This is a genomic window from Streptomyces flaveolus (assembly GCF_000716535.1).
Classification (GTDB): Bacteria; Actinomycetota; Actinomycetes; order Streptomycetales; family Streptomycetaceae; genus Streptomyces; species Streptomyces flaveolus_A.
This window is the reverse complement of record NZ_JNWV01000014.1, coordinates 114,700-172,370: the sequence shown is the minus strand read 5'-3', so window position 1 is coordinate 172,370 and position 57,671 is coordinate 114,700. Positions and strand designations below refer to the sequence as shown.

General features: G+C 73.0%; 45 protein-coding genes (2 of these 45 only partly in view). 24 read left to right on the top strand and 21 right to left on the bottom strand.

Features of this window, described 5'->3' with window-relative positions; all coding sequences use genetic code 11:
- The 3 genes from OO52_RS16815 to glpK all read left to right on the top strand — a co-directional run.
- Positions 1-1,102, top strand: partial view of a GGDEF domain-containing protein gene (locus tag OO52_RS16815; RefSeq protein ID WP_030644897.1) — the 3' portion only. Its footprint begins 551 nt before the window's first position; the window shows 1,102 of its 1,653 coding nt (coding positions 552-1,653); its start codon lies off the left edge, out of view; it ends in the stop codon at positions 1,100-1,102.
- 348 nt (positions 1,103-1,450) lie between these two features.
- Positions 1,451-2,200, top strand: coding sequence for an MIP/aquaporin family protein (locus OO52_RS16810; RefSeq protein ID WP_030644895.1), 750 nt, complete (start codon positions 1,451-1,453; stop codon positions 2,198-2,200).
- A gap of 81 nt (positions 2,201-2,281) precedes the next feature.
- Positions 2,282-3,802 (top strand): glycerol kinase GlpK, encoded by a 1,521-nt coding sequence (gene glpK / locus OO52_RS16805; protein ID WP_030644893.1) that lies wholly within the window; start codon positions 2,282-2,284, stop codon positions 3,800-3,802.
- A 122-nt stretch (positions 3,803-3,924) separates the two neighbouring features.
- Here the strand turns inward: glpK and OO52_RS16800 are convergent, their stop codons facing one another.
- Genes OO52_RS16800 through OO52_RS16780 form a run of 5 tightly spaced genes read right to left on the bottom strand, consistent with a single transcriptional unit; the run spans position 3,925 to position 11,886 of the window.
- Entirely contained in the window at positions 3,925-4,530 is a 606-nt protein-coding gene (locus OO52_RS16800; RefSeq protein ID WP_030644891.1) for a GTP-binding protein, read from the bottom strand.
- Positions 4,511-8,149, bottom strand: a complete 3,639-nt coding sequence (locus OO52_RS16795; RefSeq protein ID WP_030644889.1) for a hydantoinase B/oxoprolinase family protein — start codon at positions 8,147-8,149, stop codon at positions 4,511-4,513. Before OO52_RS16795 ends, OO52_RS16800 begins: the two co-directional genes overlap by 20 nt.
- A 24-nt stretch (positions 8,150-8,173) precedes the next feature.
- Positions 8,174-8,569 (bottom strand): DUF742 domain-containing protein, encoded by a 396-nt coding sequence (locus tag OO52_RS16790; protein ID WP_030644887.1) that lies wholly within the window; start codon positions 8,567-8,569, stop codon positions 8,174-8,176.
- Between the two features lie 9 nt (positions 8,570-8,578).
- The gene (locus OO52_RS16785; RefSeq protein WP_030644885.1) at positions 8,579-9,013 is read right to left on the bottom strand and encodes a roadblock/LC7 domain-containing protein; all 435 of its coding nucleotides are present in this window, start codon (positions 9,011-9,013) and stop codon (positions 8,579-8,581) included.
- Positions 9,010-11,886, bottom strand: coding sequence for a sensor histidine kinase (locus OO52_RS16780; protein ID WP_030644883.1), 2,877 nt, complete (start codon positions 11,884-11,886; stop codon positions 9,010-9,012). The genes OO52_RS16785 and OO52_RS16780 overlap by 4 nt, the downstream gene beginning before the upstream one ends.
- 420 nt (positions 11,887-12,306) lie before the next feature.
- Between OO52_RS16780 and OO52_RS16775 the strand changes: the two genes are divergently transcribed.
- A complete protein-coding gene (locus OO52_RS16775; protein WP_030644881.1) occupies positions 12,307-12,840 on the top strand; it encodes a hypothetical protein in 534 nt (177 codons plus the stop codon).
- A gap of 319 nt (positions 12,841-13,159) precedes the next feature.
- Here the strand turns inward: OO52_RS16775 and OO52_RS16770 are convergent, their stop codons facing one another.
- Both OO52_RS16770 and OO52_RS16765 read right to left on the bottom strand, forming a co-directional pair.
- On the bottom strand, positions 13,160-14,365 hold the full coding sequence (locus OO52_RS16770) for an NAD(P)/FAD-dependent oxidoreductase (protein ID WP_199819934.1): 1,206 nt from the start codon (positions 14,363-14,365) through the stop codon (positions 13,160-13,162).
- A gap of 127 nt (positions 14,366-14,492) precedes the next feature.
- Positions 14,493-14,816, bottom strand: coding sequence for a bifunctional 3-phenylpropionate/cinnamic acid dioxygenase ferredoxin subunit (locus OO52_RS16765; protein WP_030644878.1), 324 nt, complete (start codon positions 14,814-14,816; stop codon positions 14,493-14,495).
- Between the two features lie 301 nt (positions 14,817-15,117).
- Here OO52_RS16765 and OO52_RS16760 point away from each other — a divergent pair, with 301 nt between their 5' ends.
- From OO52_RS16760 to OO52_RS16720, 9 genes are all read left to right on the top strand, one after another.
- Positions 15,118-15,957 (top strand): IclR family transcriptional regulator, encoded by an 840-nt coding sequence (locus tag OO52_RS16760; RefSeq protein WP_030644877.1) that lies wholly within the window; start codon positions 15,118-15,120, stop codon positions 15,955-15,957.
- A 394-nt stretch (positions 15,958-16,351) separates the two neighbouring features.
- Positions 16,352-17,437: an S-(hydroxymethyl)mycothiol dehydrogenase gene (locus tag OO52_RS16755; RefSeq protein WP_030644876.1), complete on the top strand. Its 1,086-nt coding sequence runs from the start codon at positions 16,352-16,354 to the stop codon at positions 17,435-17,437.
- Complete coding sequence (locus OO52_RS16750) at positions 17,434-18,060, top strand: MBL fold metallo-hydrolase (protein WP_030644875.1); 627 nt, start codon at positions 17,434-17,436, stop codon at positions 18,058-18,060. Before OO52_RS16755 ends, OO52_RS16750 begins: the two co-directional genes overlap by 4 nt.
- Before the next feature lie 179 nt (positions 18,061-18,239).
- Positions 18,240-20,702: a GcvT family protein gene (locus OO52_RS16745; protein WP_030644874.1), complete on the top strand. Its 2,463-nt coding sequence runs from the start codon at positions 18,240-18,242 to the stop codon at positions 20,700-20,702.
- 9 nt (positions 20,703-20,711) lie between these two features.
- Positions 20,712-21,899, top strand: coding sequence for an N-methyl-L-tryptophan oxidase (gene solA, locus OO52_RS16740; RefSeq protein ID WP_030644873.1), 1,188 nt, complete (start codon positions 20,712-20,714; stop codon positions 21,897-21,899).
- Between the two features lie 11 nt (positions 21,900-21,910).
- Positions 21,911-23,056, top strand: coding sequence for an aromatic ring-hydroxylating oxygenase subunit alpha (locus tag OO52_RS16735; protein ID WP_030644872.1), 1,146 nt, complete (start codon positions 21,911-21,913; stop codon positions 23,054-23,056).
- A complete protein-coding gene (locus OO52_RS16730; RefSeq protein ID WP_030644870.1) occupies positions 23,049-24,515 on the top strand; it encodes an aldehyde dehydrogenase family protein in 1,467 nt (488 codons plus the stop codon). Before OO52_RS16735 ends, OO52_RS16730 begins: the two co-directional genes overlap by 8 nt.
- 77 nt (positions 24,516-24,592) lie before the next feature.
- Complete coding sequence (locus OO52_RS16725; RefSeq protein WP_030644868.1) at positions 24,593-26,164, top strand: APC family permease; 1,572 nt, start codon at positions 24,593-24,595, stop codon at positions 26,162-26,164.
- A 32-nt stretch (positions 26,165-26,196) separates the two neighbouring features.
- Positions 26,197-27,747: a GMC family oxidoreductase gene (locus OO52_RS16720; RefSeq protein WP_030644866.1), complete on the top strand. Its 1,551-nt coding sequence runs from the start codon at positions 26,197-26,199 to the stop codon at positions 27,745-27,747.
- Positions 27,748-27,759: 12 nt separating this feature from the next.
- On the opposite strand, the gene OO52_RS16715 is transcribed toward OO52_RS16720, so the two are convergent.
- The 4 genes from OO52_RS16715 to OO52_RS16700 all read right to left on the bottom strand — a co-directional run bounded on the left by OO52_RS16715 (position 27,760) and on the right by OO52_RS16700 (position 35,743).
- Positions 27,760-32,403, bottom strand: a complete 4,644-nt coding sequence (locus OO52_RS16715) for a hypothetical protein (protein WP_030644864.1) — start codon at positions 32,401-32,403, stop codon at positions 27,760-27,762.
- Between the two features lie 73 nt (positions 32,404-32,476).
- Positions 32,477-33,355 carry a hypothetical protein gene (locus tag OO52_RS16710; protein ID WP_030644862.1) on the bottom strand — a complete coding sequence of 293 codons (879 nt, stop codon included), beginning with the start codon at positions 33,353-33,355 and terminating at the stop codon, positions 32,477-32,479.
- Positions 33,356-33,386: 31 nt separating this feature from the next.
- Positions 33,387-34,916, bottom strand: coding sequence for a hypothetical protein (locus OO52_RS16705; protein WP_030644860.1), 1,530 nt, complete (start codon positions 34,914-34,916; stop codon positions 33,387-33,389).
- 125 nt (positions 34,917-35,041) lie between these two features.
- Entirely contained in the window at positions 35,042-35,743 is a 702-nt protein-coding gene (locus OO52_RS16700) for a GntR family transcriptional regulator (RefSeq protein WP_030644857.1), read from the bottom strand.
- A gap of 127 nt (positions 35,744-35,870) precedes the next feature.
- Between OO52_RS16700 and OO52_RS16695 the strand changes: the two genes are divergently transcribed.
- From OO52_RS16695 to OO52_RS16675, 5 genes are all read left to right on the top strand, one after another.
- The gene (locus tag OO52_RS16695; RefSeq protein WP_030644855.1) at positions 35,871-37,196 is read left to right on the top strand and encodes an MFS transporter; all 1,326 of its coding nucleotides are present in this window, start codon (positions 35,871-35,873) and stop codon (positions 37,194-37,196) included.
- A gap of 5 nt (positions 37,197-37,201) precedes the next feature.
- On the top strand, positions 37,202-38,032 hold the full coding sequence (locus OO52_RS16690; protein WP_030644853.1) for a putative hydro-lyase: 831 nt from the start codon (positions 37,202-37,204) through the stop codon (positions 38,030-38,032).
- A gap of 62 nt (positions 38,033-38,094) precedes the next feature.
- The gene (locus OO52_RS16685) at positions 38,095-38,853 is read left to right on the top strand and encodes a LamB/YcsF family protein (protein WP_030644851.1); all 759 of its coding nucleotides are present in this window, start codon (positions 38,095-38,097) and stop codon (positions 38,851-38,853) included.
- On the top strand, positions 38,850-39,467 hold the full coding sequence (gene pxpB / locus OO52_RS16680) for a 5-oxoprolinase subunit PxpB (protein ID WP_030644849.1): 618 nt from the start codon (positions 38,850-38,852) through the stop codon (positions 39,465-39,467). The genes OO52_RS16685 and pxpB overlap by 4 nt, the downstream gene beginning before the upstream one ends.
- A 124-nt stretch (positions 39,468-39,591) precedes the next feature.
- Positions 39,592-40,461, top strand: a complete 870-nt coding sequence (locus tag OO52_RS16675) for a biotin-dependent carboxyltransferase family protein (RefSeq protein WP_030644847.1) — start codon at positions 39,592-39,594, stop codon at positions 40,459-40,461.
- Between the two features lie 32 nt (positions 40,462-40,493).
- Here OO52_RS16675 and OO52_RS16670 read toward each other — a convergent pair whose 3' ends face one another.
- From OO52_RS16670 to OO52_RS16650, 5 genes are all read right to left on the bottom strand, one after another.
- A complete protein-coding gene (locus OO52_RS16670) occupies positions 40,494-41,486 on the bottom strand; it encodes an SGNH/GDSL hydrolase family protein (protein WP_234339587.1) in 993 nt (330 codons plus the stop codon).
- A gap of 224 nt (positions 41,487-41,710) precedes the next feature.
- A complete protein-coding gene (locus OO52_RS16665; RefSeq protein WP_030644843.1) occupies positions 41,711-42,886 on the bottom strand; it encodes a glycosyltransferase in 1,176 nt (391 codons plus the stop codon).
- Positions 42,883-44,010, bottom strand: coding sequence for a glycosyltransferase family 4 protein (locus tag OO52_RS16660; RefSeq protein WP_030644841.1), 1,128 nt, complete (start codon positions 44,008-44,010; stop codon positions 42,883-42,885). Before OO52_RS16660 ends, OO52_RS16665 begins: the two co-directional genes overlap by 4 nt.
- A 277-nt stretch (positions 44,011-44,287) precedes the next feature.
- Positions 44,288-45,706 carry a hypothetical protein gene (locus OO52_RS16655; protein WP_030644839.1) on the bottom strand — a complete coding sequence of 473 codons (1,419 nt, stop codon included), beginning with the start codon at positions 45,704-45,706 and terminating at the stop codon, positions 44,288-44,290.
- Positions 45,707-46,005: 299 nt separating this feature from the next.
- Complete coding sequence (locus OO52_RS16650; protein WP_030644836.1) at positions 46,006-46,398, bottom strand: ankyrin repeat domain-containing protein; 393 nt, start codon at positions 46,396-46,398, stop codon at positions 46,006-46,008.
- A 295-nt stretch (positions 46,399-46,693) separates the two neighbouring features.
- Here OO52_RS16650 and OO52_RS16645 point away from each other — a divergent pair, with 295 nt between their 5' ends.
- Positions 46,694-46,888, top strand: coding sequence for a hypothetical protein (locus OO52_RS16645; protein ID WP_014671463.1), 195 nt, complete (start codon positions 46,694-46,696; stop codon positions 46,886-46,888).
- A 40-nt stretch (positions 46,889-46,928) separates the two neighbouring features.
- Complete coding sequence (locus OO52_RS16640) at positions 46,929-48,542, top strand: membrane protein (RefSeq protein WP_030644835.1); 1,614 nt, start codon at positions 46,929-46,931, stop codon at positions 48,540-48,542.
- A gap of 134 nt (positions 48,543-48,676) precedes the next feature.
- Here OO52_RS16640 and OO52_RS16635 read toward each other — a convergent pair whose 3' ends face one another.
- Positions 48,677-50,185: a PLP-dependent aminotransferase family protein gene (locus OO52_RS16635; protein ID WP_030644833.1), complete on the bottom strand. Its 1,509-nt coding sequence runs from the start codon at positions 50,183-50,185 to the stop codon at positions 48,677-48,679.
- A 103-nt stretch (positions 50,186-50,288) separates the two neighbouring features.
- Between OO52_RS16635 and OO52_RS16630 the strand changes: the two genes are divergently transcribed.
- The 4 genes from OO52_RS16630 (at position 50,289) to OO52_RS16615 (ending at position 53,789) form a co-directional block, all read left to right on the top strand.
- A complete protein-coding gene (locus OO52_RS16630; protein WP_048910356.1) occupies positions 50,289-50,960 on the top strand; it encodes a YczE/YyaS/YitT family protein in 672 nt (223 codons plus the stop codon).
- Positions 50,957-51,733, top strand: coding sequence for a glycerophosphodiester phosphodiesterase (locus OO52_RS16625; RefSeq protein ID WP_030644830.1), 777 nt, complete (start codon positions 50,957-50,959; stop codon positions 51,731-51,733). Before OO52_RS16630 ends, OO52_RS16625 begins: the two co-directional genes overlap by 4 nt.
- 56 nt (positions 51,734-51,789) lie before the next feature.
- Entirely contained in the window at positions 51,790-53,136 is a 1,347-nt protein-coding gene (locus tag OO52_RS16620) for an MFS transporter (protein ID WP_030644828.1), read from the top strand.
- Between the two features lie 278 nt (positions 53,137-53,414).
- Positions 53,415-53,789 carry an RNA polymerase-binding protein RbpA gene (locus tag OO52_RS16615; protein ID WP_003977404.1) on the top strand — a complete coding sequence of 125 codons (375 nt, stop codon included), beginning with the start codon at positions 53,415-53,417 and terminating at the stop codon, positions 53,787-53,789.
- An 82-nt stretch (positions 53,790-53,871) separates the two neighbouring features.
- On the opposite strand, the gene fxsA is transcribed toward OO52_RS16615, so the two are convergent.
- From fxsA to OO52_RS16595, 4 genes are all read right to left on the bottom strand, one after another.
- On the bottom strand, positions 53,872-54,423 hold the full coding sequence (fxsA, locus tag OO52_RS16610; protein WP_030644826.1) for an FxsA family membrane protein: 552 nt from the start codon (positions 54,421-54,423) through the stop codon (positions 53,872-53,874).
- 95 nt (positions 54,424-54,518) lie between these two features.
- Positions 54,519-55,313, bottom strand: coding sequence for a polyprenol monophosphomannose synthase (locus OO52_RS16605; protein WP_030644825.1), 795 nt, complete (start codon positions 55,311-55,313; stop codon positions 54,519-54,521).
- 559 nt (positions 55,314-55,872) lie between these two features.
- Positions 55,873-57,480: an amidohydrolase gene (locus tag OO52_RS16600; protein ID WP_030644824.1), complete on the bottom strand. Its 1,608-nt coding sequence runs from the start codon at positions 57,478-57,480 to the stop codon at positions 55,873-55,875.
- Between the two features lie 82 nt (positions 57,481-57,562).
- A protein-coding gene (locus tag OO52_RS16595; protein ID WP_014671472.1) for an Lrp/AsnC family transcriptional regulator crosses the window boundary here: on the bottom strand, positions 57,563-57,671 show its final stretch. The gene runs 332 nt beyond the window's last position; only the last 109 of its 441 coding nucleotides appear in the window; its start codon lies beyond the right edge, outside the window; the stop codon is at positions 57,563-57,565.

Sequence of the window (57,671 nt, the reverse complement as noted above, 5' to 3'; positions counted from 1 at the left end):
AGTGGAGACGGAACTCCAATGCGCGGCGGCGGTGTCGGCGGGTGCGCAACTGGCCCAGGGCGAGCTGTTCGCTCCGCCGGCCCGGATCCCCGCAGCGGACGTGTACGTTCCGTCCCTTGCGCCGGGCGCCGGGACCGTTCCCCGCTCCGGACCGTCCGTGCGGGAGTTCGTACGGCCGGCCGCCGTCCTGCCGCTGACCGCCTCGGCGGGACAGGTGCGGGCGCTGCTGACCGGTTCCCCGGACGTCTCCGGCGTACTGCTGGTGGACCAGTACGGCAGGCCCGTGCGGTCGGTGCACCGTTCGCGGTTCCTGCTGTCCATGTCGGGTCGCTACGGACACGCCCTGTACGCCGACCGGCCGGCCTTCAAACTGGGCGACGCGCCGCGCACGGTCGGTGTCGACGCGACGGCCTGGCAGGTGCTGGACGTGGTCGCGGTAGGCGGCAGGGACCGGACCTCCGACGACGTGGCGGTGGTCGACGGACACGGTCGGTGTGTCGGCGTCGTACGGCTGGCGGATCTGGTGCGGGCACTGGCCGAGAGCCGGGTGGAGGAGGCGGCCGGGCTCAACCCGCTGACCCGGCTGCCCGGTTCGGACGCGATCGTGAGCGAGGTGGACCGGCGGATCTCCGACGGGCGGGCCTTTGCGCTCAGCTGGCTGGACATCGATCACTTCAAGCAGGTCAACGACGGTGCCGGGTTCGCGGCGGGCGACGAGCTGATCCGCGCGGTGGGCCGTGCGCTCCAGCAGGCGGTCGCGGAGCACGCGCGCGTGGGGCACATCGGCGGCGACGACTTCCTGGTACTGGCGGACGAGGAGGCGCTCGATCCGCTGGTCACCGCCGTGCTGGACGTTCCCTGGGCGGCGGGCGGCCGGCCGGTCACGCTCTCCCTGGCGACGGTCGTCTGCGATCCGGGCAGCGTGAGCGACCATCACCAGGCCGCCGCCCAGCTCGCCCCGCTGAAAAAGGCGGCCAAGGCACTGAACGGCGCAAGCTGGGTGCTCGGGCGCGCCGGGCTCCCCGGTCACCAGGTCCGGCGTGGCGGTCAGGGCCCGGCCCCGGCGCAGGCCGGATACGCGGCCGCCGAGCCACGGTGGTGAACGGCCCTGCCGTGCACGTCCGTTGGGGCGCTTCCGCTCCGCCGAGGCCGGCGGAGCGCTTGTGTCACCGTCGCCGTCGGCAACCTTGACGCCCCTGGGGCGCCGGTGAACACTTCCCGGTGTCAGCCGACATCGCCGAACATTCTCGGCGTTATCAGGCACTGCGGCACGGGTCTGTCCTGCTCATGACCCGGTGTTCCAGGGCGATCCGGCTGCGACGGCACGCTCGTCACCGACGCCGGGCGGGGCGCGGGGCCCTCCCTGCCTTCGGCTGAAGTCGCCAAGGGAACCGTCCTGCACGCCAGGGCCGGGGGCCGATCGCCCCCTGCCGGCGCCAAGGGAGCCGCCATGAGCAACGGAGACATATTCGTCGGCGAGGTCATCGGCACCGCGATCCTGATCCTGTTCGGCGCGGGCGTCTGCGCCGCCGTCACCCTCAGATACTCCAAGGCACGGGCCTCGGGCTGGATCGTGATCGCGTTCGGCTGGGGCTTCGGCGTCCTCGCGGGCGCGTACACCGCCGCTCCCCTCTCCGGTGGGCAGCTCAATCCCGCGGTCACCATCGGTATCGCCGTGGACACCGGCAAGTGGGGCAAGGTCTGGGTGTACCTGCTCGGGCAGATCGTCGGCGCCATGCTCGGCGCCGTGCTGGCCTACCTCGTCTATCTCGCCCAGTTCCAGGCCAACGTCCGCACTGAAGGGACCACGGACGGCACCGCCGGTGAACCCGTGCCGACCCTCGGCATCTTCTCCACGATTCCGGAGATCAGGAACCCGGTCGCCAACCTCGTCACCGAGATCATCGCGACCGTCGCGCTCGTCCTGCCGGTCCTCGCGTTCGGGCTCACCAAGGGGCTCGGCGAGTCAGGCACCACCGTGCTCATCGTCTCCCTGCTCGTCGTGGGCATCGGCCTCTCCCTCGGCGGCCCCACCGGCTATGCCATCAACCCCGCCCGCGACCTCGGCCCGCGCATCGTGCACACCTTCCTGCCGATCCCCCACAAGGGCGGCTCCGACTGGGCCTACGCCTGGATCCCGGTCGTCGGACCGCTGATCGGCGGAGCACTGGCCGGCCTCATCTACAAAGCCGCCTTCTGAACCCCCGCTCCCGCCACCGCGATCCACGATCCGCACGCGGCCTTTCGGCCAGCGATCCGACCCAGCGACCCAGGGACAGCCATGACGGACACCGCCGACACGTACGTCGCCGCCATCGACCAGGGCACCACGTCCAGCCGCTGCATCGTCTTCGACCACAGCGGTGCCATCGTCGCCGTCGACCAGCGCGAGCACCGGCAGATCTTTCCCAAACCCGGCTGGGTGGAGCACGACGCCACCGAGATCTGGTCCAAGGTGCAGGCCGTGGTGGCCGGGGCACTCGCCCGGGCGGGACTGCGCGCCGACCAGCTCAGCGCCCTCGGCATCACCAACCAGCGGGAGACTACGGTCCTGTGGGACCGCGCCACGGGCATGCCCGTGCACAACGCGATCGTCTGGCAGGACACCCGAACCGCGGCCCTGTGCGGCGAACTGGGCGGCACGGACGGCCAGGACCGTTTCCGTGAGAAGACCGGGCTGCCGCTGGCCAGCTACTTCTCCGGGCCCAAGGCGGCCTGGCTGCTGGACCACGTGCCCGGTCTGCGGCAGCGGGCCGAGCGCGGCGAGATCGCGTTCGGCACCATCGACTCCTGGCTGATCTGGAACCTCACCGGCGGCACCGACGGCGGCCGGCACGTCACCGACGTCACGAACGCCGGCCGCACCATGCTGATGAACCTGGACACCCTCCAGTGGGACCCCTCCATCCTGTCCGCGATGAACGTGCCCGAGGCCGTACTGCCCGAGATCAGGTCCTCCGCCGAGGTGTACGGCACCGCCGTCGGGCAACTGTCCGGGGTGCCCGTCGCCTCGGCGCTGGGGGACCAGCAGGCCGCCGTGTTCGGGCAGGCCTGCTACGACGTCGGCACGGCGAAGAACACCTACGGCACCGGCAGTTTCCTGCTGCTGAACACCGGCAACCGGCCGGTGCCGTCCAAGAACGGGCTGCTGACGACGATGGGCTACAAGATCGGCGAGGAGGTGCCGGTGTACTGCCTGGAGGGGTCCATAGCGATAACGGGCGCGCTGGTCCAGTGGTTCCGCGACCAACTCGGGATCATCCGGACCGCCGACGAGATCGAGACGCTGGCGGCGAGTGTCGACGACAACGGCGGCGCCTACATCGTGCCGGCCTTCTCCGGCCTGTTCGCGCCCTACTGGCGCTCCGACGCGCGCGGTGTCGTCACCGGCCTCACCCGGTACGTCACCAAGGCCCACCTCGCACGCGCGGTGCTGGAGGCGACGAGCTGGCAGACCCGGGAGGTCGTGGACGCGATGTACCAGGACTCCGGGGTGCGGATCAGCACGCTGAAGGTCGACGGCGGCATGACCCGGAACAACCTGCTCATGCAGCACCAGGCGGACGTCCTCGGCGTACCGGTGATCCGGCCCCGCGTGTCGGAGACGACGTGCCTGGGCGCCGCCTACGCGGCCGGGCTGGCCACGGGCGTGTGGAACGACCTGGACGAGCTGAAGTCACACTGGCGCAAGGACGCCGAGTGGACGCCCGTCATGGAGGCGTCGGTCCGCGACCGCGAGTACCGGAACTGGCGCAGGGCCGTGGAGAAGAGCTTCGGCTGGCTGGAGGAGGACGGGGTCTAGAGCACGAAGCCAACGGGAAAGCAGCCGGAAGCCGCGGGGAAGTCACCGCACGCGCGCGTGGGCACTCCGCACAGGACCACGGCCCGTACCCCGGTCGGCGGGGGTACGGGCCGTGTCCGCGGTCAGCGCACGACGGCCCGGCGGCGGTCGGCCGCGTACTCCCTCGCGTGCTGGACGAGCCCGACGAGCACCTCCTTGACCGACTCCCGGTCACGGGCGTCGCACAGCAGAAGGGGCACGTCGTCGTCCAGGTCGAGGGCCTGACGGACGGATTCCACGGGATGCCGGGCTGCCCCTTCGAAGCAGTTGACGCCCACGAGGAAGGGGATGGAACGCCGTTCGAAGTAGTCGACAGCGGCGAAACAGTCCTCCAGACGGCGCGTGTCGGCGAGGACGACGGCTCCGAGCGCGCCCTCGGACAGCTCGTCCCACATGAACCAGAACCGCTCCTGCCCGGGCGTGCCGAAGAGGTAGAGCACCAGGTCCTCGCGCAGGGTGATCCGGCCGAAGTCCATGGCCACCGTGGTGGTGTGCTTGCCCTCCACACCGCTGGTGTCGTCGACGGGCCGCCCGGCCTCGGTGAGCAGTTCCTCGGTGCGCAGCGGCCTGATCTCGCTGACCGCACCGACGAGGGTCGTCTTGCCCACGCCGAAGCCGCCGGCCACGAGGATCTTGAGCGTGACGGGCTCGACCGGAGCCTTGCCTCGCTCAGAACGCCCGAAGGTCATCGATCTCTTCTCCTGCTTGCTGGGGGTCGGGCGACGGTCGGCCGTAGCCACCGCCACCGGGGGTTTCGATGACCAGTACGTCGCCGGGGCCGACGTCGACCGAGCCGCTTCCGCCGAGGTCGGTGACCGTGCCGTCGGCGTGCTCCACCCGGTTGGCGCCGAGCGCTCCGGGGGCGCCGCCGGCCATGCCGTACGGCGGCACGCGGCGGTGCTGGGAGAGCGTGGAGACGGTCATCGGCTCGAGGAACCGGATCCGGCGCACGGCTCCGTCGCCGCCGCGCCACCGTCCGGCGCCGCCGCTCCCCCGCCGGACGGCGAACTCCTCCAGCCGGACCGGTAGCCGCCATTCCAGGACTTCCGGGTCCGTGAGCCGGGAGTTGGTCATGTGGGTCTGGACCACGTCGGCACCCGGGAAACCGTCGCCCGCGCCGGATCCAGAGGCGACGGTTTCGTAGTACTGGTGCCGCTCGTTGCCGAAGGTGACGTTGTTCATGGTGCCGGAGCCCTCGGCCTGGACGCCGAGCGCGGCGTAGAGGGCGCCGGTGATGGCCTGGGAGGTCTCGACGTTGCCCGCGACCACGGCGGCGGGCGGCTCGGGGGCGAGCATCGAGCCGGACGGCACGATGATGTCCAGCGGGCGCAGACAGCCGTCGTTGAGCGGGATGTCATCGGCGACGAGCGTGCGGAAGACGTACAGGACGGCAGCGTTGACCACGGCGGAGGGCGCGTTGAAGTTGGTGGCGAGCTGCGCGGAGGTGCCGCTGAAGTCGATGGTCGCCCGGCGCTCCGTGCGGTCGACGCGGACGCGGGCCCGGATGACTGCCCCGGAGTCGGTCTCGTAGGCGTACTCGCCGTCGTCCAGGGCGTCGATGACGCGGCGGACGGCCTCCTCGGCGTTGTCCTGGACGTGCCGCATGTAGGCCTGGACGACATCGAGGCCGAACTCGTCGATCATGCGCCGGACCTCGTCGACGCCCTTCTGGTTGGCGGCGATCTGGGCGCGCAGATCGGCGAGGTTGGTGCGCGGGTTGCGGGACGGGTACGGCGCCTCGGTGAGGAGGCGGTGGGTCTCCTCCTCGCGGAAGCGGCCGTTCTCGGCGAGGAGCCAGTTGTCGAAGAGGACGCCTTCCTCCTCGATGGTGCGGCTGTGGGCCGGCATGGAGCCGGGGGCGATGCCGCCGATCTCGGCGTGGTGACCGCGTGAGGCGACGTGGAAGAGGATCCGCGGCTCACTCCGCGTGTCCGTGGCCACGTCGGTGCCGAAGACGGGGGTGATCACGGTGACGTCGGGCAGGTGCGTGCCGCCGTGGTAGGGGTCGTTGACGGCATAGGTGTCACCCGGCCGCATGGCGGAGCCGCGCCGGCGGATGACCTCTTTGACGCTGGTGCCCATGGACCCCAGGTGGACGGGGATGTGGGGGGCGTTGGCCACCAGGTTTCCGTCCGGGTCGAACAGCGCGCAGGAGAAGTCCAGCCGCTCCTTGATGTTGACGGACTGGGCCGTGGACTCCAGCCGCGCGCCCATCTGTTCGGCGATCGACATGAAGAGGTTGTTGAAGACCTCAAGCAGAACCGGATCGGATTCTGTGTCCACGTTGGAACTCTGCGTAATCGCCGTGCGTTCCATGAGCAGGTGCCCGTCGTCGGTCGCGGCGGCCCGCCAGCCGTCGTCGACGACGGTCGTGGCGCCGGCCTCCGTGATGATCGCCGGGCCGGTGACCGTCTCGCCGGGAGGAAGGGCCTCCCGGCGGTGGAGGGGTACGTCGCGCCAGGCACCGCCGGTGTGGAGGCGGACGGTGCCGGGCGCCTGGGCACGGCCCTCGTACGGGGCGAGGGCGGAGAGATCGGGGGGTGCGGTGATGCCGGTGGCTTCGACGGAGAGGGCTTCCACTACGACCGGGCGGTCGAGCGTGAAGGAGTACGTGGCGCGATGACGCTCCTCGAAGGCGTGCCGCATGGCGTCGGGCTCGGCCAGCTCGACGGTGAGGGTGGTGTCGGTGCCGTCGTAGCGGAGCTGGGCGCGGCGGGTGACCCGGATGCGGTCCTCAGGGACGTCCTCGGCGACGAGTTCGGCCCGTGCGGCGGCCTCCAGATCGTCGGCCGTCTTGCGGACACCGGGCATGGAAGCGGCTTCCAGGGGCGCTTCCACGGAGTGCTCGCGCATGGCCGTGGTGTCGGCCAGGCCGATGCCCAGCGCGGAGAGCACGCCGGCCATGGGGGGTACGAGGACGGTGCGGATGCCGAGCGAGTCGGCGACCCGGCACGCGTGCTGGCCGCCCGCCCCGCCGAAGGTGGTCAGGGCGTAGCGGGTGACGTCATGGCCCTTCTGGACGGAGATCCGCTTCACCGCGTTGGCGATGTTGGCCACGGCGATCCGCAGGTAGCCCTCGGCCACCTGTTCCGGGGTGCGGTCGTCGCCGGTGTGTTCGTGGATCTCGCGCGCGAGGGCGGTGAACCGGTCACGGACGAGGGCGGCGTCCAGTGGCTGGTCACCACCGGGACCGAACACGGCTGGGAAGTGGGCGGGCTGGATGCGGCCGAGCATGACGTTGGCGTCGGTGACGGTGAGCGGGCCGCCCGCGCGGTAGCAGGCGGGGCCGGGGTCGGCGCCGGCCGAGTCGGGGCCGACCCGGTAGCGCGAGCCGTCGAAGTGCAGGACGGAGCCGCCACCGGCCGCGACGGTGTGGATGTCCAGCATGGGCGCCCGCAGCCGGACACCCGCGATCTGCGTGGTGAAGACCCGCTCGTACGCGCCGGCGAAGTGCGAGACGTCGGTGGAGGTGCCACCCATGTCGAAGCCGATGACGCGGTCGTGGCCGGCGCGCTGCGACATGCGGACCATGCCGACGATGCCGCCGGCCGGTCCGGAGAGGATGGCGTCCTTTCCGCGGAACTGTCCGGCCTCCGTCAGGCCGCCGTTGGACTGCATGAACATCAGCCGGACGCCGTGCAGTTCCTCGGCGATGTGCCGCACATAGCGGCGCAGCACGGGCGAGAGGTAGGCGTCCACGACGGCGGTGTCCCCGCGCGGGACGAGCTTCATCAGCGGGCTGACCTCGCTGGACAGCGAGATCTGCGGGAAGCCGATGCGGGCGGCGAGTTCGCCGATGGCCCGTTCGTGGCTCGGGTGGAGGTGGCTGTGCAGGCAGACGACGGCGACCGCGCGGATGCCGTCGTCGTACGCGTCCCGGAGCGGACCCTCCAGGGCGTCCAGGTCGGGCGCGCGCAGGACGGTGCCGTCGGCGGCGACGCGTTCGTCCACCTCCACGACCCGTTCGTGGAGCAGCTCGGGCAGCTCGATGCGCCGGGCGAAGATGCGGGGGCGGTTCTGGTAGGCGATGCGCAGGGCGTCGCGGAAGCCGCGGGTGACGACGAGGAGGGTGCGCTCGCCCTTGCGTTCCAGCAGGGCGTTGGTGGCGACCGTGGTGCCCATGCGAACGGCCTCTACGGGCTCCTGGGAGCCGCCCAGGAGTTCGCGTACGCCCGCGACGGCCGCGTCGGCGTACCGTGCCGGGTTGTCGGACAGCAGTTTGTGCGTGAGCAGCCGGCCGTCCGGGCGACGCGCGACGATGTCGGTGAAGGTGCCGCCTCGGTCGACCCAGAACTGCCAGCCAGTCACGTCACTACCTCGCTTCCGCGCCGGTCACAGCGCCCGGAGGCCGTTGATCACGTCGCGCAGAATACTCTCGTCCGGCAGCTCGGCCGGGGGCACCGGGCGGGTCACACGGACGAGTTCGGCGTGCACCAGGTCGCCGATGAGGACGCGGACGACGCCGATGGGCAGGTCCAGTTCCGCGGCGAGTTCGGCGACGGACTGGGGCGCGTCCCGACAGAGTCCGACGATCTCCACGTGTTCGGGGGACAGTGTCGGGTCCGATTCCGGGTCGCCCGTGCCGGGCTCCGTGACGACCACCGCGATCAGGTCGAGGCGGTGCTGGCCCTCGCTCGTGGTGCGGCCACGCGTCATGGCGTACGGACGGACGACCGGCCCGGCATCGTCGTCGAACCAGTGGCTTCTTCCCTGACCGTCTGCGCTCATGTCATCCCACTACCCGCCTGCGGGCAGATCGGTGCGCGGAGCGGTGCCCAGATGGACGCCGACCCGCTTGACCAGGAGCGTCATCTCGTAGGCGACCTGCCCGACGTCGGAGTCGGCGTCCGAGAGGACGGCGAGGCAGCTGCCGTCCCCGGCGGCGGTGACGAAGAGGAAGGCGTCGTCCAGCTCGACCACCGTCTGCCGGACACTGCCCGCCTCGAAGTGGCGGCCGACGCCCTTGGCGAGGCTGTGGAAGCCGGACGCCACGGCGGCCAGATGCTCGCTGTCCTCCCTGGTCAGGTCCTTGGACACCCCCGTGGGCAGGCCGTCGCCGGACAGGATCACGGCCTTGCGGATACTGGCGACCCGGTCGACCAGATCGTCCAGGAGCCAGTTCAGCTCCCCCTTGTCCGTCGCCGTGTGGCCGGTCGCCTTCGGTGCGGTCATCGACCGTCCCCCTTAGTCGTTCCTTGTGCTGTGCCGTTCGGGGCCTCGTCGCCCGCGGCGTTCTCCTCCCGGCCACGCTGCCAGCCGCGCTGGAGCGAGGCCATCCTGCTGCGGACCTCCTCGGCATCGCGGTCGGCGGGTGGCGTCGCGCGCTCGGCGCGCCGGTCGGTGTCCTGCTTGAGCTGGGGTGCCAGGCTCGCCTGGCGTACGCGCCGGGGAAGCGGCCCGGCGCCCGGCTCGGGGGCCGAGTCGTCGGTGGGTGCGGCGGCGCGGGAGCGGGGAGGGGCCGTGTCCGCGGAGTGGGGCGGGGCCGCGTCCGCCGGGCCGCCCGTGCCGGAGCGAGGGGATGCCGTGTCCGCCAGGCCGCCCGTGCCGGGTGTCCCGGTCCGGGTGCGCCTGGGCAGCGCCGGAGCTTCCACGGCCGAATCGGCACTCTCGGCCGGCGTCGCGGTGCTGTCCTCGGCGGTGCGTCCGGCGGGGCGCCGGGAGGACGTGCCGCGGCGGCGGGTGGGCAGCGGAGCCGGTCCCTCCGTGTCGGAGCGGCGCGTGGCGGCGGAGGGCCCCGGCTCAGGTTCGCCGCGGCGGGGCCGCTGGTCGGTGACGGGCTTGCCGTGCGAGCTGACCAGCTTGGGCGTCTGCCGCCGGGGCAGCGGTACGGCCCCGGCGTCACGGATCCCGTCGTGCGACAGGCGGTCGGCCGGCGGGGCGGCTGCCTCCTCGTCGTCGCCCGGGCGGACCCCGCGGGGGCGGAACAGACCGCCGCGCTCACTGTCCTCGTCCGGAAGGGCGCCGGGGAAGTCGTCCAGCGCGTCGAGACCGACGGGCGCCTCCAGCTCGACGGGGCCGTCCAGCAGGGAGGTCGGCAGGCCGGGCAGCTGCAGCGGGGCCGGCGACCGGCCGGCACCGCGGCCCAGCGCCTGCTCGGTGCGCTTCGCCGGGCGGTCCCGGTCGAGCCGGAAGCCGACGCCGTTGGTGTCCGGGACGTCGTCGGTGAGCAGCGCGTCGGGGATGAACACCACGGCGGTGGTGCCGCCGTACGGCGACGGCTGGAGGGAGACCCGGATGTTCTGGCGCTGGGCGAGGCGGCTGACCACGAACAGGCCGAGACGGTCGGTGTCGGAGAGTTCGAACTCGGGTGTCTCGGCGAGACGCAGATTGGCGTCCAGGAGTGCCTCGGCCGTCATACCGAGGCCCCGGTCGTGGATCTCCAGGGTGAAACCGTTGGCGACCCGCTCGCCGAGGACCTGGACGGCGGTGTGCGGGGGCGAGAAGACGGTGGCGTTCTCCAGGAGTTCGGCCACGAGATGGGTGAGGTCGGCGACGGCGGGACCGGTGACGGCGACCCTCGGCAGGCGCCGGACCTCGATGCGCTCGTAGTCCTCGACCTCGGCGACGGCGGCGCGGACGACGTCCATCAGCTGCACGGGCCGGCGCCACTGCCGGGAGGGTGCGGCTCCGGAGAGGATCACGAGGCCCTCGGCGTGCCTGCGCATGCGGGTGGTGAGGTGGTCCAGGCGGAACAGGTCGGCGAGTTCGTCGGTGTCCTCGGTCCGGCGCTCCATGCTGTCGAGGAGGGTGAGCTGCTTGTGCAGCAGTACCTGGCTGCGGCGGGCGAGGTTGACGAAGACCTCGGAGACACCGGCCCGTAGCTCGGCCTGTTTGACGGCGGCCTCGACCGCCGCGCGCTGCAGGGTGTTGAGGGCCTGTCCGACCTCGCCGATCTCGTTCTTGTCGTACTCGAGGCGCGGGACCTCGGTCTCGACGTCGACCTGTTCGCCCGCCGACAGCCGGCGCATCACGCTGGGCAGTCGGACACCGGATGCCTCGTGCGCCTCCAGCCGCAGTTGGCGCAGGTCGCGGATGAGGGAGCGGCCGACCCGGATGGAGAGCACGACGGAGAGCAGGAGCGCGACCAGGCCGAGGGCGCCGGCGACGGCCGCCTGCACGATGACGCCGACGGCCACGGGGCGCATCCGGTCCTGGAAGCGGTCGCCCGCCTGGTCGTCCAGGGTGCCGAGTTCGTCCAGCACGGTTGCCGCGGAGGAGTCCCAGCTCTTCGCGGTCACATCGCCGGGGGTGCCGGAGTCCGAGGCGATGACGGTCCGTTCGGCCTCCCGCAGCGGGGCCGTGGTGGCGTTCTTCCAGAAGCGCTCGTAGCGGTCGCGCTCCGCGGCGGGCAGCAGGGGGAGGCTGATGTCGTACAGGAGGGTGCGCTGGGCGACGAGGTCGGAGATCTGACGGGTCTCGTCGCGGGTGAGGCGCCCGACGACGAGGGAGGAGCCGAGCAGGGCGTCCTCGCGGGACAGCAGCTCGCGGGCGCGGGTGACGTTCACCAGGGCGCGGGCCTGCTTGTCGACCTCGACGTCGTCCAAACCGTCGAGGGACGCGAGGAGCGCGTAGCAGGGGTCCACGAGACGGTTGTAGAGGTCGAGTGCCTGGGCACGGGTGACGGTGCCTCCCTCGACGCTGCGGCGCAGGGGCCCGAGACCGTCCAGGGCGTCCAGGACGGCGGTGAGGTGTTCGCCGTCGTCCGCGTCCATGTCGGCCCGGATGTCCTGGTCCTTGGCGTTCCTGCGGATGGTGGTGATCACCCGGTCGGTGGCGGTGCGGGTGCGGCGCAGCGCCGAAAGGGCCTCGGAGCCCCGGGGGTCGGCGAGGTAGACGAGGGTCTGACGGCGCTCCTGCTGCAGGACGCGAACGGTATCCTCGGTGGGGTAGCCGATGTCCTCGACGATGTCGGTCACGCGGAACAACTGGGCGACTTCGCGCCCCGTGAGCACCGTGGCGAAGCCCCAGACGGCGGTCAGGGACACCAGCGGCACGAGAAGCAGCGCCACGATCTTCCGGCGGATCGACTTCCCGCGAAAGCGCATGGCCTCCCCCAGCTCGACCCCCGCCGGCCGGGGGTGCTCATGTCCGTCAGCAAACGGCGCGAGCCTACTACCGCCTCACAGTTAACTCGAAGACATGTCCGGAGGGCGAACTTCCGCACCGGCGGCGAGACATGGCGAGTTGTCCGGGCATTGGGGGAGATTGCCACCGCGATCCCGACACCCACGCCGTACCTACGGCGGCCGCACGGTCAGGTGGTTGGCCGGAATCTTTCGCCAGTTGGGAATCTTCGGGGGATCTCGTACGTCCTTCTCTATGGGAATCGGGGGCGGAATGGGCCACAGGAGCCGCATCCCACACCCCGGCGGCGTAAAGCAGCGCAAGCCGGGCAGTCCCTGGGGAGTCGGGGTCTTCGGATGCCGGGGGCGATCGGTCTGCTGGCGGTGGGGAGTGACACGGTGATGGGCACAGCGGAGCGGCGCGGGGCGCCCGAGGAAAGCCTGGCGGAGCGCTCGTGGGTGCGACGGGACAAGGCGGCGCCGGATCGGGACATTCCAGGGCCGGAACGCGCCGGGGAGCCCGGCGTTGATGAACAGCGGCAGAACTACCGCCCGTTGTGGATCGAGGAGCCCGCGCGCCGGCACCCGTTGCCCGATCCGGTGCGCACGGCGGCGGTGCGCGCGGTCCTCGTCATCGCGGCCACGCTGATCCAGGCGATGGTGGCGTTCCTGTGCACGCTGGCCGGGTCCTGGCTGGCGTTCCCCATGGTGATCAGCAGTGTGGTGAGCACGGTGGTGGCCACCTGGGCCGTGGTCGACGTGTGGGTCACCCGCCAGGTGTGGAACCAGCGGTACGGCGTGGTCTCCGAGCCGAGCAGCACGGCCCGGTCCCTCCGCCGGGAGCGACGCGCCCACCGACGCCTGGAGCGGGCCGGTCTGCGGGAACAGGAGCGGATACGCCGGACCGGTGGCGCGGGGCGGCTGTCGCACTCCTGACGGACGGCGCCCAAACCGCCCGCGATCAGGCCACCGGGGCTCTGCGGTGCCGGAAGCGTGGTCGCCGCGCGCCGGGCACGCGGTGAGGGTACGCACGGAAGCCGGGCCATGGGACTGCGGGCGCCGGAAACACAGGCCGACGGAATCAAGGGTCACCGGAAGTCCCGGTCGCGAGCAGCCCAGGACGCCGAAAGATTCGGCCACCAGCAGCCCGGGACGCCGGGAGCAAGAGCCGCCGGATATGCCGGGCGGGCGCCGGCCCGCCCGGACCCGGAGCCGAGCCGCGCACGCCCCCGGCGATGCGCAGCGACACCGACCGTCACAACGCAGCCGACTCCACCCGCGGCCCTCCCGTCCACCGGTGTTCCTCTCGCTGGAGTTCCCGCCGGGCCCGCATGAACGCGCGGGGCCGGTTCACTCCGAGTACGGCGACGGTGCGGCCGTCCCGTTCGTAGCGGGCGAGGAAGCCGGACTCCCCGGGGGCACCGTCGTCGGTGATCTCGCCCTCGGTGACGTGGACGGTGTCGCCCTCGCGGTACCGGCCCGCGAACTGGATCCGTGAGTCGTACTGGTCGGACCAGAAATACGGCAGGGTGCGAGCGGTCGCCACGGTGCGGCCGGCGAGCAGGTTGGTCACGGCGACGCGGGGCTGCTCGGTGGCGGAGGTCCAGTGCTCGGCCCGGGTGCCGCCCACCCGGGCGACGTCACCGACCGCGACCACCTGGGGCAGGGCGGTGACGCAGCCGTCGTCGCACAGCACACCGTCGTGCAGTGCGAGTGCCGAGCCCACGAGCCAGTCGGTGTGCGGGCGGGCGCCGATGCCGACGATCACGACGTCGGCGGGCAGGGTGCGGCCGTCGGTGAGGTCCACCCCGGTGACGGTGGCGGCGCCCCGGAGCGCGGCCACGCCCGTGCCGGTGACCAGCTCCACTCCGCCCCGGCGGTGCAGGGCGGCGCAGACCGCGGCCATCCGGGCGCCGAGTTGGGGCACGAGCGGCAGCGGGGCGGCCTCGACCACCGTGACGTCGTGGCCGAGCCGGGCGCACGAGGAGGCGGTCTCGGCGCCGATGAAGCCGCCGCCGATGACGACGACCCGGCGATGCCCCTGAGTGAGTTCGGCACGGAGGGCGCGGGCGTCGTCCAGGGTGCGCAGGGTGTGGACCCCGGCGAGGCGGTCGCCGGGCAGTCGGCGGGCGGCGGCGCCGGTGGCGATGACGACGCCGTCGGTGGAGACCGTGCGGCCGTCGCCGAGGAGGACGGTGCGGCCTCGGGGATCGAGCCCGCGAGCCCGGACGCCGAGCAGCCACTCGGCTTCGAGTCCGGCGGTCTCGTCGGCGTCGGTGAGGGCCAGGTCGCTCTCGTCGGCGCGGCCGGTGAGGAAGTCCTTGGAGAGGGGAGGTCGGTCATAGGGGTGATGCGGTTCCTCGCCGACGATCACCAGTCGGCCGTCGAAACCCAGGGCGCGGAGCTCACGGGCGGCGTAGAGCCCGGAGAGGGAGGCGCCGACGATGGTCACGGTTCTCATACGGCACGGCTCCTGACGTCGGTGGCGGGACGGCGGGGGCAGGGCCGGCCGTGACGTGGAGGAGCACCTGCGCCGGTGGGCGCACGGCCGAGGACGGCGGAGGCGGGGTGCCGGTGCCTGGGGGTGTTCACGCGGCCGTGCCCTCCTCCGCGCCGAGGTGGACGTGCACGACGCCGTCCTCCACGGTGACGCGATGGGTGCGCACCGGGCGCCGGGCCGGCAGACAGGTCGGTTCGCCGGTGCGCAGGTCGAAGGACGCCGCGTGCAGCGGGCATTCGACCAGGCAGCCCTCCAGCCAGCCCTCGGAGAGCGAGGCGTCCTGGTGGGTGCAGGTGTCGTCGATGGCGTACAGCTCGCCGTCCTCGGTGCGGAACACGGCGATCGGAGGCGTGGTCGCGACGCGGACGGACTCACCCTCGGGGAGGTCTTCGAGGCGGCAGACGGGAATCACGGGCCCCCCTCTCGGTCCGGGACACTCGGTCCGGGACCTGCTCGATGCAGGCGTCAGGGATGCTGCCGGGAGCCCGGACCCACGTCGGTCCGGCCCGGTGAAGCGGCAAGGGAGTGACGGACCGTCGACGGTCCGGGTGGTCCGGCACCCTTCCGGGATCCGGACGCTTCGGTAACATGATGTTTCGCATGGCGCACGATCCAGCGCTATGCGCAACAGAATCCGGGCGGGACGACCGTCGCGTCAAGGGCTTCCCGCAGATGCGGCCCGAACCGGGCACACAGGTGGTGAGAGTTGAGCCATGACCCGCACGCAGAAGCAGTCTGACCGCAGCGAGGAGACCACGCAGAACCCAGGGACCCCGGAGAGGCAGGGCGGCCGCGGCGCGGCCAGCGCGGTGCAGTCGGTGGACCGCGCCGTGAGCGTGCTGGAGATCCTGGCGCGGCACGGCGAGGCGGGCGTCACCGAGATCGCCGAGGAGCTGGACGTGCACAAGTCCACGGCATTCCGGCTGCTCGGCGTCCTGGAGAACCGCGGCCTGGTGGCCCAGGCCAAGGACCGCGGCAAGTACTACCTGGGGGCCGGCGTACTGCGTCTGGCGGGGGCGGCGGCAGTGCGTCTCGACATCTCCCAGGAGGGTGTCCCGGTCTGCCGGGAGGTCGCCGACGAGCTGGGCGAGACGGTCAACATCGCCGTGCTCGACGACGACGCGGCGGTCAACATCATGCAGGCGCGCGGCACCGCGTCCGTGACCGCGCAGAACTGGCTGGGCAGACGCACCCCGCTGCACGCCACCTCCAGCGGCAAGGTGCTCCTCGCGCACATGCCGCCGACCCTGCGCGAGGGCCTGCTGGCACGGCCGTTGCCGCGGTTCACGGACCGTACGATCACCGGTGCGGCGATGCTGCGCGCCGAGCTGGAGGCCGTGGTCGGCCAGGGCTACGGCGTCACGATCGAGGAGCTGGAGCTGGGGCTCGCGGCCGTCGCGGCGCCGGTGCGCGCCCACGACGGCAAGGTGATCGCGGCGATCAGCGTGTCGGGGCCGGTCTACCGCCTCAACGCGGACCGGCTGCCGGAGGTGGCCAAGCGGACGGTCGCCGCGGGCGCCGAACTGTCCCGGCGGATGGGGTACGGCTTCTGACCGGCCTTCACCGTCACTGGCTCGCTTTCACGCCACTCCGCCTTCACACCACTGGCCCGCCTCCACGCCACTGGCCCGCATTCACCGCCGCCGGTGCACTCCGACTCCGCGACTCCGGCATCACACCTCCGACTGCGCCCACGCACCCTCACCTCCGCCGGCGCACCCTCGACCCCGCCGATCCCCACGCACTCGGCACGCTCTCAACCCCGGCCACGGCGCGGGACCGGAAGCTTCCCCGGTCCCGCGCCGCCGTGTGTCCGACAGGTTTCGCCCCACAGGTTCCTTTTGCCAAGGGTTAACGCGCACCCCTTGACGGCCCCGTGACGCCGTTCTCAATATGTTCCCCATCGCGCAACCCATCGTGCAATGCGCAACAGCAGAGGAGCTTGTCGTGCCACACGAGGTCCGTGCCGTAGTCGCTGTGAAGAAGGGCGCACCCGTGGAGGTGCGGACGATCGTCGTCCCCGACCCGGGGCCCGGTGAGGTGCTCGTCGATGTGCAGGCCTGCGGGGTGTGCCACACGGATCTCCACTATCGGGAGGGCGCGATCACCGACGACTTCCCGTTCCTGCTGGGCCACGAGGCGGCCGGTACCGTCGAGTCCGTGGGCCCCGGCGTCACCGATCTGCAGCCCGGCGACTACGTCGTACTGGCCTGGCGAGCGCCATGCGGCAGCTGCCGTTCCTGCCGCCGGGGCCGGCCCTGGTACTGCTTCGACTCCCGCAACGCCGCACAGCCCATGACCCTGCTGGACGGCACCCCGCTCAGCAACGCGCTCGGCATCGGTGCCTTCGCCGAGAAGACGCTGGTCGCGGCGGGCCAGGCGGTGAAGATCGACCCGGCCGCTCGGCCCGAGGCGGCCGGTCTCATCGGGTGCGGGGTGATGGCCGGGTACGGCGCGGCGGTCAACACCGGCAATGTCGGCCGGGGCGACTCGGTCGCCGTCATCGGCTGCGGCGGCGTCGGCAACGCGGCCATCGCGGGCGCCTGCCTGAACGGCGCCATGAAGGTGATCGCCGTCGACATCGACGACAAGAAGCTGGACCAGGCCGAGAAGTTCGGCGCCACGCACACCGTCAACTCCCGGGGCACCGACCCGGTCGAGGCGGTCCGGGAGCTGACCGACGGGCACGGCGTGGACATCGCGATCGACGCGGTCGGCCGCCCCGAGACCTTCCTCCAGGCCTTCTACATGCGCGACCACGCGGGTCTGTTGGTCCAGGTCGGCGTCCCGGCCCCCGAGATGAAGGTGGAACTCCCGCTGATCGATGTCTTCTCGCGCGGCGGCGCCGTCAAATCGTCCTGGTACGGCGACTGTCTGCCGAGCCGGGACTTCCCGTTCCTGATCGACCAGTACCTCTACGGCCTGCTCGACCTCAACGCGTTCGTGTCCGAGACGATCGCCCTGGACCAGGTGGAGGAGGCGTTCGGCAAGATGCACCGCGGTGAGGTGCTGCGCTCGGTGGTGGTCCTGTGAGCGTGCGCGGTGCCGTACGTGTCGAGCGGGTCGTCACCTCGGGGACCTTCAGCCTGGACGGTGAGACGTTCGACGTCGACAACAACGTCTGGCTGGTCGGCGACGACGAGGAGGTGCTCGTGGTGGACGCCGCGCACGACGCCGAGGCGATCCACCGCGCCACCGCCGGCCGCCGGGTCACCGCCATCGTCTGCACCCACGCCCACGACGACCACATCGACGCGGCGCCGAGGCTTTCCGTCCTGACCGGCGCGCCCGTGCTGCTGCACCCCGACGACACCGAGCTGTGGTCGCTCACCCACCCCGGTCGCAAGCCGGACGGCGAGCTGTCCGACGGCCGGATCCTCGCGGTGGCCGGCATAGAGCTGCACGTGATCCACACGCCGGGCCACACCTGGGGGAGCTGCTCGCTCCACGCCCCCTTCCTGAACGCCGTCTTCACCGGCGACACCCTGTTCCACGGCGGACCCGGCGCCACCGGCCGCTCCTACTCCGACCGCCCGGCGATCGAGGCGTCGGTCCGCGCGCGGCTGCTGACCCTGCCGGGTGACACCGTCGTCCACACCGGCCACGGCCAGGACACGACGATCGCCGCCGAGCGGCCGAACGTCCCCGCCGCCTGAGTAGTCCCCGACACCCCGCGGCACCCGGTCTCCCCACTCCCTGAGCACCTCCCGACACCCCGCGGCCCAGCCTCCCCCACCGCTCGAGCACCGCGACACCCCGCGGACCAATCTCCCCACCCAAGGGCCTTGAGTCACCAGGACTCGCACCTGCCATCCCCGCCACCACAAGGAGGGGCATGTCCAGCACCCCCGAACCTCGCTCCCAGGGACCCCGTGTCGTCGTCATCGGCGCCGGCATCGTCGGCTGCTCCCTCGCCGACGAGCTGACCGCCCGCGGCTGGACGGACGTCACCGTCCTCGAACAGGGCCCCCTGCCCGCCCCGGGCGGCTCCACCTCGCACGCCCCGGGACTCGTCTTCCAGACCAGCCCGTCCAAGACCCTCACCGAGTTCGCCCGGTACACCGTCGAGAAGTTCCGCGCCCTCGAAGCCGACGGCGTCTCCTGCTTCCACCAGGTCGGCGGCCTGGAACTGGCCACCACCCCCGAGCGGCTGGCCGATCTGCACCGCCGGGCCGGTTACGCCGCCTCCTGGGGCGTCCGGGGCGAGGTCGTGAGCACGGCCCGGTGCAAGGAACTGTGGCCGCTGCTGGACGAGTCGCTGGTCCTCGGCGGCTTCCACACCCCGGACGACGGCCTGGCCCGCGCCCTCCTGGCGGCGCGCGCCCAGATGGACCGCGCCACCGCGCGCGGGGCCCGCTTCCTGGACCGGCACACGGTCACCGGGATCGAGCAGCGGGACGGCCGGGTCACCGCGGTCGTCACCGACCGGGGCGCCTTCCCGGCCGACCACGTCGTCTCGGCGGCCGGTTTCTGGGGTCCGGTGATCGGCCGCATGGCCGGGATCGACGTACCGCTCCAGCCCCTCGCGCACCAGTACGCGAAGACCGGGCCGCTGCCCGGGCTGCGCGGCGCCACGGCCGAGGCCACGCGGCCCATCCTGCGCTTCCAGGACCGCGACCTGTACTTCCGCGAGCACGCCGACCGCATCGGAATCGGTTCGTACGCGCACCGCCCGATGCCGGTGGATCCGTTCGCGGTCCCGGCGTACGACGAGGCGCGCGGCCGGGACATGGAGATGCCGTCCTCGTACCCGTTCACCGCCGAGGACTGGGCGCCGAGCTGGGAGGACTGCAGGCGGCTGCTGCCCGCGCTGCGGAAGTCCGGGATCGAGAGCGGCTTCAACGGGGTGTTCTCCTTCACGCCGGACGGCATGCCGGTGCTCGGGGAGGCGCGGCGGCTGCGGGGCTTCTGGCTGGCCGAGGCGGTCTGGGTGACCCATTCCGCGGGTGTCGCCAAGGCGGTGGCCGAGTGGATGGTGGACGGGCGGCCGTCCGTCGACGTGCACGAGTGCGCCCTCACGCGGTTCGAGGAGGCGCAGCGTTCACCGTCGTACGTCCGTGAGCGCGGTTCACAGCAGTTCGTGGAGGTGTACGACGTCCTCCACCCCCTCCAGCCGATGGAGCGGCCGCGTCCGCTGCGCGTGAGCCCCTTCTACGCACGCCAGCAGCAGCTCGGCGCGTTCTTCCTGGAGGGCACCGGTTGGGAGCGCCCGCACTGGTACGAGGCGAACGCACCGCTCGTGGACGGCCTCGGCGACCTGCCCGAGCGCGACGCCTGGTCGGCCCGTTACTGGTCCCCCATCGCCCCCGCCGAGGCGAAGGCCACCCGCGAGAAGGTCGCCCTGTACGACATGACCCCGCTGCGCCGCCTGGAGGTGACCGGGCCCGGCGCCCTCGCCTTCCTCGACCGCATGACCACCAACAACCTCCGCAAGAAGCCCGGCGCGGTCACGTACACCCTGCTCCTGGACGAGGCCGGAGGCGTCCGCTCCGATCTCACGGTCGCCCGTCTCGCCGCCGACCGTTTCCAGGTCGGCGCCAACTCCCCCGCCGACCTCGACCGGCTCCTCCGCCACGCCCCCGACGACGTCCAGGTCCGCGACATCACCTCCGGGACCTGCTGCGTCGGCGTCTGGGGTCCCCTCGCCCGCGCCCTCGTCCAGCCCCTGACCGACGACGACTTCTCCCATGAAGGCTTCGGCTACTTCCGGGCGAAGCAGACGTACCTCGGACACGTGCCGGTGACGGCGATGCGCCTGAGCTACGTCGGCGAGCTGGGCTGGGAGCTGTACACCACCGCCGACCTGGGGCTCAGGCTGTGGGACACGCTGTGGGAGGCCGGACGGGACCTGGGCGTGGTCGCCGCGGGCCGCTCCGCCTTCAACTCGCTGCGCCTGGAGAAGGGTTACCGGGCCTGGGGCACCGACATGACCGACGAGCACAACCCCTTCGAGGCCGGACTCGGTTTCGCCGTCCGCATGGACAAGGAGGACTTCGTCGGCAAGGCGGCGCTCCAGCGGGCCGGAGAACCCTCCCGCCGGCTCACCCCGCTCCTGCTGGACGACCCCGCCGCCGTGGTCCTCGGCAAGGAACCGGTCTATGCCGACGGCGCCCCGGCCGGTTACGTGACCAGCGCGTCGTACGGCTACACGCTGGGCCGCTGTGTCGCCTACGCCTGGCTGCCGGCCGGTCTCGCCACCGGCACCGGCGTGCACATCGAGTACTTCGGCGAGAAGGTTCCGGCGACCGTCGCCGACGAGCCTCTGTTCGACCCGAAGATGACCCGCATCCGCCGCTAGGAGGCGACCGTGTCACCGTCTTACGACGTCATCGTCATCGGACTCGGCGGCATGGGCAGCGCCGCCGCCCACCACCTGTCCGCGCGCGGCGCCCGCGTCCTCGGCCTGGAGAAGTTCGGCCCGGTCCACAACCGCGGCTCCAGCCACGGCGGTTCGCGCGTCACCCGGCAGTCGTACTTCGAGGACCCGGCGTACGTGCCGCTGCTGCTGCGCGCCTACGAGCTGTACGAGGAGCTGGAGCGGGCCACCGGCCGGGACATCGCGATCCTGTCGGGTGGCGTGATGATCGGCCCGCCCGAGTCCCGGACCGTCTCCGGCGCGCTGCGCTCGGCGACCGAGTGGGGCCTGCCGCACGAGATGCTGGACGCAAAGGAGATCCGCCGCCGCTTCCCGACGCTCGCCCCGCACGACGACGAGGTCGCCCTGTTCGAGGCGAAGGCGGGCCTGGTGCGCCCCGAGAACATGGTCGCCGCGCATCTCCAGCTGGCCACCCGGCAGGGTGCCGACCTGCACTTCGAGGAGCCGGTGCTGCGCTGGGAACCGTACCGGGACGGGGTGCGCGTACACACGGCCGAGAACACCTACACGGCCGGGCAACTGGTGATCTGCCCCGGTGCCTGGGCACCGCAGCTGCTCACCGACCTCGGGGTGCCGTTCACCATCGAGCGGCAGGTCATGTACTGGTTCCAGCCGAAGGGTGGCACCGAACGGTTCCGGCCCGAGAACCACCCGGTCTACATCTGGGAGGACGCGGCCGGCGTCCAGGTGTACGGCTTCCCGGCCATCGACGGCCCGGACCTGGGCGCCAAGGTCGCCTTCTTCCGGAAGGGGCGGGTGACGACTCCGGAGACCATCGACCGGACGGTGCACGAGGACGAGATCCGGGCCATGGCGGACCACATGTCCCGCTGCATCCCGGACCTGCCCGGCACCTTCCTCAAGGCCGCCACCTGCATGTACTCCAACACCCCGGACGAGCACTTCGTGCTGGCCCGGCACCCCGCGCACCCGGAGTCGGTGACCGTGGCCTGCGGCTTTTCCGGGCACGGGTTCAAGTTCGTGCCGGTCGTCGGCGAGATCCTGGCCGACCTGGCGCTGACCGGTGCCACCGCGCATCCCATCGGCCTTTTCGACCCCGCCCGCCCCCTGACTCCCCCTCGTCCGAGCGGGGGAACCCCCGCCGCCGCGTCCGCCTGAGGAGCCCGCCCGTGACGACGACCCCCATCTCCCCTGGCCCGGCCTCCCCGAGCCTCATCGCGACGCTTCCGGGCCACTACTACACCGACCCGGCGGTCTTCCGGCAGGAGCAGGAGAAGATCTTCGAGTCCCTGTGGTTCTGCGCGGTGCGCGGCGCCGACCTGGACAAGCCGGGCGCTTTCCGCACGGTCCAAGTGGGCCGCGAGAACGTCATCATCACCCGGACCCGCACCGGTGAGCTGCGCGCCTTCCTCAATGTGTGCCGGCACCGCGGGGCGCGGCTGTGCACCGAGGAGTCCGGTGAGGTGCGGCGCAGCCTGCAATGCCCGTACCACGCATGGACGTACGACCTTGACGGCAGATTGATCGCGGCACCCAACTTGATCAAGATGCCCGACGTTGATCGAGTCGAGTACGGGTTGATCAAGGTGGCGTTGCGCGAGTGGCTGGGTTACGCCTGGGTGTGCCTCGCCGACGAACCGCCCTCCTTCGAGGACACGGTGATGTACGCGGCCGTGGAGCGGCTCGGCGACGCCGCCGCCATCGAGCACTACGGCACCGAGAAGCTCGCCCTCGGCAAACGCGTCACCTACGACGTGCGGGCCAACTGGAAACTGATCGTCGAGAACTTCATGGAGTGCTACCACTGCGCGACGATCCACCCCGAACTCACGGAGGTCCTCCCGGAGTTCGCCGACGGCTACGCGGCCCAGTACTACGTGGGCCACGGCGCGGAGTTCGGCGAGGAGATCAAGGGCTTCACGGTGGACGGCAGCGCGGGCTTCGCCAAGCTCCCCGAGGTGACGGCCGACCAGGACCGCCGCTACTACGCGATCACGGTCAAGCCGACGGTCTTCGTCAACCTCGTCCCGGACCACGTGATCCTGCACCGCATGTTCCCGCTGGCCGAGGACCGCACGGTGGTGGAGTGCGACTGGCTGTACGCGCCCCAGGTGGTGGCCTCGGGCGCGGACGTGTCGAAGTCCGTGGAGCTGTTCCACCGCGTCAACGTCCAGGACTTCGAGGCCTGCGAACGCACCCAGCCGGCGATGTCCTCGCGCGCGTACCGCACAGGCGGGGTGCTGGTCCCGAACGAGCACCACATCGGGATCTTCCACGCGTGGCTGCTGGAGCGGCTGGAGGACTCCCATGCCTGACGTGTTCATCGACGGTGTGTGGCGGGGCGCCCTGGACGAGCGCAGCCGGGAGATCCGCTGTCCCGCCGACGGCTCCCTGGTGGGCGTCGTGGACGAGGCCGGCGGCAAGGACACCGCGGAGGCCGTCGCGGCGGCCCGGCGCGCCTTCGACACCGGTCCCTGGCCGCACACGCCGGCCGCCGAGCGCGGTGACCTGCTCCTGCGGGTCGCCGGGCTCATCGCCCGGGACAAGGACGCGCTGGCCCGCGCCGAGTCCCTGGACACCGGCAAGCGGGTGGTGGAGAGCGCGTACGACGTGGACGACGTCGTCAACTGTTTCCGCTACTTCGGGCGGCTGGTCGCGAGCGAGACCGGCCGGGTGATCGACACCGGGCGGGCGGACGTCGACAGCCGGGTGGTGTACGAGCCGGTCGGCGTGTGCGCCCTGATCACGCCCTGGAACTACCCGCTGCTGCAGACCGCGTGGAAGGTCGCCCCGGCGCTCGCCGCCGGCAACACGTTCGTGCTGAAGCCGAGCGAGCTGACCCCGCACACCGCGATCCACCTGGTCCGGCTGCTGGCGGAGGCAGGGCTGCCGCCGGGCGTGGCCAATCTGGTGCTGGGCGCCGGTCCGGAGGCGGGCGCCCCGCTGGGCGACCATCCGGACGTCGACCTGGTCTCCTTCACCGGCGGTCTGCAGACCGGCCGCCGGCTGATGGCGGCGGCGGCCGGCACGGTGAAGAAGGTCGCGCTCGAACTCGGCGGCAAGAACCCCAACATCGTCTTCGCGGACGCCGACTTCGAGGCCGCGGTCGACATGGCGCTCACCGCCGTCTTCCTGCACTCCGGGCAGGTGTGTTCCGCCGGGGCCCGGCTGCTGGTCGAGGACGCGCTGCACGACCGGTTCGTGGACGAGGTCGTACGGCGGGCGCGGCTGATCCGGCTCGGCGGGCCGTTCGACGAGCGGGCGCAGACCGGGCCGCTGATCTCCGCGGCCCACCGGGCCAAGGTGGAGGCCTATGTGGCGCGGGGGCTGGCGGAGGGCGCGGTGCTGCGCTGCGGCGGCGCCCGGCCCGCCGGTCCCGGCTACGACGAGGGCTTCTACTACCTGCCGACCGTCCTGGACGAGTGCACGAGCGCCATGTCCGTCGTCCGGGAGGAGTCCTTCGGTCCGGTGCTGACCGTCGAACGGTTCACCGACGAGGAGGAGGCCGTCCGGCTCGCCGACGACACGGTCTACGGCCTCGCGGGTGCCGTCTGGACCGGCGACGAGGCCAGGGCCGCGCGGGTCGCGGGGCGGCTGCGGCTCGGCACGGTCTGGATCAACGACTACCACCCGTACGTGCCGCAGGCCGAGTGGGGTGGTTACAAGCAGTCCGGGTTCGGGCGTGAACTCGGACCGGCGGGGCTCGCCGAGTACCGCGAGACGAAACACATCTGGCGCAACACCGCGCCCGCACCGCAGGGCTGGTTCGACTGACCCACCCGTCACCCAACCGATCCCGGCACCCGCACGGGCCGCTGCCTCCCCCTCCCAGGCCCACGAGGAGTCCGCTCATGACGACCACCGAGCAATCGCCAGGCCCACACCACCACGACGACGCCGAGCTCGCCGAGTTCGGCTACAAGCCCGAACTCAGGCGCACCCTCGGCCACTTCCACACCTTCGCCGCCGGGATCAGCTACATCTCCATCCTGACCGGCACCTTCCAGCTGTTCTACTTCGGCTACGGCAGCGGCGGCCCCGCCTACTGGTGGTCGTGGCCGATGGTGTTCGTCGGCCAGTTCATGGTGGCCCTGTGCTTCGCCGAACTGGCCGCCCGCTATCCGGTGGCCGGCTCGGTCTACAACTGGTCGAAGAAGATCGGCAATCCGCATCTCGGCTGGCTCGCCGGGTGGATGATGTTGATCGCGTCCATCGTGTCCATCTCGGCGGTCGCGCTCGCCTATCAGCTCACGCTGCCGCAGATCTCCTCCGTGTTCCAGTTCGTCGGGGACGGCACCGGCAAGTACGACGTGGCGACCAACGCGGTCGTGCTCGCTGCCGTGTTGATTCTGTTCACGACGCTGGTCAACGCGTTCGGCGTCAAGCTGATGGCCACGATCAACACGGCGGGCGTCTTCATCGAGTTGATCGCGACCGTTGTATTGATCATCCTCTTCGCCGTCCACATCACCCGTGGTCCTCAAGTCGTCATGCAGACGAACCACACGGGATCGGGTTACTCAACGGGTTACCTCGGCGCCTTCCTGGTGGCCTCGCTGGCGTCCGCGTACGTCATGTACGGATTCGACACCGCCTCCTCCCTCGGCGAGGAGTGCCTGGACCCGTCCCGGAACGCCCCGCGCGCGATCATCCGCGCGATCGTCGCCTCGTTCATCCTGGGCGGCCTGGTACTGCTGCTGGCGCTGATGAGCGTCTCCAGCCTCAAGGGCGACAAGCTGTCCACCGACGGCCTGCAGTACGTCGTGCTCGACGTGCTCGGCCCGACGGCGGGCAAGGCGATGCTGTGGTGCGTGCTGATCGCGGTCACGGTGTGCGCGCTGGCCGTGCACACGGCGGCGATCCGGCTGGCGTTCGCGATGGCCCGGGACAACAACCTGCCCGCGTCCTCGCTGATGGCCCGGGTCAGCCCCCGTTTCCAGACCCCGGTCCTGCCGGCCGTGATCATCGGCGTGCTGGCGCTGGCGATCCTCGTGGTCAACATCCGCCAGCCGCAGATCTTCACGGTCGTCACCAGCATCGGCATCATCATGATCTACCTCGCCTACCTGGGCGTCACGGGGCCGATGCTGGTGGCCCGGCTGCGCGGCACATGGCGGCCCGCGGGCGAGGGGAGGTTCTCGCTGGGCCGCTGGGGACTGCTCGTCAACATCGTCGCGGTGGTCTGGGGCGCGGCGATGACGGTCAACCTGATCTGGCCGCGCGCCGCCGTCTACAACGCGTCCGCGCCGTACCACTGGTACCTGCGCTGGGGTGCGGTCCTCTTCGTCGCGGTCATCGCGGGCGGCGGCTTCGCCTACTACTGGTTCGTCCAGCGACACCGCACCGGTGTCCTCGCCGAGCACCGCCTGGACGCCGCGGCGGCCGCCCCGCCCCCGCCGCTCGCCGCCCCCGCGGCCGAGTGATCCCGCCCGATTCCGGCTGACCAGGAGGTCACATGAGCATCGATGAGTTCGACTACGTCGTGGTCGGTGGCGGCACCGCGGGCAATGTCGTGGCCGCCCGGCTCTCCGAGGACCCCTCGGTAACGGTGTGCGTGCTGGAAGCGGGCCCCAGCGACGTCGGCGACGACGACGTCCTCAGACTGGAGCGCTGGATGGGGCTGCTGGAGTCCGGTTACGACTGGGACTACCCGGTCGAGCCGCAGGCCAGCGGCAACAGTTTCATGCGGCACGCGCGCGCGAAGGTGCTGGGCGGCTGTTCGTCGCACAACTCCTGTATCGCCTTCTGGGCGCCCGCGGAGGACCTGGACGACTGGGCGGCCCAGGGCTGTACGGGCTGGAGCGCCGCCGATCTGTTCCCCCTGTACCGGCGGCTGGAGAACAACGACGCGCCCGGCGACCACCACGGCCGCACCGGCCCCGTGAAGCTGCGCACGCTGAAGGGCGGCGACCCGTGCGGCGCCGCCCTCCTGGAGGCGTGCGCCCAGGCCGGTATACCGACGGTCCCGTTCAACACCGGGAAGACGGTGGTGCGCGGGGCCAACTGGTTCCAGATCAACTCCGACGAGAACAACATCCGTCAGTCCTCGTCCGTCGCCTATCTCCACCCCGTCCTCGGCAAACGTCCGAATCTGGACGTCCGGACCGGGGTGCGGGCCAAGAGGCTGGTGCTGGAGGGGCGGAGGTGCGTGGGCGCCGAGTACCTGGACTCCGATCTGGTGCACACGCGCACGGTACGGGCCCGGCGCGAGGTGATCGTCTCCTGCGGCTCGATCGACTCCCCCAAGCTGCTGATGCTGTCCGGCATCGGCCCGGCCGGGCACCTGCGCGAGGTCGGCGTCGAGGTCGTGGCGGACTCCCCGGGCGTCGGCGAGAACCTCCAGGACCACCCCGAGGGCGTGATCATGTGGGAGGCGAAGCAGCCGATGACCACCACGTCCAGCCAGTGGTGGGAGGCGGGCATCTTCTACGACACCGAGCCCGGCCTGGACCGGCCCGACCTGATGTTCCACTACGGGTCCGTGCCGTTCGACATGAACACCGCGCGCTGGGGCTACCCGACCTCGGAGAACGCGTTCTGTCTGACCCCCAACGTGACGAAGGCGAAGTCGCGGGGCACGGTGCGGCTGCGGACGCGGGACTACCGGGACAAGCCGAAGGTGGACCCGCGGTACTTCACGCACGAGCACGATGTGCGCGTGATGACGTACGGGCTGAAGCTGGCCCGTCGTATCGCCGGGCAGCCGGCGCTGAGCGGCTGGGCGGGCGCCGAGCTGGCGCCGGGACCGGACGTCCGCACGGACGACGAGTTGCTGGACTACATCCACAAGACGCACAACACCGTCTACCACCCGTCGTGCACCGTGAAGATGGGCGCCGACGACGACCCCTCGGCCCCGCTCGACGCGCGGCTGCGGGTCAAGGGGGTCGAGGGGCTGCGGGTCGCCGACGGCTCGGTGATGCCGGACCTGATCGCCGTCAACCCGTGCATCACGACGATGATGATCGGCGAGAAGTGCGCCGACCTGATCAAGGAGGATGCTTGATCAATGGATCGGTCAACCCATTGATCCAGCCGGCTTCTTGTACATCCTCGTCGCCGTGATCTCGCTGTGCACCGCCTCCCCGGCCTGGGGCTGCTGGGGCAGCCCGGGCCGGAGGTGTTCCTCCACGCTGATGTACTTCAGTCCCGCCCGGAGGTCGGCGTCATTACGGAGGCGGATGACCAGCGGGAACTCGGCGAGGGCGGTGGTGTCGAACAGGCCGGTGGTGTAGAGCAACTGGACGCCCAGCGCGTCGGACACCGCTCGCTGGAGCTCGAGCAGATAGGTCGCGTTGGCACGGCCGATCGGGTTGTCCAGGAACAGCGTGCCCGCGTGCCGGTGCTTGTCCCGGCCCCGGTCGTTCGAGCGCAGCGCGGCCATCGTGCAGTACAGGGCGATGGCCGCCGTGAGCAGCTGGCCGCCGGAGAAGACGTCGCCCATCTGGCCGACGGGGACGCGCTCGGCGCGCAGCACCGCGTCGGGCTTGAGGATCTCGACGGCCACGCCCCTCGGCTGCAGGGCCGCCGCGACGCCGCGCAACAGCAGGGACATGCCGTCACGGCGCAGGTCGGAGTTCTTCCTGACGGCCGCGCGCGTGGCCTCGTCGATGACCTCGCCGAGCCGTTCGGTGAGCGTGGCGTGGTCCGGCTCCTCGAAGCGGATGCGCAGGAACTCCTGGCCGGACCACTCGCCGAGCCCCTCCGGCAGCCGGGACAGCCGCTGCGCGGACCGCAGGGTGGCGAGCGCCGACTCCACGAGTCCGCGCAGCCGGTCCACGATCGAGTCGCGGTTGCGCTCGAGCTGGGCCAGCTCGTCGGTCAGGACGCGCAGCCGGGGAGCGAAGGCGTCCGCCCACTTCTGGGCGTGCTCGGGCAGCGCGGAGGCGGGCAGTTCGCGGATCTGCTGCCGGGCGGGGGTGCGGACCTGCTCGTAGCGCGTGGAGTTGGCGTGCCGGACGAGAATGTCGCTCGCCTCGCGCACGGCCGCCTCGGCGGCGGACAGGTCGGCCGCGCAGCCCCGCAGCGAACGGCGGGCCTCGGCGGCGGAGTGCCGGGCCTCCTCCAGGGTGCCGGGGTACGGCTCCGGCTCCTCCTGCTCCTCCTCCTGGGCGGGTTCGCGCAGCAGGTCGCGGAGCATGGCGGCGATCTCGTCGAAGCCGCCGGCCGCGTCCTCGGCGGCGCGGTGGGCGTCCAGCAGCTCCGCGTGCGCCTCGCGGGCCTCGGCCAGGGCCTCAGTGCGGGCGGCGAGTTCGGCCGTGGCGGTGCGCAGCAGGGCCTGGGCGTGCTCGGCGTCGCGCGGGACGAGTTCCTCGGGCAGCTCGGTGTGGGCCTCGCCATCCTCGGGCGCGTGCCGCTCGGCCTCGCCGCGCAGCCGGCCGAGCTGCTCGCTCGCGGTCGACATACGGGTCTCCAGGAGCTGCACCAGCTCCTCCGCGCGGGCGGCGGCGGCCTGCCGGGAGGGTCCGTCGGCGCCGTCGGGCGACTGGAGCAGTTGCTCGGCGCGGGTGCGGACCTTGTTGCTGAGCCGGTCCAGTTCGGCGCGGGCGGCGCTCTCGTCGCTCTCCGCGCGGGCCTGCTCGGCGCGCAGGTCGGCGCCGACGCCGACCTTCTCGTACACCTGGGAGGCGGCCCGGTAGGCCTCGCGGAGCGCGGGCAGGGACGCCTTCGGGGCGTCCTCGTCGGCGACCGGTACGTCGTCCGGGGCGCCGGCGATCTCGGAGCGCTCGGCGCGCAGGGCGCGCGCGGTGCGACGGGCGTCGTCGGCGGCGCGCTGGGCGGCGCGGCGGTCCTCGTCGGCGGCGCGGGCGCGGTCCAGGCAGGCCTGTGCGCGGGCCTCGGACTCGGCGGCCTCGTCGGCGAGTTCACGCAGTCGCGCCTGCCAGCCGGCGCGTTCGCGGAGCCGGAAGGCGAGGCCGGCGAGGGCGTCGGCGGCCCGGCGGGCCTTCTGCGCGGCCTCCTGCCGTTCGTCGCGGATCCGGGTGGCCTCGGCGGCGGACTCGTCGGCCTCCGCCCGTACGGTGCGTGCCTCGGCGAGTTCGGCCTCGGACTCCTCGGCGAAGGCGCGGGCGTCCTCGGCGGCCCGGGCCAGCTCGGTGAGGCGCCCGGCGGGGCAGCCGGTGCGCCAGGAGGCGAGCCGCGCGGCCAGTTCGCGGTCCTTGCCGAGGCGGGCGGCGAGGGCGCGGATCTCCTCGTCGCGTGCGGTGGCCCGGGCGCGCAGTGCCTGCCGTTCCTCGTCGGCCGCGTGCTCGTCGTGCATGGCCGGGTTCGGCGGCACGAGGAACACGTCACCGGAGGTGCTGCCCGCGGCGGGCGGCGGGGCGAGCAGCGCCGCGGCGGTGCCGACGGCGACGGCGGAGCGGGGCAGCAGGGCGGCGTCACCGAGGGCTTCGCGGGCACGCGCGTGCGTGTCCGGATCGGTGATGATCACGCCGTCGACCAGTTCGGGGCGGGCGGCGAGCACGCGCGCGTGGTCGGCGGGGTCGACGGCCTGTGCCAGGTAGCGCCAGCCGGGCAGCGCCGGGATGCCGTGTTCGCCGAGGAACTCGACGGTGGCCAGCACGTCCGGGCCGGGCGGCAGCAGCCCGCCGTCACCGAGGGCGCCGAGGATGCGGGCGTCGTCGGCGGCGGCCGTCCGCAGGTCGAACAGGTGTCGTTCGGCGGTGGACACGGCGTCGTCGAGGAGTTCGCGCAACTCGTCGGCGAAGCGGTCGAGTTCCTCGGCGGTGAGAGGGCTGTGGGCGGCGTCGGCGGCAGGTGCGCGCGTCTTGTCGCCCTCTTCCGTCCTGGGCGCGGGCACCCGTGCCACGCTCGGCGCGCCCGGCAGGCTCAGCAGCTCCGCGAGCCGTTCCTCGGCGGCCAGCGACTCGGCGAGGCGCCGCTCGGCCTCGTGGGCGCGCTCGGCGGCGGTCGCCGCGTCGGCCGCGCGGGCCGCCGTCAGCTCCGCGCGGGCCTCGGCGGAGGCCGCCTCGCGCGCGTGCTCGGTGGCCTTGCGGGCGGCCTCGCGGGCCGCGTCCCAGGCGGCCACGGCGGTCTTCTCGGCGTCGCTGGCGGCGAGCGCGGCCCGCGCCGGGTCGGCGTCCGGTGCGCTGTCGTCCAGCCAGCCGGCGCGCACGGCCTCGGCGGTCTCCTGCTCGACCTCGGTGAGCCGCTGGCGCAGGTGCCCGGCCTCGCTACGGGCCCGCTGCGCCTCGGTGGCGGCGGCGGTCGAGTCCCGGTAGGCGGAGTCGCTGACCTCCTGGAGGGCCGCGGAGCGCTCCTCCTCCTCGTTGGCGAGGGCCTCGGCGCTCTCGGCCGCGGCGTGCAGGGCCCGTACGAGGTCCACGGCGGCCTTGGCTCGGGCGGCGAGCGCGGGGGCCGCGTCCCGTTCGGCCTCCTGGATGGCGGCGGACACGCGCGCGACGCGGTCGGCGGCGGCCCGGTGGCGCAGCACGGCCTCGGCGGCCTGCCAGGCGGCGTGCAGGGTGCGGGCGTCGGCCAGCTCGCGCTTCTGCGCGGCGGCGGACTTCTCGGCGGCGGCCAGCGCCAGGGAGGCGTGGCGGTAGGCGAGTTCGGCGGCGATGAGGGCGCTGCGTTCGCGCGCGCCCTCGGAGTGGGTGACGGCGTACGCGGCGGCCGTCACCCGCTGGGCGAGGTCGGCGGCCCGGATCCGCTCCCGGACGGCTCGCGCGGACAGCCGCCGGGCCAGCGTGCGGGTGCGGCGCTCGGCGCCCGCGTGGACGTCACGCGCGCGTGCGCGCGCCTCGGCGGCCTCCACGATCCGGCCGAGCAGGTCGACCGAGCCGGCGGTGAAGTCCCGTTCGGCGATCAGCTCGGCGCGCCGGCCGAGCTTGTTGCCGAAGCCGCTGACGAGGTCGGCGAGGCCGTCGGTGTCGCGGGTGTCGGTGACGGCGCGCAGCAGCAGGTCGGTGAAGTCGGAGTCCTTCTTGACCGCGAAGAGGCCGGCCGCCTCGCCCTCGTCGGCGTTCATCTCGCGCTGGTAGCGGAAGAGTTCGGGGTCGAGGCCGAGGTCGCCGAGGTGTTCGGTCCAGCGCTCGTGGATCTCCTCCCAGTGCACCTCCAGGTGCGGGTAGACCTTGCCTGCCTCCATGAGGGCGTCGCGGAAGCCCTTCATGGTGCGGCGGCGGCCGTGCGCGCCGGAGGTGCCCTCGGCGGGCGGCCGTACGGCGGTGGACTCGGCGACGGGCAGGTTGTCCAGGCTGAGGCCGGGGCCGGGCCGGAAGGAGTACCAGGCCTCGGCGAACTTGCGCGGGTCGTTGGAGACCTGCCGGCCGCGCCACTCGCTGACCTTGCCGACGACGACGCACTCGCCGGTCAGCACGTGCTGCCACTCCAGGGCCACGTGGCCGCAGTCGTCGGCGAGCAGGAATTTGCGCAGCACGCCGGAGCTGGCGCCGCCGAGGGTGTTGCGGTGGCCCGGCAGCATCACCGAGAAGATCAGCTTGAGCAGGACGGACTTGCCGCCGCCGTTCTCCAGGAACAGCACGCCCGCGGGTGCGGGCCGGCGCGGCGGACCGGACGGCTCCTCCTCGAAGAACTCCACCTGCGTGGGCGCCGGGTCGGGCACGGGCTCGCCGACACCCCGCAGGTCGAGCACGGTGTCGGCGTAGCGCGCACCGGCGGGACCGATGGAGTAGAGGCGGACCCGGGACAGCTCGTACATGGCGGACTCTCGTAAGTCTGGTGAAACGTGCGGGGGGTTCAGGAGGGGCTGGAGCTGCGGGAGCCTCAGCGCGTCAGGAGTGGAAGGGCAGTCCGGCGTCGGCCACCAGGTCGAGGTCGTCGGTGTCCTGGGCGGGCAGCAGGGTGGCCGTGCCGTCGGTGACCGGGACGATGCCCAGCTCCACCAGTTCGGCCAGGGCGGCGCTGCCGGCCAGGTCGCGGACCTGGAGCTGGTAGCGGGCCGTGGTGCGGTACGTGCCGCCGTTGTCGTCGCCGGTGCGCTGCAGGAAGCCCGAGTCGGTGAGGAAGGCCATGGCCTTCGCCACGATGCCGGTGGTGGAGGCGGCCGGCCGGCGGGCGTCCTTGGTGGCGCCGGTGGCGCTGCGTCTGGCCCAGATCCGCCAGGCCGCCTCCAGGCCGGGCGCGTCGGTCGCCGGGTCGGTGTTCTCGCCCTGCTCCTCGGCGCGCTCCTCCAGACGGCGGCAGGCCTGCCGGACGAAGGCGTCGACGCCGTTGACGGTGACCCGGCCGATGTAGGAGTCGTCGGCCAGGTCCTCCGGGCGCGGGAACGCCAGCGCGGCGACGGCGAGATGGGCGAGTCCGTGCAGGAAGCGGTCGCCGGAGTCGGCGGCGGTGCGACGCGCGTAGTCGCCCATGCGGACGGCGAACACCGAGTCCTCGGCGGCGGTCACGGCCATCCCCGCGCGCGGGGACACCTCCAGCACGACGAGCCCCAGACCGGCGGCGACGGCGTCGGCGAGCCGGGCGAACGCCGGGTCGTCGCGGTAACGGCGCAGCAGCTCGGTGTACTCCTGGTCGCGCGCGGGCGCCAGCTTGGGCTGGAGTCCGAAGGCGACGAGCCGCGCCGCGTCGGCGGCGTCGGCGGGGGTGACGGCGGAGCCCGCCGGGGCGGCGGCAGACTCGGGTTCACTCCGGTCGACGTGCTCGGTCACGGGTTGGGCTCCTTGTCGTGCTCTTGTCCACTCATGCTGCTTCCGTCCGGTCGGCGGCCATCCCCGCCGCGTCGAGCAGTGCGGTCCCCACGATCAGGTCCGCCCCGCCGAACTCGGGATCGTCCAGTTCGGTCCCGTCGTCCACGGCGAACAGCAGCTTCTCCTCGCCCTGCCGGTAGGCGGTGCCGACGGGCGGGCTGGCCGCGTGGACCGCCAGCAGCGCCACCAGGTAGGCGAGGTCCGGGTCACCGGTCCGCCGGGCCTCGGCCAGCAGCCCGGACAGCCGCCTCGGGGCGTCCGCCGGCAGATCCAGCAGTTCCGTGGCCGCGGCCAGTTGTTCCTCGCTGAAGCGGCTGTCGTCCGGCGTCGCGATCAGGTCGGGCTCGGGCATCTCCGCGCCCAGGTGCTCCCGCTCCACCGGCGGGGTCAGCAGGATGTCCACGAGGTCCCCGACCCGGACGGACACCGGCGTGCGCAGCCCCGTGCCGCGCGCGAAGAAGGCGTCGGTGACCCGGATCGCCCGCTCCAGGGGCAGCGGCAGGACGGGGGCGACGAGATGGCCGTAGAGGTCTATCCCGGACGTCGTCGCCGGTGTGGCGAAGGCCTGCCGGTCCTGTTCGGCGCGGAACAGCGGGCCCGCCTCCAGCAGGCGCGACTGGAGCTGGGTGTGGCGCCGGATGCAGTCCTTGACGATGTCGACCAGCTCGGCGGCGCGGCGCTTGTGCTCGGGGTCCTCGGTCTCGTCGCGGGCCTTGCGGATGTTGGTGAGGATCGCGTTCTCGTGGCGGTAGCGCTCGGCGACGTGGTCGAGGGCCTCGGCGATCATGTCGGGGACGGCGTTGAGCCAGTCGACCGCGCGGACGTTGCGCCGGGTGGCCTCCAGGGCCCGGCGCAGCGTCTCGGAGTACTGGACGGTGCGGTAGCGGGCCTGCTCGGCGGCGAGCTGGGCGTCGGCGAGCCGGCCGCGGTTGATCAGCACCTCCAGCTTGACCTCGGCGGCGATCTGGGCGCTGGTGACGTCGGTGTCGAGGGCGCCGACCAGGACGTTGACCGCCTCGTCCGTCGTCCGCAGGTAGACCGTGCCGCCGGGGCCGGGGACCTCCTCGATCAGCTTGAAGTCGTAGTCACGGCGGACGTACGTGCCGTCCGGCGCGAAGGTGCCGTAGACCGCGCGGAAGCCGCGGTCCACGCTGCCGACGTTGATCAGGTTCTCCAGCACCCAGCGGGCCACGCGCTCGTGCTCGGCGGCGGGCCGGCCCGGCGCCTGCGCGGCGATGCGCGGGATGAGCCGGGCCACGATCTGCTCGTGGTCGGCGCCGGTGTCGAAGTCCATGTTCAGCGTGACCAGGTCGATGGCGGCCAGCGCCACCTCGGCCATGCCGTACACCGAGTACTCACCGGCCAGGTTGGCCTTGCGCGCGTCCAGGTCGTGCAGCGGCGCGGTGCAGGCGAGCGCGCGCAGCCGACGCGCCAGCCCCTCGTCGGCGGCCGGGCCCGGAGCCGGGCGCGGCCCCGCGCTGAGCTGGGGCGGAACACGGTCCGTCGATGCAGGCGAAGTCACGGTGCACAGACTAGGTCCTGGGTCTGACATCGACCCAAACGAGAGCCTCCGCCGGTTTGGCCGGCCCGGCTGCGGGGCGTCGTCCGGGCGCCGGCCGTCCGGGCTGGTCGCGCCGTTCCCCGGCCCTACGGGACGCTTTCCTCGCCGACCCTGCGCCGGTACACCTCGACGACCCGTTCCAGCGAGTCCGCGAGATAGGTCTCCAGGAGCCGTTCCGCGCCGCGCCGGTCGCCGGCCTGGAGCGCCTGGAGGATCTGGGCGTTGCGGGCGAGGTACGGCTCGTGCAGCCGGCGCGGGTCGTCCACGACGTGGAAGGCCAGGCGCAGCTCGGCGAAGACGCTGCGCATCAGTTCGTCGGTGCGTTCGCTGCCGGCGAGGGCGACCAGTTCCCGGTGGAAGTGGATGTTGGCCGTACCCAGCTCTTTCCAGTCATTCTCCGCGGCCGCCGTCCGCCCCTCCTCGACCGCCGAGACCAGCCCGCCCAGCCGGTACGGCGGTTCGCCCAGCCCCCGGACGACGGCGCACTCGACGAGGGAGCGCGTGCGGTAGATGTCCTCCACGTCCTCGACGGTCAGGACCCGGACGAACACGCCCCGGTTGAGTTCGTGGATCAGCAGGCGCTCGTGGGTGAGCAGCCGGAACGCCTCGCGCAGGGTGTTGCGGGAGACGCCGAGCGCCCCGCCGATGCTGTCCTCGGACAGCCGGGTGCCGGGCGGGAAGTAGCCCTCGGAGATGCGGCTCCTGAGGATGTCCGAAACGCGCTCCGCGGTGCTTGTACGGCCCAGAAGGGCCCGGTCGCCGGCCAGTCCCGTCAGCTCCTCTGCCATGCCCGGAATTCAATCGCAGACACCAGGACGAAACAACACGGGTATTGAAGGATCGTTGAACGATCCTCTACGGTGCTCCGCACGGCTCACTTCCCAGCACCCTCCGTCCCTCTTCTGCGAGGTGCCCATGAGCACGACCCCACCGCCCCGCTCCGCGCCCTCCGCCGACGTCCGCCCGGGACCGGCCGAACGCGCCGCCGAGGACGGCGCGTTCGCCTGGCTGCGCGCCCTCGGCCCGCGCGGCCGGCGCGCGTTCGCCGGTGCTTTCGGCGGATATGCCCTGGATTCGTACGACTACTTCACCCTGCCGCTGAGCATGGTGGCGCTCTCGGCGTACTTCGGCCTCAGCAGCGGCCAGACCGGCCTCTTCACCACCGTCACGCTGGTGGTCTCGGCGGTCGGCGGCGCCGCCGCGGGCGTGATCGCGGACCGGGTGGGCCGCGTCCGGGCCCTGATGATCACGGTGATCACCTACGCCGTCTTCACCGTCGCCTGCGGCTTCGCGCCCACGTACGAGACCCTGCTGCTCTTCCGCGCCCTCCAGGGCCTCGGCTTCGGCGGCGAGTGGGCGGTCGGCGCGATCCTGGTCGCCGAGTACGCGAGCGCGCGCCACCGGGGCCGTACGCTCGGCGCGATCCAGAGCTCCTGGGCGGTCGGCTGGGGACTGGCGGCGGTCGTCTACACGCTGGTGTTCTCCTTCGCCGACGACGACCTGGCCTGGCGGGTGATGTTCTGGACCGGCGCGCTGCCTGCGCTGCTCGTGGTCTGGCTGCGCCGCTCGGTGCACGACGCCCCCACGGCGACGGCGGCCCGCGAACAGGACCCGCGCCGGGGCTCGTTCGCGGCGATCTTCCGGCCGGCCGGCCGGGACGGCGCCCCCGGCCTGCTGCGCACCACGGTCTTCGCGAGCCTTCTCTCCACGGGCGTGCAGGGCGGCTACTACACGCTGGCGACCTGGGTGCCGACGTACCTGAAGTCCGACCGCGGCCTGTCGGTCGTCGGCACCGGCGGCTATCTGGCCTTCCTGATCTCCGGCGCCTTCCTCGGCTACCTGACCGGCGGCCACCTCACCGACCGGCTCGGCCGGCGGAACAACATCTGGCTGTTCGCGATGCTGTCGGCGGTGTGCATCCTGGCGTACGCGAACATCCCGCACGGCGCCAACACCCTGCTGCTGGTGCTCGGTTTCCCGCTCGGCTTCTGCATGTCGGCCATCTTCAGCGGCTTCGGCTCCTACCTGAGCGAGCTGTACCCGACGGCGGTACGCGGCACCGGGCAGGGCTTCACGTACAACACGGGCCGCGCGGTGGGCGCGGTGTTCCCCACCCTGGTGGGCTTCCTGGCGGACGGCTGGGGCGTCGGCGGCGCGCTGGTCTTCGGCGCGATCGGCTACGGCATCGCGGCACTGGCGCTGCTCGGACTGCCGGAGACGCGTGGGAAGGAGCTGGCGTGACGCGGGTGAACCGTACCGAGGACCGGCCCGTCACCACGGCCGACGCGCACGCGCACGCGTGGAGCCCGGAAACCGCGCGGGCCCGCTTCCGCGCCGGACTGGCCGGGCCGACCGCCGGGGTCGCGGCGGGCCACACGCAGGCCAACCTGATCGCGGTGCCCGCCGACTGGGCCTACGACATGCTGCTGTTCTGCCAGCGCAACCCCAAGCCCTGTCCCGTGCTCGACGTCACGGACGCCGGTTCCCCGACGACCGTCCTCGCCGAGGGCGCCGACCTGCGCACCGATCTGCCGCGCTACCGGGTGTGGCAGGACGGCGAGTTGGTGGACGAACCCACGGACGCGCGCGCGTACTGGCGGGACGACCTGGTGTCGTTCCTGCTCGGGTGCAGCTTCACCTTCGAGTGGGCGCTGGCCCGCGCGGGCGTGCCGATCCGGCACGTCGAGCAGGGCCGGAACGTGCCGATGTACGTGACCGACCGGGCCTGCCGGGAAGCGGGGCGGCTGCGCGGGCCGATGGTGGTGTCCATGCGGCCGGTGCCGTCCGGGCGTCTGGACGCGGCCGTCCGGGAGAGCAGCCTGCTGCCGGCCGTGCACGGCGGTCCGGTGCACTGCGGGGACCCGGCGGCCCTCGGCATCGAGGACCTCGGCCGGCCCGACTTCGGCGACCCGGTGACCGTCGCCGAGGGCGAGATCCCGGTGTTCTGGGCCTGCGGGGTGACCCCGCAGGCGGCCGTGATGGCCTCCCGGCCGCCGTTCGCGATCACGCACGCGCCGGGCCAGATGTTCCTGACCGACGCGCGGGACGAGGAGTACCGGCTGGCCGGCGTCGACTGAGCCCGGTCGTACCGGAACCCCGCGCACAAGAAGACTCCACGAGAACCGGAGACGCGACAACCATGACCGCGATCGATCTGAACGCCGACCTGGGTGAGGGCTTCGGCCGCTGGCGGCTGACCGACGACGAACAGCTCCTGTCCGTCGTCACCAGCGCCAACGTGGCCTGCGGCTTCCACGCCGGGGACGCGGCCACCATGCGCCGGGTGTGCGAGTTGGCGGCCGAGCGCGGGGTGACGATCGGCGCACAGGTCTCCTACCGGGACCTGGCCGGTTTCGGGCGGCGCGCGATGGATGTGCCGCCCGCCGAGCTGACGGCCGAAGTGGCCTATCAGATCGGCGCCTTGGAGGTGTTCGCGCGGGCGGCGGGCGCGCGCGTGGCGTACGTCAAGCCGCACGGCGCGCTCTACAACCGGGTCGTCCACGACGAGGAGCAGGCCCGCGCGGTGATCGAGGGCGTGCGGCTGGCGGACGCCTCGTTGCCGGTGCTGGGCCTGCCCGGCTCGCGGTTCCTGGAGTTGGCGGCCGAGGCGGGACTTCCGGCCGTCACGGAGGCCTTCGCGGACCGTGCGTACACCGACGAAGGCACGCTGGTGCCGCGCGGCCGGGAGGGTGCCGTGGTGACCGACCCGGACGCCGTCGTGGAGCGCTCGGTGAGCCTCGCGCGCTCCGGTGCGGTCATCGCGCACTCCGGCGCGCGCATCCAGGTGCGCGCCCGGTCGCTGTGCCTGCACGGCGACACACCGGGCGCGGTCGGCCTGGCCCGGCGGGTGCGCGAGCGGCTCGTGGCGGCGGGCGTGCGGGTGGAGGCGTTCGCGTGAGGGCGCTTCCCGTCGGCGACGACGCGCTGCTCGTCGAGGTGTCCTCCGGGGAGGAGGCGCAGGCTCTGCACGCAGAGCTGCTGCGGCGCCGCGCGGAGGGCGCGCTCACCGTGCGCGAGATCATCCCGGCGGCCCGTACGGTCCTGCTCGACGGGCTGGCCGAGCCGGCCCGCTGGGCGGCCGAACTGACCGGCGCGCGGGTGCCGGAGGTGCCTGCCCGCGCGCGCGAACTGATCGAACTGCCCGTGCGGTACGACGGCCCGGACCTGGCGGCGGTCGCCGCGCACTGGCAGGTGCCGGAACGGGAGGTGGCCCGCGTCCACGCCGGCACCGAGTTCACGGTGGCCTTCTGCGGCTTCGCCCCCGGCTTCGGCTATCTCACCGGGCTCCCGGAGCGCTACCACGTCCCGCGCCGCGCCACCCCGCGCACGGCGGTCCCGGCCGGCGCCGTGGCCCTGGCCGGCCCGTACACCGGCGTCTACCCGCGCTCCTCCCCCGGCGGCTGGCAACTGATCGGCATGACGGACACCGTGCTGTGGGACCCGACACGCGTCCCGGCGGCGCTGCTGGAGCCGGGGACGCGCGTGCGGTTCGTACCGGTGGGTGGCGCATGAGCGTGAGGCGGAGGATCGTACCGGCAGGGGTGGGCGCCCGGGAGACCCGCGTGACCGGGCAACGGACGGCAGCCCACGCGCGCGTGTGCCTCGTGCCGGCGCGACCCGTGACCTGGGAGGCCCCATGACCGACCGTGCGCTGGTCGTCGTGCGCGCCGGCGCGCTGACCACCGTGCAGGACCGCGGCCGGCGGGGGTACGCGCACCTCGGCGTGCCCCGCTCCGGAGCGCTCGATCCGCTCGCGGCGAACCTGGTGAACCGGCTGGTCGGCAATCCTCCGGACGCCGCCGTCCTGGAGACCACCCTCAACGGCTGTGCGGTGCGCGCGCGTTCGACGGTGACCGTCGCGGTCGGCGGCGCGCCCTGCCCGGTGGCGGTGGGCGGTCGCCCGGCCGCGTGGGGTGCCCCGGTCGTGGTACCGGCGGGCGAGTTGCTGGAGGTGGGCGCGGCCACGGCCGGCGTACGCAGTTACCTCGCGGTCGCCGGCGGCGTCGCCGTGGAACCGGTCCTCGGCAGCCGTGCCACCGACCTGCTGTCCGGCCTCGGTCCGGCACCGCTCACGGACGGCACGGTGCTGCCGCTGGGCGCCCCGGCCGGCCCTCCCGCACGCGTGGACGGCGCGCCGCAGCCGCGTCCGCCGGCCGAACTCGTGCTCCGGGTGACGCCGGGCCCGCGCGACGACTGGTTCACGGCGCGGGCGGTCCAGGACCTCACCACGCGCGCGTACCGGGTCTCCGCGGCGAGCAACCGCATCGGCCTGCGCACGGAGGGGCCCGCGCTGGAACGGGCCCGGTCCGGTGAACTCCCCAGCGAGGGCATGGTTCTCGGCGCGGTCCAGGTCCCGCCGGACGGCCGCCCGGTGGTCTTCCTCGCGGACCATCCGACCACCGGCGGCTACCCGGTGATCGCGGTGGTCCGCACCGCCGACCTCCCGGCCGCCGCCCAGGCTCTCCCCGGCACCCCGGTCCGGTTCGTACCGGTACACCGCCGCTGAGCCTCTCCGGCGGCCACAGCCTCGCCGCCCTCTCAGTGGAGCACCTCCCCCCTCAACCGGCAGGGACGATCGTCGCCACGGCCCCCTACCTCGACCGCCCCTTCCGCCAAGGCCGCCCCGCCCGTCCCGCTGCCGCAGCGTCGAGGCGCGGCCTCCACGGCGGTGGCCGCCGGCAGGGCCGCCAGGGCCGCCGACACCGCTGCCGATACACGGAGGTCAAGGTGGGTGCTGGTGCCCCGGGCACGGTGGTGCAGTTCGTCGGCGGCCAGGCGCAGCAGCTGCGGCAGCAGGTCGTTGCAGCGCCGGAGCACCCAGCCGGTTCCCGCCGTGGCCAGCCACCACAGGCTCGCCGCGCGGGTCGGCGCGGGGAACTCCGGTTCGGGCGAGGGCGGTTCCCCGGTCGCGCGGCCCGTCTCCGCGAGCAGGGCGTGGCAGCGGACGGCGAGCTGCCGGTGACCGCGCTCGGCGGGATGGAGCCGGTCCGCGCTCCACAGGCTCCGGTCGCTGATCCAGTCGTCGTCCGCCGCGTGCAGGTGGACGGCGCCGTACCGCTCGGACAGCGCGTGGACGACGGCGTTGACCGCGCGTTGCCGGCGGGCCAGCGGGCGGGCCAGGGCGTCCGGCAGCCGGAGCATGGCGCCGGGGTCGGGCAGGCAGGCGGTGAGCAGGGTGGCGCCCTGGCGGGTGAGGGAGCCGTAGACCTGGTCGAGGTGGGCGGCCACGGCGCGTATGTCGAAGGTGCGGCGCAGTGTGTCGTTGACGCCGACGACCACGGACACCAGGTCGGGGCGCAGTTCCAGGGCGGCCGGCGTCTGCTTCTCCAGCACGTCCCGGGTCTGCGCCCCGCTGACCGCGAGGTTGGTGAACCGCACCCGCTCGCCGTCCTGGGCGAGGGAGGCGGCCAGCAGCGCGGCCCAGCCTCGCCATCCGGTACCGACCGGGTCGCCCACGCCCTCGGTCAGCGAGTCCCCGAGCGCGACGAAGCGGACGGGGCCGCCCCGCCGTGCCGCGGCATCGGCACCCATGCCACCCCCTCCGTCACGGACAGGACGACTGCACTGTGTCGGCACATCGGCGCTCATGCCGCCCTCTCCGGCACAGACCGAGCCGCCCCGCCGTGTCGGCACATCGGCACCCATGCCGCCCTCTCCGGCACAGACCGAGCCGCCCCGCCGTATCGGCACATCGGCACCCACACCACCCCATCCGCCACGGACGGAGCCGCCCCGCCGTATCGGCACATCGGCGCTCATGCCACACCCTCCGGAACCGTGGGCCGGGCGTCGGCGCGGTGCAGCACCTCCGCGTCGTGGGCCGCCAGGAAGGCCTCCACGGCGGTTCCCCAGCCGAAGCACTCCGCACGCGCGCGTGCCGCTTCCCGCCGCTCGGGCTCGGCGCGGTCCAGCAGCAGTTCCACGGCGTCCGCGAACGCCTCTCCACCGCCCGCCGCGGCGGCTCCGGCGGACCCGATCACCTCGGGCAACGCGGAGGAGGCGCTCGCCACCACGGGCGTGCCGCACGCCATCGCCTCCAGCGCGGCCAGCCCGAAGGTCTCGGCGGGCCCTGGCGCGAGGCACACGTCGGCGGACGCCTGGAGCGCGCCGAGGGCCGTCCGGTCGGAGACGTACCCGAGGAAGGTCACCGGCAGCCCGCGGTCCCGCGCGCGCTGCTCCAGCCGGGCCCGCAGCGGCCCGTCCCCGGCCACCACGAGCACCGCCGGCCGCCCGCGCCGCAGCAGCGCCTCCAGGGCGTCCAGGGCCGTGCCGGGGCGTTTCTCCACGGACAGCCGGGACGCCATCACGAGCAGCGCCTCGTCCCCGCGCGCGTAGCGGTCACGCAGCCCGGCATCGCGCAGCGCGGGGTGCCGTTCCATCAGGTCGACGCCCAGGGGGGCGCGAACGACGTTGCGCGCGCCGATGCGTACGAACTCGCGCTCGGCGAACTCGGTGGTGCACACCACCCGTGAGTAGACGTGCGCGGTCCGGGTGTTGAGGGAGTCGGCGGCGCGCCGGGCGAGGTGCTCGGGCAGGCCCCAGGTGCGCAGCACGCCGTCGGCGGTCTCGTGGGAGACCATCACGGCGGGCACGCGCGCGCGGCGGGCCCAGCGGCCGGTCCAGCGCAGGGTGGTCCGGTCGGAGACCTCCAGACGGTCGGGGGCCAGCTCCTCCAGGAGGGCGGCCACGCGCCGCTTGTCGGTGAGGACGCGGTAGCCGCCGGTGCCGGGCAGCAGCGGACCGGGCAGGGTGATGACCCGGCCCTGCTCGGTGTCGCGGTCGGTGTGCCGTTCGCCTGGCACGATCAGGACCGGTTCGTGGCCCGCGGCCCGGAAGCCCCGGCCGAGTTCCCGCAGGGCGGTGCGCAGGCCCCCGGAGGCGGGGGCGACGAAGTTGGCGAGGCGGACGATGCGCAGGGACTCCCCGGTCATGCCGCCACCGCCGTCTTCCGGTCCGCGAGGACGTCGTCGTAGTGGGCGATCAGCTGGTCGCCGACGGCGGCCCAGGTGCGGCCCTCGACCGTCGCGCGGGCGGTGGCGCCGTACGCGGCGCGCCGCGCGGGGTCGGCGGCCAGCGCGCGGACGGCCTCCTCCACGGCGGCGGCGTCGCGCGGCGGGACCAGCAGGCCGGTACGGCCGTGGTCGACGAGGTCGAGCGGGCCGCCGGCGGCGGGCGCGACGACCGGCACACCGCTGGCCATGGCCTCCTGGACGGTCTGGCAGAACGTCTCGAAGGGGCCGGTGTGCGCGAACACGTCCAGCGAGGCGAAGATCCGGGCCAGTTCGTCGCCGGTGCGACGGCCGAGGAAGACGGCGCCGGGCAGGGCCTCGGTCAGATGGGCCTGGCTGGGTCCGTCGCCGACGACCACGACCCGCACGCCGGCCAGCCCACAGACTCCGGAGAGGAGTTCGACGTGCTTCTCCGGCGCGAGCCGGCCGACGTAGCCGACGATCAGTTCGCCGTTCGGGGCGAGTTCGCGGCGCAGCGCCTCGTCCCGGTGCTGTGGCCGGAAACGTACGGTGTCCACGCCGCGCGGCCAGAGCCGTACCCGCGGTATGCCGTGTTCCTCCAGGTCGGACTGGGCGGCGCTGGACGGGGCCAGGGTGCGGTCGGCGGCGGCGTGCACGGAGCGGATCCGCCGCCATGCCGCGGCCTCTCCGGCGCCCATGTAGGTGCGGGCGTAGCCGGCCAGGTCGGTCTGGTAGACGGCGACGGCGGGGGTGCCGAGCCGGGCGGCGACCGCCATGCCGCGGACACCGAGGACGAAGGGACTGGCCAGGTGGACCACGTCGGGGCGGTGCGCGACGAGGGCGGCGGCGAGACGTCGGCTGGGGAGGGCGACGCGGACCTGGGGGTAGCCGGGGAGGGGGAGGGAGGGAATCCGGACGACCGGGCACGGGGCGTCCGTGTCCGGGCCGCTGCCGGGCGCGGGAGCGGGGGCGACGACGAGCGGGAGGTGACCGCGATCTACGAGGTGCCGGGCGGTCTGGAGCGCGCAGTGGGCCACGCCGTTCACATCGGGGGGAAAGGATTCGGTCACGATGACGACACGCATACGGGTGTTGTCGCCGCGCTGGACGTGCCCGCGTCAACTTCGATCTTTCGGCGCGGGGAACGTCCCATGAGCGTTGGGCTGCACACCCGAGCGGGTCAGACGGCCGTCATGGCCGCCTGACCCGCGGGTCATCCGGTGTTCACCCGGCGGGCGCTCGTCCGCCGGGGCAGATGTACGGGCGGGGGTCGGCAGATGCGCCCCGGTCGGGGGTCACGTTGCGCCCCGGTCACGTCCGGTCGCATGTGTTCAGCAGAGGGCCGCGTCCGGTCCCATTCGTTCAGCCGAGAGCCGTGTCCGGTCCGAAGCGGCTGCGAACCGCGGTCTGCACCTCGTCCTCCTCGGCCGGATCGGCGGCCAGGCGGCGCAGGCGCTCCACGACCCGGGCGTCACCGGTCTCGGCGTGCCGGGCGGCGAGTTCGCGGGTGGTCTCCTCGCAGTCCCACAGGCATTCGACGGCGAAGCCGGTGGCGAAGGAGGGATCGGTGGCGGCCAGCGCGCGGGCGGCGCGGCCGCGGAGATGGGAGGAGGCCGTCTCGCGGTAGACATGGCGCAGGACGGGTGCGGCGCAGGCGATGCCGAGGCGTCCGGCGCCGTCGACGAGGGTCCACAGGGTGGGCGCGTCCGGCCCCTCGCCGCGGACGGCCTCGCGGAGGGCGCCGAGGACGAGGTCGCGGTCCTGTGCGCCGCCGCGGCAGGCGAGCATGCGTCCGGCGGCGGCGCCGAGCGCGTCGGGGCGCTGGGCCCAGCGGCGCGCGCGGTCGACGGCGGCGATGCTGCGCATCCGTTCGAAGGCGTCGACGGCGGCCTCCACGACGGGTGCCGTCCCGTCGACGACGGCGGCCTCGATCAGGTCGAGCGCGTCACGGTCGTTGCTGTCGGCGAGGTAGCGCAGGGCGGTGCAGCGGGCTCCGTCGGTGCCGGCCCGGGCGGCCTGGAGGATCTCGGGCCGGTCCTCCGGGCCGGCCACGGCGACCAGGCAGCGGGCGGCCGGCACATGGAGGGCGGCGCCGCGCTCCAGACCCTGCTGGGCCCACTCGAAGACGGCGCGGACGCTCCAGTCGGGGCGGGGGCCGGTGGGCCGCATCTGCCGCTGCCAGCGGTCGAAACAGCCGGCCTCCTGGGCGGCACGCACCCGCGTGGCGATCGACGCGCGCGGATCCTCGGCCCACAGCCGCCAGGGCCGTGGCTCGAAGGCGTCGCGTACGGCGGCGGCCAGCTCGGCCTCGCCCTCGGGATCGGTGGCGAAGCGGGCCAGGACGGGGGCGGCGAGGGCGCGCAGGCCCGCGTCGTCGTCCCTGAGGGCCAGCTCGTCCAAGGCCCAGGCCCAGCTGGAGCCGTGCGCGGCGTACCTGCGCAGCAGTTCCAGGGCGTCCCGCCTGCCGTAGGAGGCGAGGTGGCCGAGGACGGCCAGGGCCAGCCCGGTGCGGGACTCGTCGGTGTCGACGACGTCCTCGGGGTCGAAGAGGTGCGCCTCCACGGCGTCCAGCTCGCCGTTCAGGTCGAGGTAGAGCCGGGCGTAGTACAGGGAGCGGTTCTCCAGCTGCCAGTCGTGGCGGGGGTCGCGCAGCACACAGTGGTTCAGGGCCGCCAGCGCTTCGGCGCGCGGGGCCGTGAGCGCGTGCAGCGTGCCGTCACCACGGCCGCGCTGGAGCAGGCCGAGCAGCGTACCGCTGGGCGCTATGACCGGATCGAACATGGGAAACAGCCTCACATCAAGCGTCGACGCAACCGGGGAACACGCATTACCTGGCCGCGTGACACAACGTCGGAGCGCCCGCCGTCTCTTGCTTGCTGTAGACCATCTCTCTCTGCCTCTCGTCGGTGGCCCATGCGGACCGCATCACGGCCCGCGCGGTGCGGCAACACCTGCCCAGCCATCGCGTCCGTGAATCACGACGTCATGATGACCCGCGGTGTGTGCTGCCGCGACCGTATTTCCGGCGGCCCTGTACCGCCTCCCCCGTTTTCCGTGTCGTACTGGTCAGCGCGTCGACGTCAGTGGACGCCGAACAGTTCCAGAAGCTCTGTCTTGCCGAACATCCGGGCCGTGTCGACGGCCGACGGCGTGCCTGCGGAAGGATCGGCTCCGCCCTCCAGGAGGGCCTTGATGACGTCCGTCTCACCCTTGAAGACGGCGCCCGCGAGCGGGGTCTGACCCCGGTCGTTGACCTGGTCCGCCGCCGCGCCGCGGGCGAGCAGCGCGCGCACCGCGCCGGCGTGACCGTGGTAGGCGGCGAGCATCACCAGGGAGTCGCCGCGGTCGTTGGTGAGGTTGGCCGGAACACCCGCGTCGACGTACGCCACGAGCGCCTCGGTCTGCCCCTGCCGGGCCAGATCGAAGATCTTGGTCGCCAGCTCCACGACCTCGGGGTCGGGAACTTCACTCATCGGCCGGACCACCTCTCCTTGCTGATTCGGGGACTGCTTCGTACGGGTGAATCGCCAGCGTACTGGCTCGCGTGGCACATGACCCGATCTGCCCGAGGTAAAGATCAGCAGCAGCGCCCGCCGGGGGCACCGTAGTGCAAACAGGCCTGGTCAATCGGGGTCCCGACACACTCGCCCGAGCGGGGTAATTCCACCGTTTTTCACCCAGTTGCACCTTTAATCGTATGGATACATCCTGTGATCCTGGAAGAACTCATGGTGACTGTCCCCCACCATCGACACCAGGAGGCCCCAAATGATCCTCTCCCTTTCAGGCGTGCTGCTGCTCGGCGTCGTCGTCTTCCTGTTCTTCCGCAAGGACGGGCTGAAGGGCTCGCACGCCACGGTGTCGGCCCTCTTCGGCTTCTACCTGTCGACCACGGGTATCGCCCCGAGCATCAAAGCCGGAGGAGAGAGCCTGGCCAGCCTCCTGGGCGGCATCAAGTTCTGACCCCGCCAGTCCCGCCCGCACGCACCATCAGGAGACAGCAGTGGCCCGGCGCCCTCTCCCCCGCATTCTGAGCAAGGACAGCGCCCAGATCGCCCGGACGCAGATCGCCCGGAGCAAGGAGCTGGCCCGGACGGCGGCCGACAGCGCCACCGACGTCCTCCATCCGCTGATCACCGTGACGCGCGGGCTGCGCCTGCTGGCCTCGGCCGGCCGGCGCAGGTGGGCGGACACGCCCAAGGACAAACGGGGGCCACTGCTGTTCTTCGTGACGTCCGTGGTCCTGATCGTGGCCCTGATGCCGTACGGGCCGCTGCTCGCCGTCATCGCCGTGATGGCGGCAGCGGCCTGGCACGGCCGCGATCGCACCCCGTCGGCGCCCGAGGGGCCCGACGAGTCCCAGACCCAGCGGCTCCAGGCGCTGTACGAGGCCCTGGTGCCGTACTTCTCCAGCTCCGAGGACCCGGCACCGCTGTATACGCACGGCGGGGAATGGGAGAAGGCCTACGCGGCCCACGAGTTCGACGACGCCGGACGCATCGGCCACCTCGTGATCCGCTACCCCGCCTACTTCCCGGACGGCGAGCCCGCGGCCCGCGCGCGGATCGAGCATCTGCTCACCGCGAAGGCCGGGCGGAGCCGCGAGTACCGCTTCGCGTGGGACGAGGAGGGCAACCAGCTCACCGTCATCGCCCTCCCCCCGCTGCCCGCCGACATCCCGGCCCAGCGCTTCGTCACCGCGCCCGGCGAGACCGTCCTCGGCTTCACCGACCCCAGCGAGGTCCAGCGCACCCTCCCCCTGTCCTACGGGGAGGAACGGGTCGACGTGCCGCCGGTCGTCTGGCGCACCGGCATCCGCTCCACCGAGCCGCACCTGCTGGCCATGGGCCACCCCGGCAGCGGCACGTCCACCCTGCTGCGCTCCGTCGCCCTCCAGGCCCTCCAGTACGGCGATGTGCTGATCGTCGACGGCGGCGGCACCGGCGAGTACGCCTGCCTGACCGGACGGACCGGCGTCCTGGCCGTGGAGTGCGCGCTGCCCGGGGCGCTGGCCAGCCTGGAATGGGCCGCGCAGGAGACCGAGCGGCGGCTCATCGCGATCAACCTGGCGCGGCAGGCGGGCGACCCACCGCCCCCGGACACCCGGCGCCCGCTGTGGATCCTGCTGGACCGCCCGAGCGTCTTCGCGCACCTCGCCCTGGCGGACGGCCGCAAGGACCCGCAGGTCCTGCTCCAGGTGCCGTTGCGGCACGGCCGCGCGGCGAACGTGACCGTGGTCGTGGCCGAGCAGTTCGACAGCGCGGAGACGCTGACCGACGCGGTACGGCAGCACACGCGCGCGCGTGTCGTGCTCGGGTCCGCGGCGCCGGAGCAGGTGGAAGCGGTGCTGGGGGCGGCGCCGCACACGACGTCGATCGCGCACGTGCCGCCCGGACGGGGGTACGCCCGGCTGGGCTCCGGTCCGGTGCACCGGCTTCAGGTGCCCCGTACGCCGGATCCGTACGACGACGCCACGAGTGACGCCGACCGGCAGGCGGTACTGGAGCTGCTGCCGCCGCGGACCACCGCGGTGGAGGAGGAGCCGACGGTTCTGTCGAAGCCGACGGCGGAGAAGACAGCGGTCCCCGCGGACGCACTGGCGGCGGAGCCTTCCTAGCACCCTGTGCCGCGACTGGACGGATGCGCGGCACGAGGGGGCGCGGGGTACCGCGCGAGCAACCACCGGGCATCCGCGGTCGCCGAAGCACCGCACCACCCGAGCCGTCAGGCGCCGGTCGTCCCCGCCGGCGCCTACGCCACGAAGGTCCTCGGCGCCTCGCCCGCTCCCGTCGCCCCCGACTCCACCAGCCGGGCCGCGGCGGCGAGCCGCACCGCCGCCTCGTCCGCCACCGCTCCCCCGACGGTGAACGGGAGCCGGACGTAGCCCTCGAACGCGCCGTCGACTCCGAAGCGAGGACCGGACGGGACGCGGACGCCGGTCCGTTCGCCCGCTTCCGCGAGGCGTGAACCGGAGAGACCGCCGGCGCGCACCCACAGCGTCAGGCCGCCCTGGGGCACCTCGAACTCCCAGTCCGGCAGTTCCCGGCGCACCGCCGCCACCAGCGCGTCCCGGTTCTCCCGGGCCTGCGCGCGGCGGAGCTCGACGGCCTGCTCCCAGCCCCCGGTGCTGAAGAGCCAGTTGACGGCCAACTGCTCCAGCACCGGCGTGCCCAGGTCGGCGTACGCCCGCGCGGCGACCAGGCTGCGGATGACGTCCGGCGCAGCCCGCACCCAGCCGATCCGCATCCCCGCCCAGAACGCCTTGCTCGCCGAGCCGACGGTGATCACCGTGGAGCCGGCCGGGTCGAACCCGCAGACCGGGCGGGGCATGCCGCCGTCCCGGAAGTCCTCGTCGAGCCACAGCTCGCTCATCGTCTCGTCGGCGACCAGCACCGTGCCGGCCGAGCGGGCCGCGTCCACCAGCCGGCGCCGCTGGTCCTCGTCGGCGAGCGCCCCGGTGGGGTTGTGGAAGTCGGCGACCACGTAGGCGATCCGCGGCGCGGCCTCGCGCAGCACCTGGCGCCAGCGGTCCACGTCCCAGCCGGACAGGCCCTCGGCCATCGCGACGGGCACGAGCCGGGCGCCGGCCTCGCGCATGAGCTGGAGGATGTTGGCGTAGGACGGGGACTCCACGGCGATCCGCTCGCCCCGGCCCGCGAAGAGGTGACAGATGGCGTCGATGGCGCCCATCGCACCGGTCGTCACCATGATCTGCTCCGGCATGGTGGGGATCCCGCGCGTGGTGTACCGCTCGGCGATCATCGAGCGCAGCGCGGGCAGCCCGGCCGGGTAGTCGCCGTGGGTGTGGGCGTACGGCGGGAGTTCCTCCAGGGCGCCCTGCACGGCCCGGGTGAGCCACGGCTCGGGCGCCGGGAGCGAGGCGCAGCCGAGGTCGATCACCGAACCCAGGGCCTCGGGAGGCAGGGGTTCCAGGCCACGGGCGGGGATGGGGTTGCCGGCCGGTACGGCGGTCCAGCTGCCGGCTCCGCGCCGGGACTCCAGGAAGCCCTCGCCGCGCAGCGCCTCGTAGGCCGCGGCCACGGTGGTGCGGCTGACGGAGAGGGCGAGGGCCAGTTCGCGTTCCGCGGGCAGGCGCGCGGCCACCGGGACCCGGCCCTCCAGCACGAGCAGCCGGACGCCGTCGGCGAGGGCGCGGTAGGCGGGGGGACGGCGGGTGCCGGGGCCGGCCGGACGCTCCTGCTGGGAGTTGAGGAGCCGGGCGAGCTGCGCGGCCCCCACGGCCGAGGTCCACTGCGCCATGAAGATCAGTCCACCTTCCCCGAATTGGCCATGGATGACGATTCATCCCAAGCCACAGAGTGTCATGCGTCAGGCCACCGCCACCACCCAGGGGGGTAATTCCATGTCCTCTCCCAGTCCATCCGGTCCCGGCCGCCCCCTCGGACGGCGGCTGGTCCAGCTGTACGCGGGGCTCGCGCTCTACGGCGCGAGTTCCGCGCTGCTCGTGGCGGCGGGGCTGGGCCTGGAGCCGTGGAACGTGCTGCACCAGGGGCTCGCGGAACTGACCGGGCTGAGCATCGGGGTCGTGTCGATCATCGTGGGCGCGGCGGTGCTGCTCCTGTGGATCCCGCTGCGCCAGCGCCCCGGGCTCGGCACGGTCTCCAACGTCTTCGTGGTCGGCCTCGCCATGGACGGCACGCTCGCCCTGCTCCCGGACGCGCGCTCCCTCGCCGCACGTGTCCCGCTGCTGCTCGCGGGGATCGTGCTGAACGGCGCGGCGACCGGCCTCTACATCGCGGCGCGCTTCGGGCCGGGTCCGCGTGACGGGCTGATGACGGGGCTGCACCGGCGCACCGGCCGGTCGATCCGGCTGATGCGGACGGCGGTCGAGGTGGCGGTGGTGGTCACCGGGTTCGTGCTGGGCGGCACCATCGGGGTGGGCACGGTGCTCTACGCCGTGTCCATCGGCCCGCTGGCGCAGGCCTTCCTGCGGGTGTTCGCCGTCCCGTCGGCATCGGCGGGCAGCACGGTCGTTGCCGGAGCGACACCCGGACGCGCGATACTGCGTCCGTGAGCCTCACGACACCGCGCCCGCGCCATCCGTACCTGGACCACCCGGTGCCGATCGCCTTCGCCCACCGGGGCGGGGCCGCCGACGGCCTGGAGAACACCGTGGCCCAGTTCCGGCGCGCGGTGGAGCTGGGCTACCAGTACATCGAGACGGATGTGCACGCCACGGCGGACGGCCGGCTGGTCGCGTTCCACGACGCGACCCTGGACCGGGTCACCGACGGAGCGGGCCGGATCGCCGACCTGCCGTGGGCGGACGTACGGCACGCGCGCGTGGGCGGCCGTGAACCGGTGCCGCTGTTCGAGGAACTGCTGGAGACCTTCCCCGAGGTGCGCTGGAACGTCGACGTCAAGGCGGAGCCCGCGCTGCGCCCCCTGCTGGAGCTGATCGAGCGCACGGACGCCTGGGACCGGGTCTGCGTGGGCTCCTTCTCCGAGGCGCGCGTGCTGCGGGCCCAGCGGCTGGCGGGGCCGCGACTGGCCACCTCGTTCGGCACGCGCGGGGTGCTGAGCCTGCGGCTGCGCTCGTGGGGGCTGCCGGCCGCGGTGCGCCGGTCGGCCGTGGCCGCGCAGGTTCCGGAGGCCCAGTCGGGCGTGCCCGTGGTCGACCACCGCTTCGTCCGCGCCGCCCACGCGCGCGGGCTCCAGGTGCACGTGTGGACGATCAACGAACCGGAACGGATGCACCGGCTCCTGGACCTGGGGGTTGATGGCATCATGACCGATCACATCGACACGTTGCGCAAGGTCATGGAGGACCGCGGCGTCTGGGTCTGACCACCCGGCCGCCTCGGCCCGAGCCTTCGCGGTTGAGCGGGGAAGCGAGGGCACGGGTGAGCACCGACACCGTGCGGGCGGGGGCGGCGGACGAGTCCGCCGGCCTCAGGCGCGAGCAGCGCGGCTGGTACGTCTACGACTGGGCGTGCTCGGTCTATTCGACGAGCGTCCTCACCGTCTTCCTCGGTCCGTACCTCACCTCGGTCGCCGAGCACGCGGCGGACGCCGACGGCTATGTGCACCCGTTGGGCGTTCCGGTCCGGGCCGGTTCCTTCTTCGCGTACTCGGTGTCCCTGTCGGTGATCCTTGCCGTCGTCGTGATGCCGCTGGTGGGCAGCGCGGCCGACCGCACGGGCCGCAAGAAGCCGCTGCTCGCCGCGGCCGCGTACACCGGCGCGGCGGCGACCACCGGCATGTTCTTCCTGAACGGCGACCGTTATCTGCTCGGCGGGGCGCTGCTGGTCGTGGCCAACGCGGCGCAGTCCGTCGGGATGATGCTCTACAACTCCTATCTGCCGCAGATCGCGCCGCCCGAGCAGCGGGACGCGGTCTCCTCCCGGGGCTGGGCCTTCGGCTACGCGGCGGGCTCGCTGGTCCTGGTCGCCAACCTGGTGCTGTACTCGGCGCACGACTCCTTCGGCCTGTCCGAGACCGCCGCCGTCCGCGTCTGCCTGGCCTCGGCCGGCCTGTGGTGGGGCGCCTTCACGCTGGTACCGCTGCGCCGGCTGCGTGACCGCCACGCGCGCGTGGACCGGGCCACGGCACCGGGGCTGCGGCAGCTTGCCGCGACGGTCCGGGACATGCGCCGCCATCCGCTGACCCTGGCGTTCCTGCTGGCGTACCTCGTCTACAACGACGGCATCCAGACGGTGATCACCCAGGCGTCGGTCTACGGGTCCGAGGAACTGGGGCTCGGCCAGTCGACGCTGATCGGGGCGGTCCTGCTGGTGCAGGTGCTGGCCGTGGCGGGGGCGCTGGCGATGGGGCGGCTGGCGCGGACGTACGGCGCGCAGCGGACGATCCTGGGCTCGCTGGTGGCGTGGACGCTCACGCTGGCGGCCGGCTGGTTCCTGCCCGCGCGGGCGCCGGTGTGGTTCTTCGTGCTGGCCGCGGGGATCGGCCTGGTCCTCGGCGGCAGCCAGGCGCTGTCCCGGTCGCTGTTCTCCCATCTGGTGCCGCCGGGCAAGGAGGCGGAGTACTTCTCGGCGTACGAGATGAGCGACCGCGGGATGAGCTGGCTCGGACCGCTGCTGTTCGGCGTGACCTACCAGCTGACCGGCAGCTACCGGTCGGCGATCATCTCGCTGGTGGCCTTCTTCGTCGTCGGCTTCGTCCTGCTCGCGCGGGTCCCGGTGCGGCGTGCGATCGCCGAGGCGGGGAACCCGGTTCCGGAGAAGATCTAGCGCCGATTTAGCACTCGGCGTGAAAGGGCGGTAGTGTACGCGTTTGGCCTGCCAGGCGTACCGTTACTGCGCGTCAAAGATGCCGAAACGCTGGGTGACATCTGCTAGCAGATGTGACAAACCGGGCGCCTGTGGGTAGAACAAGGGGCGGCTACGACGGCGACGCATGACCCGGAACGGGACTCGGAACGGGAATCTTTACCGCCGACCGGACGTTGACCGGATGACGACGACAGCGACACCTGTCCTGTGGGCGACAAGCCCGGGAGGCACGATTCATGAGTGAGCGAGCTCTTCGCGGTACGCGCCTCGTGGTGACCAGCTACGAGACGGACCGCGGTATCGACCTGGCCCCGCGCCAGGCCGTGGAGTACGCATGCGAGAAGGGGCACCGGTTCGAGATGCCCTTCTCGGTCGAGGCGGAGATCCCGCCGGAGTGGGAGTGCAAGGTCTGTGGTGCCCAGGCACTCCTCGTGGACGGCGACGGCCCTGAGGAGAAGAAGGCCAAGCCCGCGCGTACCCATTGGGACATGCTGATGGAGCGACGTACCCGTGAGGAACTCGAAGAGGTCCTTGAGGAGCGTCTGGCGGTTCTGCGCTCGGGGGCGATGAACATCGCGGTCCACCCCAGGGACAGCCGCAAGAGCGCATAACGCGCACGCACAACAACGACCGCGGGCGCCGTACGTCTTCACGTACGGCGCCCGCGGTCGTTGTTGTGCGTGCGCGGGACGCTCAGCGCGTGAGCGGGGGCCTCTGCTCCCCCGGCTCGGGCCGGTCCTCCCTGATGACCTCGCCCTGCACCACCTTGCCGTCGGGCCGGTGGATGCGGACCTGCTGGAACGCATCGCCCAGGCTGCCCGGGGAGGCCTCGCGCAGACTCCGTTCCAGGGCGCTCTCCGCGAAGCGGCTCACCGCCTTCTGGACCGGTGGGAGCAGCAGGAGCAGACCCGCCGCGTCCGAGACCAAGCCGGGGATCATGAGCAGCAGGCCGCCGAGCATCATCAGGCCGTTGCCGCCGCCGCGCGCCGGTGAGCCGCCCTGCTGCAACGCCTCGTTCAGGCTCTGGAAGGCGCGGCGACCCGCCCGCTTGATGACCACGGACCCCGCCACGAGGCCCGCGACCAGCAGCAGGAACACCGTGAGGCCGCCCGCGGCGCCCGCGACCAGGGTGAGCAGCCAGATCTCCAGCACCAGCCACGCGGCGAGGCCCAGCGGCAGATACCTGCGCAGCCGGGAGCGCCGGCGGCGGGCGGGGTACGGAGAGGTCGGAGCGCCAGTCGTCATGCTCCCAGTGTGCCTGGGCACGCCTCAGCGCGGGATAAGGGGGTGATCAGCCGGATCGCGAGCCGGCCGGGCGGCCGCCGGCCCCGAACCGGCCGCTAGGCCTGCTTGTCCTTGCCGGCGAGCTTGCCGAGGCGGTCCCCGACGCCCCAGGCGGTGACCCGCCACAGGGCCTCGACCACGATGTCCCGGCTCATCTTGGAGTCGCCCAGTTCCCGCTCGACGAAGGTGATGGGGACCTCGACGACGTGGTAGCCGGCCTTCACCGCGCGGCGGGCCAGGTCGACCTGGAAGCAGTAGCCCTGCGAGGCGACCTCGCCGAGGCCGAGACCCTCCAGCGTCTCGCGGCGGAAGGCCCGGAAGCCGCCGGTCACGTCCTTGATCGGCACGTCGAGCATGAGCCGCGAGTAGGTGGAGCCGCCCCGCGAGAGGAACTCGCGGGACTTCGGCCAGTTCACCACGCGGCCGCCCGGCACCCAGCGGGAACCGAGGACCAGGTCGGCACCCTTGAGGGCGGTGAGCAGCCGGGGCAGTTCCTCGGGCTGGTGGGAGCCGTCGGCGTCCATCTCGATCAGCACGCCGTAGTCCCGCTCCAGACCCCAGCGGAAGCCCGCGAGGTAGGCGGCGCCGAGGCCCTCCTTGCCCTTGCGGTGCAGCACGTGGACGTGTCCGTCCTCGGCGGCCAGTTCGTCGGCGAGCTTGCCGGTGCCGTCGGGGCTGTTGTCGTCCGCGATCAGTACGTGCGTCTCGGGGACGGCCTTGCGCACCCGGCCGACGATGGACTTGATGTTCTCCGCCTCGTTGTAGGTCGGGATGATCACCAAGGCCGTGCCGAGCGGACCGAACTGCCTCCCCTGGGCCTTGGCCGCGAGGGTCCCGTCGCCGTCGTTCACTGCTGCCCCTTCATGTCGTACGCAGGGGTCCACCATAGTGGCCGCGGCCTGGCAAGACGTGACAGCGCGTTCGTATGGTGGTGTCGGTTCCACAAGAGCGGGGTAAGAAGGTTGTTTTCGGTACCTTCCCACCACGTGCCGGACACCTTCGTACCACGACGGATGGGGGCCCGGCGCCCTTCGGTCCGACCCGGGACCCGCTGGCTGCGGGTCGACCGAAAGCCGTTGTCTACTGAGCGCCCGGGCCCCACCCGGGTCACACCTGGCCGACCCGCGAGAACGTTCCCCTCGTCGGCGCGGGCGCTGAGCCTGGCTCCCAGTGACGGTGCCCCGGTGCGGCACACCGTCCCTGACCCAGCGGCGCTGCGACGAGTCGGCTGAACGTCCCCCGGTCGGGCGTCCGGTGGTGGACTCGGACGAACCTACCGGCCCCTGGCCGCCGACTGTCAACAGTCCTCTGAGCTGGGCGGACGACACCGGCGGCACGGCCGTCGGGGAGGATGCGCAGGTCGGGCGGCGGGGCCCCGGCGGCCGGGGGAACCCGCGCCGCCCCGGGAGATCACTCGCCCGGCCGTACGAACACCGTCCGCCCGCCCACCACGGTGCGCAGGCAGACCGGCAGGTCACGGCCCGGGCTGAGGTCGGGCAGGCCGGGCGTGCCGGAGCGCGGATCGGTGGACCAGCGGGCGACCCGGTCGTCGGGGGCCTGCACGATCAGCTCGTCGGTCCGCCAGACGGCGTAGTCGGCGGGGGCGCCCGGGACCAGGACGCCCGCGTCGTCGCGGCCGACGGCCCGCCAGCCGCCGCGGGTGTGCGCGGTGAAGGCGGCGCGGACGGAGATCCGGTGCTCGGGCGTGCGGTGGAAGGCGGCGGCACGGACCGTGCCCCAGGGGTCGAGCGGGGTGACCGGGCTGTCGGAGCCGAACGCGAGCGGTACGCCGGAGCGCAGCAGCGCGGCGAACGGGTTGAGCGTGCGGGCCCGCTCCGCCCCCAGACGCCGTGCGTACATGCCGTCCTCGCCGCCCCACAGCGCGTCGAAGGCGGGCTGGACGGAGGCGATCAGGCCCAGCTCGGCGAAGCCTGCGACGGTGTCGGGGGTGAGCATCTCGGCGTGCTCGACGCGGTGCCGGGCGGCACGGATCCGGGCGAGGCCCACCTTCTCGGCGGCGGCGCGCACGCCCTCCACCACGGTGGCCACGGCGGCGTCGCCGATGGCGTGGAAGCCGGCCTGGAGGCCCGCCTCGGTGCAGGCCACGACGTGGGCGGCGACGGCGTCGGCGTCCAGGTAGGCGGTGCCGCTGTGGCCGGCGTCGGCGTACGGCTCGTGCAGGCAGGCGGTGTGCGAGCCGAGGGCGCCGTCGGCGAAGAGGTCGCCCGCGGCACCGGTCGCGCCCAGCTCGCGGGCCTTGTCGGTGTCCTGTTCGGCCCAGTACCCCACCACGCGGGGGCCCGGCGCCTCGGCGGCGAGGCGCAGCAGGCCGGTGAAGTCGTCCTCGGAGGAGATCCGCGGGCCGCCGCACTCGTGCACGGTGCCGATGCCGAGGGAGGCCGCGTGCGCCAGGGCGGTGCGCTGCGCCTCCTCGCGCTGGGCCGGCGTGATGGCGGCGAGGGCGGTCTCACGGACGGCGTGGTGGGCGTCCTTGGTGAGGGGGGCGTCCTCGCGCGGGACGTCGCCGGTGACCAGGTCCAGCAGGGCGGTGCTGACGACCGCCGAGTGCACGTCGATGCGGGACAGGTAGAGGGGGCGCCCGCCGGTGGCCTCGTCCAGCTCCGCGCGGGTCGGCGGCCGGCCGCCGGGCCAGCGGGCGGCGTCCCAGCCGTGCCCCAGCAGGACCCGGTCGTCGGGGCGGGCCGCGGCGAACTCGCGGACACGGGCGAGGGCGGCCTCCAGGGAGGGGGCGCCGGACAGGTCGAGGCCGGTCAGGGCGAGGCCGGTGGCGGTGGTGTGCACATGGGCGTCGGTGAAGGCGGGGGTGACCAGGGCGCCGTCGAGATCGACCACCTCGTCCACGCCGTCGGCGAAGGCGTCGGCCGCGCCCTCGGAACCGACCCAGGCGACGTGTCCCGCCTCCACGACCATCGCCGTGGCGAAGGGGTCCGCGGGGCTGTGCACCTCGCCGCGGCGGAGCAGGACGGTCTTGGGGGGCTCGGCGGTGCGGTTGCTCATAGCCGACAGTTTCTCTCGGTGCCGGGCGGGAGCCGCACCGGGGGCGCCCGAAGGGCACCGGGCGCCGTCGGCGCGGCGGCTGTCAGATCTTGGGCGGCCGTGCCTCGTAGGGTGTCGAGAGGACCACCGTCGTCCGCGTCGAGACGCCCGCCAGCGAGCGCAGCCGGGCCAGGAGTTCCTCCAGTTCGTGC

Excerpts from the sequence above, each read along its gene's own strand:
- glpK (WP_030644893.1), top strand. The coding sequence starts at position 2,282 with ATGACGGACACCGCCGACACGTACGTCGCCGCCATCGACCAGGGCACC.
- OO52_RS16665 (WP_030644843.1), bottom strand. The coding sequence starts at position 42,886 with ATGACCGGGGAGTCCCTGCGCATCGTCCGCCTCGCCAACTTCGTCGCC.
- OO52_RS16695 (WP_030644855.1), top strand. The coding sequence starts at position 35,871 with ATGAGCACGACCCCACCGCCCCGCTCCGCGCCCTCCGCCGACGTCCGC.
- OO52_RS16730 (WP_030644870.1), top strand. The coding sequence starts at position 23,049 with ATGCCTGACGTGTTCATCGACGGTGTGTGGCGGGGCGCCCTGGACGAG.
- OO52_RS16600 (WP_030644824.1), bottom strand. The coding sequence starts at position 57,480 with ATGAGCAACCGCACCGCCGAGCCCCCCAAGACCGTCCTGCTCCGCCGC.
- OO52_RS16700 (WP_030644857.1), bottom strand. The coding sequence starts at position 35,743 with ATGGCAGAGGAGCTGACGGGACTGGCCGGCGACCGGGCCCTTCTGGGC.
- OO52_RS16630 (WP_048910356.1), top strand. The coding sequence starts at position 50,289 with ATGTCCTCTCCCAGTCCATCCGGTCCCGGCCGCCCCCTCGGACGGCGG.
- OO52_RS16780 (WP_030644883.1), bottom strand. The coding sequence starts at position 11,886 with ATGCGCTTTCGCGGGAAGTCGATCCGCCGGAAGATCGTGGCGCTGCTT.
- OO52_RS16810 (WP_030644895.1), top strand. The coding sequence starts at position 1,451 with ATGAGCAACGGAGACATATTCGTCGGCGAGGTCATCGGCACCGCGATC.
- OO52_RS16660 (WP_030644841.1), bottom strand. The coding sequence starts at position 44,010 with ATGCGTGTCGTCATCGTGACCGAATCCTTTCCCCCCGATGTGAACGGC.
- OO52_RS16650 (WP_030644836.1), bottom strand. The coding sequence starts at position 46,398 with ATGAGTGAAGTTCCCGACCCCGAGGTCGTGGAGCTGGCGACCAAGATC.
- OO52_RS16655 (WP_030644839.1), bottom strand. The coding sequence starts at position 45,706 with ATGTTCGATCCGGTCATAGCGCCCAGCGGTACGCTGCTCGGCCTGCTC.
- OO52_RS16760 (WP_030644877.1), top strand. The coding sequence starts at position 15,118 with ATGACCCGCACGCAGAAGCAGTCTGACCGCAGCGAGGAGACCACGCAG.
- fxsA (WP_030644826.1), bottom strand. The coding sequence starts at position 54,423 with ATGACGACTGGCGCTCCGACCTCTCCGTACCCCGCCCGCCGCCGGCGC.
- OO52_RS16615 (WP_003977404.1), top strand. The coding sequence starts at position 53,415 with ATGAGTGAGCGAGCTCTTCGCGGTACGCGCCTCGTGGTGACCAGCTAC.
- OO52_RS16770 (WP_199819934.1), bottom strand. The coding sequence starts at position 14,365 with ATGAGAACCGTGACCATCGTCGGCGCCTCCCTCTCCGGGCTCTACGCC.
- OO52_RS16670 (WP_234339587.1), bottom strand. The coding sequence starts at position 41,486 with ATGGGTGCCGATGCCGCGGCACGGCGGGGCGGCCCCGTCCGCTTCGTC.
- OO52_RS16635 (WP_030644833.1), bottom strand. The coding sequence starts at position 50,185 with ATGGCGCAGTGGACCTCGGCCGTGGGGGCCGCGCAGCTCGCCCGGCTC.
- OO52_RS16685 (WP_030644851.1), top strand. The coding sequence starts at position 38,095 with ATGACCGCGATCGATCTGAACGCCGACCTGGGTGAGGGCTTCGGCCGC.
- OO52_RS16725 (WP_030644868.1), top strand. The coding sequence starts at position 24,593 with ATGACGACCACCGAGCAATCGCCAGGCCCACACCACCACGACGACGCC.
- OO52_RS16745 (WP_030644874.1), top strand. The coding sequence starts at position 18,240 with ATGTCCAGCACCCCCGAACCTCGCTCCCAGGGACCCCGTGTCGTCGTC.
- OO52_RS16775 (WP_030644881.1), top strand. The coding sequence starts at position 12,307 with ATGGGCACAGCGGAGCGGCGCGGGGCGCCCGAGGAAAGCCTGGCGGAG.
- OO52_RS16800 (WP_030644891.1), bottom strand. The coding sequence starts at position 4,530 with ATGACCTTCGGGCGTTCTGAGCGAGGCAAGGCTCCGGTCGAGCCCGTC.
- OO52_RS16720 (WP_030644866.1), top strand. The coding sequence starts at position 26,197 with ATGAGCATCGATGAGTTCGACTACGTCGTGGTCGGTGGCGGCACCGCG.
- OO52_RS16675 (WP_030644847.1), top strand. The coding sequence starts at position 39,592 with ATGACCGACCGTGCGCTGGTCGTCGTGCGCGCCGGCGCGCTGACCACC.
- OO52_RS16785 (WP_030644885.1), bottom strand. The coding sequence starts at position 9,013 with ATGACCGCACCGAAGGCGACCGGCCACACGGCGACGGACAAGGGGGAG.
- OO52_RS16715 (WP_030644864.1), bottom strand. The coding sequence starts at position 32,403 with ATGTACGAGCTGTCCCGGGTCCGCCTCTACTCCATCGGTCCCGCCGGT.
- OO52_RS16790 (WP_030644887.1), bottom strand. The coding sequence starts at position 8,569 with ATGAGCGCAGACGGTCAGGGAAGAAGCCACTGGTTCGACGACGATGCC.
- OO52_RS16645 (WP_014671463.1), top strand. The coding sequence starts at position 46,694 with ATGATCCTCTCCCTTTCAGGCGTGCTGCTGCTCGGCGTCGTCGTCTTC.